General features: G+C 47.4%; 35 protein-coding genes and 1 pseudogene (1 of these 36 running past the window's edge). 9 read left to right on the top strand and 27 right to left on the bottom strand.

The window, feature by feature from the left end; all coding sequences use genetic code 11:
* The coding region (locus tag AC0YNZ_RS26315) for a hypothetical protein (protein ID WP_475829427.1) at positions 1–264 on the top strand (264 nt) is incomplete at its 5' end.
* Between the two features lie 180 nt (positions 265–444).
* On the opposite strand, the gene AC0YNZ_RS26310 is transcribed toward AC0YNZ_RS26315, so the two are convergent.
* The 17 genes and pseudogenes from AC0YNZ_RS26310 to AC0YNZ_RS26230 all read right to left on the bottom strand — a co-directional run bounded on the left by AC0YNZ_RS26310 (position 445) and on the right by AC0YNZ_RS26230 (position 16,250).
* Positions 445–1,449, bottom strand: a complete 1,005-nt coding sequence (locus tag AC0YNZ_RS26310) for an acyltransferase family protein (RefSeq protein ID WP_475829426.1) — start codon at positions 1,447–1,449, stop codon at positions 445–447.
* A gap of 967 nt (positions 1,450–2,416) precedes the next feature.
* Positions 2,417–4,678 carry a fibronectin type III domain-containing protein gene (locus AC0YNZ_RS26305; protein WP_475829425.1) on the bottom strand — a complete coding sequence of 754 codons (2,262 nt, stop codon included), beginning with the start codon at positions 4,676–4,678 and terminating at the stop codon, positions 2,417–2,419.
* Between the two features lie 194 nt (positions 4,679–4,872).
* Positions 4,873–5,082: pseudogene (locus AC0YNZ_RS26300) on the bottom strand (hypothetical protein); the annotation flags it as partial.
* Positions 5,083–5,133: 51 nt separating this feature from the next.
* The gene (locus AC0YNZ_RS26295; protein ID WP_475829424.1) at positions 5,134–5,316 is read right to left on the bottom strand and encodes a hypothetical protein; all 183 of its coding nucleotides are present in this window, start codon (positions 5,314–5,316) and stop codon (positions 5,134–5,136) included.
* A gap of 561 nt (positions 5,317–5,877) precedes the next feature.
* A complete protein-coding gene (locus AC0YNZ_RS26290; RefSeq protein WP_475829423.1) occupies positions 5,878–6,693 on the bottom strand; it encodes an SDR family oxidoreductase in 816 nt (271 codons plus the stop codon).
* A 67-nt stretch (positions 6,694–6,760) separates the two neighbouring features.
* Positions 6,761–6,892: a hypothetical protein gene (locus tag AC0YNZ_RS26285; RefSeq protein WP_475829422.1), complete on the bottom strand. Its 132-nt coding sequence runs from the start codon at positions 6,890–6,892 to the stop codon at positions 6,761–6,763.
* A 170-nt stretch (positions 6,893–7,062) separates the two neighbouring features.
* Positions 7,063–7,644, bottom strand: a complete 582-nt coding sequence (locus AC0YNZ_RS26280) for an MFS transporter (RefSeq protein WP_475829421.1) — start codon at positions 7,642–7,644, stop codon at positions 7,063–7,065.
* Positions 7,645–8,108: 464 nt separating this feature from the next.
* The gene (locus AC0YNZ_RS26275) at positions 8,109–8,711 is read right to left on the bottom strand and encodes a TetR/AcrR family transcriptional regulator (RefSeq protein ID WP_475829420.1); all 603 of its coding nucleotides are present in this window, start codon (positions 8,709–8,711) and stop codon (positions 8,109–8,111) included.
* A 440-nt stretch (positions 8,712–9,151) separates the two neighbouring features.
* Positions 9,152–9,910, bottom strand: a complete 759-nt coding sequence (locus AC0YNZ_RS26270) for a hypothetical protein (protein WP_475829419.1) — start codon at positions 9,908–9,910, stop codon at positions 9,152–9,154.
* 586 nt (positions 9,911–10,496) lie between these two features.
* Positions 10,497–10,844, bottom strand: a complete 348-nt coding sequence (locus AC0YNZ_RS26265) for a VOC family protein (RefSeq protein ID WP_475829418.1) — start codon at positions 10,842–10,844, stop codon at positions 10,497–10,499.
* A gap of 217 nt (positions 10,845–11,061) precedes the next feature.
* On the bottom strand, positions 11,062–11,871 hold the full coding sequence (gene nadE / locus AC0YNZ_RS26260) for an ammonia-dependent NAD(+) synthetase (protein WP_475829417.1): 810 nt from the start codon (positions 11,869–11,871) through the stop codon (positions 11,062–11,064).
* 14 nt (positions 11,872–11,885) lie between these two features.
* Entirely contained in the window at positions 11,886–12,320 is a 435-nt protein-coding gene (locus AC0YNZ_RS26255) for a BrxA/BrxB family bacilliredoxin (RefSeq protein ID WP_110769610.1), read from the bottom strand.
* Positions 12,321–12,415: 95 nt separating this feature from the next.
* The gene (locus AC0YNZ_RS26250; protein ID WP_475829416.1) at positions 12,416–12,799 is read right to left on the bottom strand and encodes a DUF3905 domain-containing protein; all 384 of its coding nucleotides are present in this window, start codon (positions 12,797–12,799) and stop codon (positions 12,416–12,418) included.
* A 15-nt stretch (positions 12,800–12,814) separates the two neighbouring features.
* On the bottom strand, positions 12,815–12,955 hold the full coding sequence (locus tag AC0YNZ_RS26245; protein ID WP_475829415.1) for a hypothetical protein: 141 nt from the start codon (positions 12,953–12,955) through the stop codon (positions 12,815–12,817).
* Positions 12,956–13,090: 135 nt separating this feature from the next.
* On the bottom strand, positions 13,091–13,543 hold the full coding sequence (locus AC0YNZ_RS26240) for a GNAT family N-acetyltransferase (protein WP_475829414.1): 453 nt from the start codon (positions 13,541–13,543) through the stop codon (positions 13,091–13,093).
* Positions 13,544–13,623: 80 nt separating this feature from the next.
* Positions 13,624–15,291 (bottom strand): ATP-binding protein, encoded by a 1,668-nt coding sequence (locus AC0YNZ_RS26235; protein ID WP_475829429.1) that lies wholly within the window; start codon positions 15,289–15,291, stop codon positions 13,624–13,626.
* A gap of 122 nt (positions 15,292–15,413) precedes the next feature.
* Positions 15,414–16,250, bottom strand: coding sequence for a lysophospholipase (locus tag AC0YNZ_RS26230; protein ID WP_475829413.1), 837 nt, complete (start codon positions 16,248–16,250; stop codon positions 15,414–15,416).
* Between the two features lie 63 nt (positions 16,251–16,313).
* Here AC0YNZ_RS26230 and AC0YNZ_RS26225 point away from each other — a divergent pair, with 63 nt between their 5' ends.
* Positions 16,314–17,570 carry a BaiN/RdsA family NAD(P)/FAD-dependent oxidoreductase gene (locus AC0YNZ_RS26225; RefSeq protein ID WP_475829412.1) on the top strand — a complete coding sequence of 419 codons (1,257 nt, stop codon included), beginning with the start codon at positions 16,314–16,316 and terminating at the stop codon, positions 17,568–17,570.
* A gap of 72 nt (positions 17,571–17,642) precedes the next feature.
* Here AC0YNZ_RS26225 and AC0YNZ_RS26220 read toward each other — a convergent pair whose 3' ends face one another.
* Entirely contained in the window at positions 17,643–18,050 is a 408-nt protein-coding gene (locus AC0YNZ_RS26220; RefSeq protein ID WP_475829411.1) for a hypothetical protein, read from the bottom strand.
* 157 nt (positions 18,051–18,207) lie between these two features.
* Between AC0YNZ_RS26220 and AC0YNZ_RS26215 the strand changes: the two genes are divergently transcribed.
* Positions 18,208–19,113, top strand: coding sequence for a helix-turn-helix domain-containing protein (locus AC0YNZ_RS26215; RefSeq protein ID WP_475829410.1), 906 nt, complete (start codon positions 18,208–18,210; stop codon positions 19,111–19,113).
* 81 nt (positions 19,114–19,194) lie between these two features.
* Here AC0YNZ_RS26215 and xylB read toward each other — a convergent pair whose 3' ends face one another.
* Positions 19,195–20,691, bottom strand: coding sequence for a xylulokinase (xylB, locus tag AC0YNZ_RS26210; protein WP_475829409.1), 1,497 nt, complete (start codon positions 20,689–20,691; stop codon positions 19,195–19,197).
* A 21-nt stretch (positions 20,692–20,712) separates the two neighbouring features.
* Positions 20,713–22,026, bottom strand: coding sequence for a xylose isomerase (xylA, locus tag AC0YNZ_RS26205; RefSeq protein WP_110769602.1), 1,314 nt, complete (start codon positions 22,024–22,026; stop codon positions 20,713–20,715).
* A gap of 232 nt (positions 22,027–22,258) precedes the next feature.
* Here xylA and AC0YNZ_RS26200 point away from each other — a divergent pair, with 232 nt between their 5' ends.
* On the top strand, positions 22,259–23,419 hold the full coding sequence (locus tag AC0YNZ_RS26200) for an ROK family protein (protein WP_475829408.1): 1,161 nt from the start codon (positions 22,259–22,261) through the stop codon (positions 23,417–23,419).
* Between the two features lie 64 nt (positions 23,420–23,483).
* Here the strand turns inward: AC0YNZ_RS26200 and AC0YNZ_RS26195 are convergent, their stop codons facing one another.
* The 6 genes from AC0YNZ_RS26195 to AC0YNZ_RS26170 all read right to left on the bottom strand — a co-directional run bounded on the left by AC0YNZ_RS26195 (position 23,484) and on the right by AC0YNZ_RS26170 (position 36,418).
* The gene (locus AC0YNZ_RS26195; protein ID WP_475829407.1) at positions 23,484–29,945 is read right to left on the bottom strand and encodes an Athe_2463 domain-containing protein; all 6,462 of its coding nucleotides are present in this window, start codon (positions 29,943–29,945) and stop codon (positions 23,484–23,486) included.
* Positions 29,942–30,922: an S-layer homology domain-containing protein gene (locus AC0YNZ_RS26190; RefSeq protein ID WP_475829406.1), complete on the bottom strand. Its 981-nt coding sequence runs from the start codon at positions 30,920–30,922 to the stop codon at positions 29,942–29,944. The genes AC0YNZ_RS26195 and AC0YNZ_RS26190 overlap by 4 nt, the downstream gene beginning before the upstream one ends.
* Positions 30,923–31,234: 312 nt before the next feature.
* Entirely contained in the window at positions 31,235–32,479 is a 1,245-nt protein-coding gene (locus AC0YNZ_RS26185) for an MFS transporter (protein ID WP_475829405.1), read from the bottom strand.
* A 49-nt stretch (positions 32,480–32,528) separates the two neighbouring features.
* Positions 32,529–33,878 (bottom strand): DUF2087 domain-containing protein, encoded by a 1,350-nt coding sequence (locus tag AC0YNZ_RS26180; protein ID WP_475829428.1) that lies wholly within the window; start codon positions 33,876–33,878, stop codon positions 32,529–32,531.
* Positions 33,879–34,026: 148 nt separating this feature from the next.
* The gene (locus AC0YNZ_RS26175; protein ID WP_475829404.1) at positions 34,027–35,256 is read right to left on the bottom strand and encodes an MFS transporter; all 1,230 of its coding nucleotides are present in this window, start codon (positions 35,254–35,256) and stop codon (positions 34,027–34,029) included.
* Between the two features lie 52 nt (positions 35,257–35,308).
* Entirely contained in the window at positions 35,309–36,418 is a 1,110-nt protein-coding gene (locus AC0YNZ_RS26170) for a lactonase family protein (RefSeq protein WP_475829403.1), read from the bottom strand.
* 169 nt (positions 36,419–36,587) lie between these two features.
* On the opposite strand from AC0YNZ_RS26170, the gene AC0YNZ_RS26165 reads away from it, so the two are divergent.
* The 5 genes from AC0YNZ_RS26165 to AC0YNZ_RS26145 all read left to right on the top strand — a co-directional run bounded on the left by AC0YNZ_RS26165 (position 36,588) and on the right by AC0YNZ_RS26145 (position 41,250).
* Positions 36,588–36,950 (top strand): LytTR family transcriptional regulator DNA-binding domain-containing protein, encoded by a 363-nt coding sequence (locus tag AC0YNZ_RS26165; RefSeq protein WP_475829402.1) that lies wholly within the window; start codon positions 36,588–36,590, stop codon positions 36,948–36,950.
* Between the two features lie 150 nt (positions 36,951–37,100).
* The gene (locus AC0YNZ_RS26160) at positions 37,101–38,099 is read left to right on the top strand and encodes an aldose epimerase family protein (RefSeq protein ID WP_475829401.1); all 999 of its coding nucleotides are present in this window, start codon (positions 37,101–37,103) and stop codon (positions 38,097–38,099) included.
* 322 nt (positions 38,100–38,421) lie between these two features.
* Positions 38,422–40,029, top strand: a complete 1,608-nt coding sequence (locus AC0YNZ_RS26155) for a GMC oxidoreductase (protein ID WP_475829400.1) — start codon at positions 38,422–38,424, stop codon at positions 40,027–40,029.
* A 70-nt stretch (positions 40,030–40,099) separates the two neighbouring features.
* Positions 40,100–40,564, top strand: a complete 465-nt coding sequence (locus tag AC0YNZ_RS26150) for a hypothetical protein (RefSeq protein ID WP_475829399.1) — start codon at positions 40,100–40,102, stop codon at positions 40,562–40,564.
* On the top strand, positions 40,561–41,250 hold the full coding sequence (locus AC0YNZ_RS26145) for an AIM24 family protein (protein ID WP_475829398.1): 690 nt from the start codon (positions 40,561–40,563) through the stop codon (positions 41,248–41,250). Before AC0YNZ_RS26150 ends, AC0YNZ_RS26145 begins: the two co-directional genes overlap by 4 nt.
* A gap of 49 nt (positions 41,251–41,299) precedes the next feature.
* On the opposite strand, the gene lacZ is transcribed toward AC0YNZ_RS26145, so the two are convergent.
* On the bottom strand, positions 41,300–41,398 hold the final stretch of the coding sequence (gene lacZ, locus AC0YNZ_RS26140; RefSeq protein WP_475829397.1) for a beta-galactosidase, LacZ type. Its footprint extends 3,009 nt past the window's final position; 99 of the gene's 3,108 nt are visible here — the last part of the coding sequence; its start codon lies off the right edge, out of view — the gene reads right to left on this strand; it ends in the stop codon at positions 41,300–41,302.

Below are 41,398 nucleotides of genomic sequence, written 5' to 3'. Positions count from 1 at the left end.
CCAGGGAACGAATCCTCAGCCTCCAGTTATCTGGTCAGCCCGCCGGACGCATGTTACGTTCCGGCTAAAGCTAGCAAATTTTTAATTGACGTTTATTTAATGTATATCACCCTCTTTTCCTATGGATTTAGTATGTTTTATTCATTGAACTTACTAGATATTTCTAGTGATGTCAAGATAAAAATGAGGTGGTCTACAAGCCTTGAAGTTCGGATTGATGAGCACCGTATAAACCTCACTGCTGCTCGGGATGATAGCGATTAGGCATCGATTTTACTTGTTAAATTCCAATACAAATAGCGAGTTTCGATTAATATCATCGTCTGTAACGAATGCAACACTGCGGTTTCTCGTCAGTCGGTGGTCGGGTACGTATTTGCTATTTTGTCTTCCATTATGTTAACTCGCTTTGCATTTCGCACAGCCCCTTCCTTATGAAAAAAATCATTGCACCCGCGATAATGGTGAGCTTTTCTTTTTATACAGAAAAGATAAGTTAGGGCTGAAAAGCAGCCGGCAGAGTTTTTCGACCCATTTCATGGAAAAAATAAAGGTTATAACGATGGCAAACAGAATCAGCAGCATTTGATCTGACCATGTGTCGATATACCGGTAGAAGCCTTGATGATACATTATTCTCAATACGAACCCGTGCAGCAAAAAGGGATACATCGTCCGAATACCGGGCTCGCTGATCCGTGTCTGCCCCGTTGGGATTAAAGAAAGAATGCAAAGTGACAAAATGACCGATACGGCTGCAATAGCCACCCTGTATACCCCCGCATACCATTCCGGGCTCCCCAGTTTCGAGTAACTGTAGCTGCCCCAAAGCCATTCGCAATTGAGGTTCTGGCCATAGCGGAATAGAAGACCCAGTGTGAGAATCATAATAAACGCAGATGCCATTTTGACCGGCCATTTAAATAAATAAGCGAAGTATTCCCTCTTCATATAGTAACCTGCCAGGAAGAACGGAAAGAAGTTGATCGCCCGGAGCGAAGACAGCTTATACCCCAGTTCCGTTGAATCGTAGCCGGCCAATACCGCAAGGCAGCTTGCAAACAAGATCGGATACCTTAATTTCGTAAAATACGGCAGGGCGATTTTCCATAGAATAACCGAAAGCAGATACCAGGTTACCCAATAGGGCAGAAAGAAGGTGAATTTCAGGTTTGCCCGGTCGTTCAGATAATAATCCAGCAGCGTATACAGCGTTTCAAAAATGACATACAGAACGAGATAGGGGCCAAGCTTTCCCGATTTCTTGGAAAAGTAACCCGTAATAAAAACAAAAAGCGGGATATGAAAAAAGTAAATGAAGTTGTACAAGGCCTTCGCTGACTCGCTTGTAGAATAAAGGGGTTCCAGCACATGACCGATGACCACGAACGTAATCAAGACAAACTTCACATTATCGAAATAATGGTCGCGTTGATCAACCTCCGGCATCTTTTTAATTCCTCCGATTGGTTTTATTGACTCTTACCCCAATACTAACAAACTAACATGGAAACCTCACCCTTCATAATCCGCGAAATTTCTGCCTCATCCAGTCTCTCACAGTCTTAGGGAAGCTGACCGGGCGTATTTTTAGTCTTTCTCCGCTATGATACAGTATCCTTTGCTATGTTATATGTTGGATAGCTTCATAGCCTCATGAGTCCAGGAGTACGGTCGTCACACAAAAATAAAGCCTCATTTATCGACATTCGTCAATAAATGAGGCTTACGTAGTTTCCACTATATCCATTCTACTTCCCAGACTCCTCTCCTATCTTAGATTAACTCATCCAAATAACCGTGTTGCCACGATTATTCTCATCCGATAGAAACCGTCTGAGACTGGCATTGAGCAGGTAATACTGATTATTCATCAGCTACCTTATCCCTTCTGCCTAACCTGTCCGGTAATTCCTTCCATATTTCATCTTAAACCCATTGGGTTTGACGTTGGTTAAATAGTCTTCTTAATAGAAGCTATTTAATCCAAATCGTCCTGACGATGATTCGGAATCATTACCATAAGGATTGAGGATATAGTATCAATCTCCAAGAACTGTAGTTCCTGAATGCGCTCTCACAACTAAAGGCTCCTTGTGAGGTTTAACCTTTTCAAGAACTTTTATCTTGAGTTGATACTTATACTATATACTATAATCTCATTTTTTTAAATATTCAAATAATTCATTTTAGATTGCAATATCCTTATTTCCCTCCTGAAAGCGCCTAATTTCTCTCTTTCTCTTAGTTTTTTACTCTTTCAATCAAGTAAGAAACTTCAAGTGAAAAATCCCCCAATTGTGTTAAAAGGAAAACTTCTGAAGATCCGAGGCTTATCACCAAATCGCGGGTGCAAAGAAGGCCGCGGGGAGACCCCGCGGCCGGCCATTAAGTTTCCGTAAACATAGCAATATCTTCAGTGATTGTCATATTTGATGCTCACATAGACGAAAACCTTCTTATCCCGACTATAATCTTTGTCTGTATGTCCCTTAACTCTCCACTCCGCTTTGTAACCTCCGGGCACCTCGGTAGTACTGTACTCGGTACCGCCTGTGAGTAATGTCGTACCTTCCGGCAATCGCTTACCCTCGCCTACAGTCTCCAGACTAAGGTCATAATCTTCTCCTTCCGGGGAAGCCATGGAGACCTTAACGACTCCATGGAAACCTTCAGGGGGGCTCCAAGATCCACTCAACACTTGGCCTGGAGACGAAATGTACCCGTAATATAACGAAAACTCATAATTGTACCAGCCGTCTGAATAAGTTTTGGAATCGGAAAGCTTAAAAGAGCCGGGAGTCGCATATGCAGCAGTAGTGGCCGTCACTTCTTGTTTCACACTTTGGTTGCCGGCGGCATCGACGGCGGCCAGTGAAAAGACGTAGGACGACTTTGGAGACAGCCCCTTCACTTCATAGCTGTTCACATCCCCGTTCAGGGTAGCCAGCAGCGTATTGTCTTGGTACACCAAGTATTTGTCTACTCCCGTATCATCCGTGGCCGGCTGCCAATTCAGCCGTACGCTGTTATAGGTCACATCGGTAACCGTCAGCACATCACCAGCAGGCCACTGAGGTGCGGTAGTGTCCCCGGGTGCATCGTTTAGACGGAACAGAGTGCCCTCGACCGCTTGGTACCATGCGCCGTTGTGATAAGAGATGTTGGTACTATCGGATATGAGTTTTTTCGGTTCCTGATCTCCAGGATGGTACATATACAGGGCGCTATTATACGTGATTGCCAAAGTCCCGTGTTCGTTCAAAGCGCGGATTTTCGGATTTCCATTGAAATATGTAACTTGAGTCACAGTTCCCTGCGGAGATTCCAAGAAAATTTGTCTGCGTCCGCTCGGTGTGGGCTTCGTGTAGGCAATCCACCCCTGATTGATCTCGAAATCAGAATGCGGACTCGTAATATCATGATCGGAAATAGATTTACTTATCTCCGTGAGAGAACCGTCAGCATATTTCAATATATCGCGGCTATTGGTGTTCAGCAGCACGATCTTTCCATCAGACACGAGCGATGGATATTCGAAGCTGGTTTTGATTAGCTGCCTGCTTGTACCATCGGGCTGAAATAGGGTGATTCCCTCGTTATTAGCTTCGACAAAGCTGCCGTTTGCAGCCAGCGCGACATTGCCCACTCTTCCGAAATTGCGAATCTCCCCGGTTTCGGTATCGATCAGATCTTCTGTATAGCCAGAGAAAGCATATTTTCCGTTGGTTTGTGCAAAAAAATCCGTCGATGCCCAAATGCCCGTATCCTTCAGTTGACCGGAATTCCACAGGAAATACTTAGCACAGTCTTTACCACAAAAAGCTCTCATCAGTGCACCTGCAGGTGTCAACAGCGACTTGCCCAAAACATAATTGGGAGGATTATAGATGATGGTTTCCGTCCCGTCCGTGCGGTTCTTGATCCGCAACTTGTAGTCGGTGTCATAGTAGAGGGTTCGGGTGTCGTCGAAATCCACGATCGTTCCTTCCACGCTATCTACCGGAATTAGTGTTGAAGAGGGATCAACGTACAAATGATATTCCGAAGAAAAGCGCAAATTGCGATTATATACGTTTGCCCCATCATATACTTGTACCCGGTAGGTAACAATCTGATCCTTATAGGCAGTGAGGTCGAATTCATGGTCCAGGGAACCTTTAGCTTCAAACGTCTCGATTACTCGATCGGCAGTTGAGAGCGATACGCGGATAATCGGAATGGATAGCTCGTCCTTTGTGCTTACAAGAGCCCGGAATTTGCCGTTCTGCACGACATGATGCTTCGATACGCCGGTGATTTGTACCTCCGGAGGAGCATCGTGGAGGAAGTTCTTCGTTATTGTGCCGGTCCTGCCCGCATAATCAAAAGCGGTAAGGGTAAGAGTCTTTACACCCTGCTTCAACCCGTCCAAGGGGAAATCCGCGGTCCACCATGTACAGCCCGCACCACAGTCGGCAAGCTTGAGCTCGACCTCCCGATCGTCCACCTTCGCCGTAACTTTCTGAATCTCATACTCGGACTGGACATTTACAGATAAAGGAAGCTTCGCATGATGCGGAGTGCCCAAATCATAATCGCTGTTGTCCACTGTAATTTCTCCGGCAGCATGCGCATACACAGGAATCAGTAGGAATAAAAACAAACCGGCCAACCATCCTAGCGGGATTTTCTTCATAATCTCTCAACCTTTCATTCAAAATTGATACATGATGCACATACGCAGAGTACGCCATGTTCATTTTTTCCATTCGACACGGAATCGGAAGATCGAGGCCCCGGTGCGTTTTTTTTCTTAAGTAGCGGTGCCCTTGTTACCATGCGGAAAAAGCGTGTTCAATCAAAAAGAACTGGCAGCCTGTTCTCTTGCATTCACCGCCTTTCGTATAGCATCCCATTCCCAGACAGTTCCGTCGCTTTTAAGCGCCACACTATGCATTTCGTCAGTAACGATGGCGGCCACCGAACTAAGACCCTGCAGCTGAACGGGGGTAAGACGGCCCCGTGTCGATGATGATCCATCGCCATATGACCTGCAGCTACAGTAACCACCTCTTCGAGGTCTTTTACCTGAACGGGAGTGGTACTGGAATACGGAGTTCCGTTGCCGAGTACTCCACCACTTCCCCACGCCTAGACGGTTCCATCCTCTTTAAGAGCGGGAGAATGACCAATTCCGCCTGCAACCATCGTTACACCCGATTTCGAATTCTCTGCTACCACCACGGAACCGGTCTCCGCCGCGGCTGCCTGAAAGGGCAGAAGCAGCGTCAGCATCAGAAATACACAAACCAAAAGCATAAACCGTCGTCTCACTCAATCTTCACTCCCATTATTTATTACCTTAAATCTACCATATTACCAAAATCTACGAATGTGCTCATTGCACTATTACAAAACAAATCTACCAAAAATTTCAACGCAAACATTGGTATATTTCGTATTGAATGAACTCGATGTGGACGGAAATATGGTTGTTGAGTCAACAATCGGTCATTTAGGGATGATTATTAATATGAAGAGGGATTTAATGGAATTTAATTAAAAGTGGTCTGAGGAAGTTGATTGATTTTGGATGAATTGACCTCTTAGAGCGTAATCCATCAAGCAACGCCATTTCAACTTTGCCCTTATCCGGGTTGTTTTCCGAAAAGAAAAATCAGACGAACAACAATAAACATTCGTAACAGAATACATATTCTGTTACGAATGTTTAGCGTACAAAAAAAGCCATCCTGTTGAGGATGACTCTGAGCGACAGTGGGGCCTCAGGCTGACGAGACTTACTCGACAACTTGAGGCCCTCCTTTATTTTATAGGATTGACGTTTTTTTCCGATTCTCCTCGAAAAGTCAAACGTAACGGATGAACGCCACGTTATTTAATACCCTGCGCGATCGTTTCCAGGTATTGCTCGATGGGAACCGATTTCCGTATCATCAGCAAGTTATGGCCAGCTTCACCAACGACCGTACGGAATTGCTTACTTTCTCCGGTTGCCTGGGCCGCAATGGCGTCAACGATGGTTTGCGGATCATCCAGTTTGCCGGGGTTATTCATCATCGTGAGAAGTTTATCCATAAGCCCGTCGTAAACCTTGATTTTCTCTTCTTTGTTCCAGCGGATGTTATTCTTGAAATTGTTACCGGAAGAACCGCCCTGTTCAATGAGGCGAAGCTCGATATTTAGCTGCTTCAGCTCGTAATAGAGCCCTTCCGTCAAGCCTTCCAGCGCGAATTTGGACATGTTATACAGGGACCCCAGCGGAACTGCCGTCGTGAGGCCCATGAAGGAGCTGATATTGATGAACATGCCGCCACCGACTGCTCGGAAATGCGGCAGAAACTTACGCATGACATTGATCGGACCGCGTACGTTTACGGCAAACTGCCAATCAATGGTCTCTTCCGAAGCTAATTCCAGCGCCCCGTAAACGCCCATTCCCGCATTGTTGACGACGACGTCGATTTTCCCAAAGGCTGCAATTGCATCATCGACGGCAGAGCTGACTTGCTCCAGGTCGGTGACATCCAGCTTAAAAAGCTTTATATTCTCATACTTGGTCAGCTCCGTTTCGTTTTCCGGTGTGCGCATCGTCGCGGCGACGTTCCAGCCGTACTTCGCGAAATGAATGGCCGTCAGCTTACCGAGCCCCGAGCTGGTCCCCGTAATAAAAATCGTTTTTGTTGACATTTTAATTCCTCCTATACACATTTTGTATTGAACGTTCGTTCTAATGAATGTTGCCTGCTGTCAAGAATCAAATCCAAGATATGATCCATGCCATACCGCGATCTGCCATGACTGTTTTGCCGGCAAGCTTGGGAGCATCCACCATTGTATGAATCTTTGTCGTCACACCGCCTCGGCTTCGTTCTATCGCTTGCTGCATCACCCCCCTTCTCCGCCAGCGCCGTACTGGTCGCTTGTGGAAAATCTGGACCAATTTCGAATTGCCCGCGCCTTGTTTCTAATCAACAACCGACAGAGAAAATGTCTGCATTGGTTATAAGCAAACTTGCTGTTGTGTTTGATGAAAGCAGCATTTTTTCAACTCCGGCTTTACCGCTGACCTGTACGCTCGCTTTCCGCATGTAAAACGTTCTTTATATGTTTCTTCATAACTACGATGCACGCAATAATGAAAGCTGCCCCAGCTACTACCCCAATAAATAAAAATTTACCTCTAAGTGTTGAAGTGCCAAGAAGATGAATTCCTTGCAGAACGATGGGTGTAACAAATTGACCTAAGTAGGTGAAAACAAGAAAAAGAGAAATGGCGGAAGCTAGTCGTTCTTTCGGAGCAGCATTCAATAGTTTATCCATCAATACAGGGAATACCATACCGATTCCTAGGCCAACTAGGACTACGCTAATTACGACCATGACAAGTACATGAGCAAAACTCATCGTAACAAATGCGAGACAGAATAAAAGTAATATAAACGCCATAGTCGCTTCTTTGAATAATCCAATCACTCGATTAACAAAAAATCCTCCTATGAACATGGCGACTAAAGATATTGATGTTGCATAACCGACTGTTGCTGCATTGCCAAGCCCAGAATCTGCAATGTAAATGGCAAGATTCGTGAAAATTGCGTAGTAGAGAATGAGTATCCCGAAAATACCTAATCCGATCATATATACTTTGGGTGGCAACCGAAACGGGTTTAAAGTATTCCTGCTACCTCACTTCGCTGAGGCTTTACATGAGGAATGTATAAAGTAACCAAAAGGGCAAGGATAATGACGTAAGAATAAGTGAAGAAAACCCCTCTCCATCCTAAATTAGCTATTGTCCCACCGATTGTAACTGTTTTTCATAATCAATTCTCCTAGCTATCCAATAGTTTCACGAGTACTCGTGTTTTTTAATGCCGCTATCATCGCCTTGGGTATCGTCCCACTTTAACCAGCGAGTCATGATCCAGACGAAAAGCCCGACAGGTGAGTCATTCAGCCCAAAGCATGTGTCAGAGAATCCATGATATGAACAAAGTACCAGCTATGAAAAAGTTTTGCACATCACGTCTCCCCTCCAGTCGGATAAATCGAATGTTCGTTCTATTGTTTTTAAAAAAAGTAGGTTCGAGCGAGCCCGGAACCTATCTCTCCATTATAGCAGTATCCATGAGACGCACAGCATTCCAGCAGGAACTGATTGCTTCGTTTATACTTTCGCTGGTTAACTCAAAGATCCCGTGCAGATGGCCCTTTAACATGTAAACAAATGTTCCGTAATGCATCTGCACCATCATTTTCGGATTGAGCGGGATAAACAACTTCTGCTGAATCGCTTCTTCGTATATATGGTTCATAGGCCCACACCAACCGCCTGTATAGACTTCCAGCTTTACCGCTTCATAAATGTAAGGCGAGAATGAATACTGCTCAATAAATTGAAAGCCCTGTGGATATTTTTTACCCAAATCGATAACCCGGTTCCAACCCATCTGGAACTTTTCGCGAATCGTTCTTCCTTGCAATAATCCTTCACATACATACTCTCCGTTAAACGTGACAATTGCTCTGTACAATTCGTTCACAATATCTTCTTTACTTTGGAAATAGTGATAAATGCTCCCCGTCGATACGCCAGATTCTTTTGCGATCAGCGACATGGAGGTAGCTTGTAGTTCCTTCCGAATGATAATGTTAAGTGTTGTTTCTAGGACAGCACGCTGCGCCTTGTTGTATTTGTCAAACATTCGGCTTCCCCTCTCTCCGTTAGATCGAACGATCATTCTAAACTAAATATATACTTCATACGTTCTTCCGTCAACCCTTCAAAGCGAACTTCATTACCGGAAAACTTGCTAGCCTTGGTATTAGACGGTTCGTGCGTTTCTTCTTTAGCAGTGATACGCCATCCAGCGCCTCCCACAGGTGTCGGCTGCGGCTAACGCTACATGTTCTTGTCATCCGACAATTTGGTGTCATATACCTTATAAGCTTCCCTCTTCAATGATAAAATAATAAGTTGTCATGATGCTATTCAGAGTGATCAATGTGGACCATGTCGTATGACAAAAAAAGCTGTAGGATCCATCAAGTTCGCTGAATTAAGCAAAAGAATGATCCCAAAATAAAACCAGCGGCAGTCCAGGACTGCCCTGGTTTATTGAACTAACGTTGCCCGGTAGTTTGATCATCTTATTTCGTAAACATCTTTTTGCCATTCGTTATTTACAATTTCTCCACCTGTTAACCTTATGATTTTTGCATCTTCATCTTGATCAACAAGATACCTGCTTTCGCTATAAAAACCCATTGATGGCTCCACATTATAAAACATATGCACTTCTGAAAGTTTTTTGTTCTCATATGTGTATTCCTCATAATTGAGGTCAGCGTTTATCTCCATCCAAATGATGCTCCGTTCATACTTAATAATATTTCCGTTATTATAAACACATTTGGACACCACGTTCAATTCGCCCAAGTTATTAAATTCGACTCCGTATATAGTATCTCTCCGGTAAATTAAATATTCTTCATCAAAACTACTATCGTGTGTCGTCAATTCATTTACACCCTTTACTCGGATTAACCGATCATCCTTATCAAAGCCATACTCGTAAGAGTAGTTCCCGAATTCGGGTATTTTCTTTTTAAACAGTCTGCCCCGTTTCATACCACCAACGATTAAATCTAATATTGGGCTCGGACAATAATACCCTCTATGTATTGATTCCCCGCCTTTTGAATACTCCAGTCTCACGACATCTTTTTCCGCAGAAGCCCGTAATTCAGAAAGTTTGTCTGCATATTCGTGTTTAATACTGATTAACTCAGCAACATCATTCTTAAAAGCATTTAACATTGCTGGATCAAAATGACGAGAAGCCTTCAATTCAGCTACCATTGATTCATTTATTTCAGCCATCATCTTTTCAAATTCATCCATAACATCACCCACTTATAGTTTTGTCTACTTCATGGCTATTAAACATTACGCCCGTTATCTCAACGAGATAGCTCGTCTAACTGATTTCTTTTCAGTCGTTCTTAATCTCCTCACTGGAAAGACCATCAAGAGGTGTATATATCCGTTTTTCATCCATGTTATTTTCGTCCTCATATCCCCATCTTTCCAGTAGCCACTTATTTTCAATAATATCAGCCTCAGTTAATCGGCCCAATTTCATTTTGGCAAGTAGAATGAGTTCTTTACGATCTGTGTACTCGAAGTCCTTGTAGATCCCCTGATTCTCCTTATGGAATAGATGGATTATTTCCCCTCTTTTTATTGAACTATGGAATATTTTAACGGCTCAGTGTCGCACATGAGATCTTTAAATGAATAACATCTTCCTCCAATGGGCTTAACCCTGGATTCGTTTATCCGCTTCATAAAGACGCCAAGCTCGCTTAAAACCATAAAACCTCCATTAGAGCAATTAATTCTAGTTTGCTTCTAATAGAAGGTTTTAGACTGCTTAAATAAACTAGCATCGTACTCGTTAGCTCAATAGCAAATGAATTACAACTCGTTATTTCTCCCAAAGCTCGATCAGTCGACCTTCAGGATCTTCAATCCAAATAAACTTTCCAAATTCACTAATCTCTTTTTTCTTTGCAAGAGGTACACCAATATGTTCAAGATGCTTAATAGTCTCGTTTAGATCATGTACTTGGAAATTTAACATCACTTGTTGTTCCGTTGGAAAATAACTGTCATTCTCGGTAAAGAAAGAAAAGATAGTCTCATTTCCTAATTGGGGTTTTATCACAGTCCCATTCCAATTGTCTATTTCAATCTTCAACACTTCACTGTACCATTTTTTTATAACTTCAAGATTCTTAGTTCTCCAAAATATTCCTCCAAAACCTTTTATCATCGTATCTAACTCCTGTCTGTCGTCAAATTTTTAGCTATCCGATTACATTAGATATTCGAGTTTTAAATTTAAGTTCCTTTAATGTAATATTACCACCCTATCCTACCCGTCAGTCTAATACTTTATTTTCTTTTAACAATAAAAAAAGACCGCCCCGAGTGCCGATTGCTCGGTCCCAGGGACGGTCTTCGCTTTGTAAATAAACCTCAGCAGCAGCTTAAATACCCGGAATCGGGGAGCGCTTGTGCTCGGTTTTCAAATATTGTTTTTCAAGCTTCTCGCGGGCCTCGGCGTTAATTTCCTTGCCTTCGAGGTAATCGCTATTGTCACCGTAGGTGATGCCCAGCTCTCCCTCGTCGGTTTGTCCATCCCATAGGCCTGCGCTTGGCGCTTTGTCCAATACGCTTTGCGGTACGCCGATATAGGAGGCCAGCTGCCGGACCTGACGTTTGTTAAGCGTGCTGAGCGGCGTTACGTCCACGGCGCCGTCGCCCCACTTCGTGAAAAAGCCTGTAATCGCCTCGGAAGCGTGATCCGTGCCGACAACCAGTAAATTAAGATCGAATGCGAGAGCGTACTGCACGACCATCCGCGTTCTTGCCTTCACGTTGCCTTTGCCGCCGCGGCTCAAATGGCGCGGAATGCCTAACGACTTGAAGCTGTGCTCCACTTCGATTGCAATCTCGTCCACCGCTTCCGCAATATTCGTCTCAGCGCGGTGCTTCAACTGGAACGCTTCCGCAACGGCATAGCTATCAGCAATGTCCGATTGATCGCCATAAGGCTGGAATACGCCAAGCGTCATATACTCTTGGCCCGTCTCCGAGCTGAGCTCATCCGTTGCCCGCTTGCAAAGCCCGGTTGCTACCGCGCTGTCAATCCCGCCGCTAATGGCAATGAGCAGCCCCGTCGTACCTGACTGCTTAACGTACTGCTTCAAGAAATCGACCCGATTGCGGATTTCGGCCTCCGGATCGATTTCTGGCTTTACGCCAAGTCTTTCAATAATTTCTTGTTGTAGGCTCATAGTCACCGTCCCACTTAGCGGCAGAACCGATCGAATGCGTCAGACAGATCGGCTGCAATGTCCGCTGCGGAACGATTTTCGATCTGGTGTCGCTCGATAAAGTGTACTAGCTCGCCATCTTTCATCAAAGCGATGGAAGGGGACGATGGAGGATACGGAGCAAAATATTCACGTGCTTTCGCTGTCGCTTCTTTATCCTGTCCAGCAAATACGGTAAACAAATGATCAGGAGTAACATCATGCTGAAGCGCCTCAGCCACGCCTGGACGGCATTGGCCTGCTGCACAGCCACAAACCGAGTTTACAACAACGAGCGCAGTGCCTTTAGCATTTGGCAATTTTTGTTCTACTTCTTCAGCCGTGCGAAGCTCTTGAATACCAATTCGGGTAAGATCGTCCCGCATTGGCTGCACCATATCTAACATGTATCTTTCGAATGACATCGACATCGAAACACACTCCTTTATTACTTTATTTTAGCTACTATTATACCGTCGGTAGTCAAAATAAAGCAACCGGAGCGCGCACACTCCGGCTGATCTTTTTAAGCCCAATCCGTAATTTTTTCCGGTTCATTTAGGCCATATGCGGCATTTTTGTCAGGATGTGTAAATACTCCCCCCTGCGGCGGAAGCCCCTTCTCAAAAATATCCCTGTTCTCATCCGTTTGAAAGCCTACGTCCTTAAACGGATGCACCCATTGATCACCCGCCATAACAGCAGGATCTGTATCCTCGCTCCACTGTGACAGCGGTGAATCTGGAGACTCATATTCATGATCGCCGATTACGATCCCATACTGATTCACAAACGGCGCGCGGCTTCCCCGCCCTTCGCGAAACTGCGGCAAAAATTCGATTTCATAAGGATCGAGCGCCGGATCGTCGACATGCTGTTTGTCCTTTTGCTTATGGTCATGGTCAGACACGTAATCACCTCCGCGCTAAGTAGACGGACGGTTTGGTCCATCCAGCTTTTTGTCAAAACCTGCGGACTCCGGCGACTTGCCGCTGCCTGCCGAGTTTTTTGCAGCCTGCTGCGCTTGTTCAGCCGAACGGCCTTTTTCCTCATTACGCTGTGCCAATGCTAACGCCTCCTCCCCAAATACGATCTAACCGCTTGCAGCCGGTTATCTTTCAAGGGTAGTATGCGCCACTCGGTCTTTCCTTATCAATTCACAACTGTACTTTGCAAAAAAGTCTCCTCCAGAAGCTTTATGTTATAAATCCTGGGAGAGACGGACCATGTCGACTACCTGTATCCCGTTTTCAAAAATCGCTTCCTCATAATGCCTGACAAAAAAATCTTTATCAATACCTGTCATTCTAAACCCGCATTTTTGATAAAGGGCGAGCTGGCCTACTCCTGAATTTCCGGTTCCTATTTCTATCGTTTTATAGCCGAACAGCGCTGCAGTCTGAATCGCATGCTGCACCAGCCGCTTCCCGATTCCCCGGCCCTGATGGGTCTCGGCCACAGCAATATTAACGATTTCAACCGTCTCCGGCCTTGTCGGCAGTAAAACATATTCAGCGACGATTTCGTTGTCCAGGGCAGCTACATAACATTCCCCGCGCTTTAAATATTCCTGAACCAGCTTAACGGAAGGATCTGCGAGCAGCAGCAGTTCCATCGGAGGCTGCTCTCCTGCTAACAGCTTGCGTATTTCCATATTTATCTCCCCTTACTCCCTTATAAAAAAAACCGTAGTGAACGATTGATTCATTTACAGTCCTCAGCTTTATGTATATTTTAACTTGCTTTCTCCTCCGGCAGGAAAAAGGTTACGATAAAAGCCGTTCCTTCTCCCTCCTTCGATTCGACGTCGATCCGTCCGTTGTGACGCTCCGCGATACTTAAGCACAGCGGAAGCCCTAGACCGGTGCCCTGCGTCTTTGTTGAAAAAAACGGCTCGAATAAATGCTTCATTTGGTCAGACGAAATGCCAACGCCTTGATCGGCTATCCGCAGCTCGATTTTGCTGCCGTGATATGAGGTGCTTATGCGCAATGAGCCTTTATCGCCCATCGCTTCCATACCGTTTCGGGAAATGTTGAGAAACAGCTGCTTAATTTCTCTGTCGTTTAACATAATCATCGGCAAATCTTTGCAAAGGCTCACTTCAATCGTTTGTCCCCGCATATTCGCGTCCGCATTTAGAAGCGGAATGAGTTCATTAATAATATCATGCAATGACGACGGCTCCATCGAGAGCGACCTATTCTGAGCAAGCGACAGAAAATCGCTAATAATCATATTTGCGCGGTCAAGTTCTTCCATTATGATTCGAAAATATTCCTGTTGGTTTTTCGGGCTGCGTTCCTGAATCAACTGGACAAAACCTCGTATCACCGCCATCGGATTACGAATTTCATGCGTGATGCTCGCAGCCATCTGACCGACTAAGCTGAGCCGCTCCATGCGGCCAACTTCATCCTGCAGCTGGCGCAGCTCGGTCACATCCTGGGCAATTAGCGCCGCTCCCGCATTTTGTTCGTTTAAGGACGTCCGCAGCGAAATTGTTGATAGCAGCAGTTTTTTATCGCCACTGACGAACGGAACTAAAGAGGACTTATTGCCATTAAGCGCTTGATAAAGCATTTTGAGGCAAGCCTCGCATTGTCCGCTCTGAAATATGAGAGGAAATGGTGCGCCGATCAGCTGCTTTGCTCCGGTATACTCCGGGCGTAAGCTTAAAAACTGCGTCGCCGCCCTGTTAAAATTAGTGATTCGTCCTTCACGATCAATGACGATTACGCCAAATGACGTCTCTTCAATAAATTGCTGCAGCTTCTCCACTTCATCGCGATAATTAGCAGACAGCCGCTTCACTTCAATATGGAGCAGCTGCTTCTCCTTTACGCTCTCAATCATAAAAATGGACAGCCAAGTTGCCAGCAGCGTTGCTGCTGTAGCCAGTACGATTGACACAGACATCATAATCGACCACGATGCACCGCTAAATGAGACGTAGCCCGTTATCGTAATGATGCAATAAAGCATCATTACCGACATCAGGAATATGGCTTTACGTTTCTTGCGGACAACTGGCGCACGACCAAAAGAACGGATTGAAAGCACAACAAGCGGAACAAATCCAGCGATGAACAGGATGAAGCTAACCGTTTCCCATACGCTGTCCAGCATCGGAATTCTCATGCCGATATAGATGATGGATAATGCGGCAAGCGTCGGCACTCCGCCATACAGCGAGCCGATCAAATAAGGAATAATACGAAAATCGACTTCATAGCCGTAGACGTTTGGCGCGGTTATCATGCATAGCACCATCGACGCACCACAAAAAATGCCCATGAAAATAGACATACCCTTCCAGCCCTGCTCTTTATCATGCCAAAGCTGGAAGGCAAAAACAGGCAATAAGGATAAAATGAATTGTAACAGCAATTCCTTTAGCACGGACAATCTGTTCCCCCTACTCGCGCTTTGAATGCATGACACCTATTTAGTTATTTTAATGTAAGAAATTCTTACCTGATATATGAACCTTTTAATCCGATTAAAACACAAAAGGCATCTATTTACAATTGCCCGTCTAACCAATTTATTAACTCATATATAGCCTTATCGCCCTCCATATCGTTGTGCAGCTCGTGAAATCCACCGTCCCAGCGTCTAAAATGACAGGTCTCGCCAAGACTTTCAGCAAGCAGGCTGCTTGCCTCCAAAGAAGTAACCCGGTCGGAGGTGCCATGCAGGAGCAGCAGCGGAACCCGGAGTTCAGAAGCATTCGCAAGCGCCCACTCGCCGCCAGCGCAAATCTCATTATAGGCATGCAGCGTAATTTTCGTATGACATAGCGGGTCTTCCACGATTGGAGCAGCATGAGCATAGCCGGGGCGGAATAAATCGGCCGGATTTAAGCCTGTCGATTGCTGCAGCTTCGGCATGACAGATGCCAGCCTGCGTCCCATCCATTCCACCGCCGGATGCGGCCTGAACGCCAGCCTCAGCCAAGGACTGGTCAGAATGAGTCCTTTAACCTTGGGCTGAAGACGCAGCGCGCAATTTAACGCCACATTTCCGCCCATGCTATGACCGTATAAGAAGATAGGCACGCCAGCGTGCCGCTTGCCTGCGGCTTCAATCATGAGAGCTGCATCGCTAGCCGCTGCGTCAAGCGACAGGATATGTCCCCGTTTGCCTGATGACCGGCCATGTCCGTGCTGGTCAAGCGCTATTAGCGCAAAGCCTGCCTCCGTAAAGAGAGCCGCAACATGTCCGTAACGGTCGCCGTGCTCTCCCATCCCGTGCACGAGGCAAACGACTGCTTTTACGTCCCGCGCTTCTGGCTTCCATTCCCGCAAAAATAATACCGTTCCTTTTGCGCCTGTTATTTGCCATTCATCCCGCAGCATCAGAACGCCGCCCTTCTTTTGTGGTATTATATATTCTATTAATAATATAGCAGGTGGAAATCGATGCAATATGATGTAATTGTAATTGGCGGCGGCTCCGCCGGGTTAATGGCCAGCATCGCCGCGAGCAAGGATGGCGCTAAGGTGCTTCTCCTCGATAAAGGCGATAAATTAGGCCGTAAGCTGGGCATTTCCGGCGGCGGCCGGTGTAATGTAACGAATAATAAAGATTTGGACGAGCTCATTAAGCATATTCCCGGTAATGGCCGCTTTCTGCACAGCACCTTTTCCAATTTCAACAACAAGGATATTATCGCTTTTTTCGAGAATCTCGGGATTGCCCTTAAGGAAGAGGACAACGGACGCATGTTCCCGGTTTCGGACAAAGCTAAGACGGTCGTAGATACGCTTGTTAACCAAGTTCGCAAGCAAGGCGTCAAAATCATTTTGAACGCTCCCGTCGATCATATCATGTATGGCGATGGTAAAGTAACCGGCGTGCGCGTGAAATCAGGCGAGACTTTCCGCAGCAGAAGCGTAATTGTAGCCTCCGGCGGCAAATCGGTGCCTCAGACCGGCTCAACCGGAGACGGCTATGCTTGGGCGGAGAAAGCCGGCCATACGATTACAGAGCTCTTCCCAACCGAGGTTCCGCTTACGTCGAATGAGCCTTTCATCGTGAGCAAGGAGCTGCAGGGCCTTTCCCTGCGGGACGTAGCGCTATCGGTTTGGAGCCCGAAGGGCAAACAAATCATCCAGCATCATGGCGATATGCTCTTTACTCACTTTGGCATTTCGGGCCCCATCGTGCTGCGGTGCAGCCAGTTTGTGGTGAAAGCGCTGAAACAGTTTAATACGGGCAATATCGAGGTGGCAATCGACCTCATGCCGGATAAGAGCAAAGACGAGGTTTACCAAGAGACGATTAAACTCACCCGGCTTGAATCCAAAAAAACGATTAAAAACGTACTGAAAGGCTGTTTGCCGGAAAAAATGATTCCGATTCTCCTTCAGAAGGCCGGATTGCCGGATAGTCTTACTTATGACAATATTCCAAAGCAGGATTGGTTAGCTCTATCGCAGCTTATTAAGCATTTTCCGATTAGGGTGTACGGCTCGCTTTCTATAGAAGACGCATTCGTTACCGGCGGAGGCATTAATTTAAAGGAAGTCGATCCGAAGACGATGCAATCAAAGCTGATAAACGGACTATATTTTTGCGGTGAAATTTTGGACATTCACGGCTATACCGGAGGCTATAACATTACCGCGGCCTTCTCGACCGGCTACACAGCGGGACTAAATGCGGTGCTCCAATAAAATGCAAAAAAAGCTGTCTCCAGCGTCGCAAAACGTTGGAACAGCCTTTTTTTTTATGTAACGAACAGACCGTTAAATCCGCACATCCCCCGAGAAATGATCATACGTACCGGAATCCGGAAGAAACTCCTCCTTGTAATCAGCATCATCGTCGCGATTGTGCAGCTGATCAGCATATTCGGCTTGTCCGTCCGCTGTCCAATCCTCATTCACGAGATGCGCCGGAATCGCGATCGCATCCAGCGAATAGGCACTGTCTGTTATGGCGCCCGCATCGATATGCGATTGCTCGACAAGCTGTCCGCCATGAGCTTGCGCAATCTCGAGCGCCGATGTCAGATCGCTTCCCTCTAAATGAACATGCATGCGGCTGTCATCATGAAGAACGGTCTCGTAGCCGAGCTCCCGCAGCGTCTCGCAAGCAAGCGCCGCGCTCTGAGCGTCGTTAAAATCAAATAATAAGGCTGAGTTTATAGACAAATGTTATCATCCTTTCTTGTATCTGGCATAGCATGCCCCAGTTACCAAAAATCATGACATTATTTTTTCACAAATAACTATGTCATTGTGTAAGCTTTTGTGACATAATTATCACATACACATTCGGTATACGCTAACTGATGGGACGGTGTCATCGATGAATCATCTATTTTATTTACTTTCAGATCCAATGCTTATCGTCGAGTCGGACGAAGCCCGTTGGTCTATTCGCGATGTCAATCAAGCCTTTACAGCCTTTTCCGGCTTTAAGAAATCGGATCTCTTGCAGCTCGATCCTTCCACGATCATTACGGTGCAGGAGGCGGGACTTTCCTTTGAAAAAGCCGTTTGCCAGCTTGCTGACGAGCACGCCTTCTCCCCCTTGCTTGAATGCAAGCTTGTAACGAAAATGTCGACTCCCGCAGACGTGCACATGTCCTGCCGCATGCTGCAGCTCGGTGAACGTAAGGTTTATGTTATCATTTGCAAAGATTTGCGAGAAGCGAAATGGATTGACGAATATATTATGCATAATAAAATTATGGCGTCCTTGGTCGTAAATGAGCGTTACGGCATCATGAGCTTAAAGCATTATTATGCCCCTGTGCAGCAGCACTCCTACTCTTATGTGAACAGATCATTATTCGACCTCGTTGCAGACCATGAACGGAGTAAGCTAAAGAGGGTATTTGAATATGCCAAAAACAACCGTACGGCCGAATCCATCGACTTTCAGCTTATGCTTGGGGACCGCTATTACAGCACCGATGCGGTGATTCAGCCTTTTTACAATGGCAACCGAAGCTTTAAAAGCTTTGTTGTCATCCTGACAAGCCTTCATCTAAACAACCAAGAGGAAGACCCGTCGTACAAGCTCCGCATGCTTATGCTTAGCAAAAATATATCAGTAACCTCACTCGCACAATCTACGCTCATCTCTCTTACGACCATTTCCAAAATTCGCAACGGCAAAATAAAAAAGCCCCAGCGTCTAACGGCTGAATTGATTGCCGGAGAGCTGGGTGTGAGACCCGAAATGATATGGAGCTGCTTTAAACGTTAAGGCAGCTTCTTTCCTCATCTCAAATTAAGAAGGGACTGTCGTCCTCCACCTGAGGATAACAGTCCCTTTTATCGAATAAGCTTAGCCGCGATAAGGCGCCAGCGCCTCATTCAAACCGCGCGTTTGCTCATATACCTGTTGATAGATTTTGAAGATGCCGGCGTAAGCAGCAACCGCTTCAGGCTGCGGCGAATACGAATCCGCATGCTTCACAAATTTATCCGCACAGGATTCTAAACTGTCGAACCAGCCGGAGCCGTAAGCCGCGAGCATTGCAGCGCCTAGGCCAGGCCCCTGTTCATTCTCGAGCGCAACGACCTTAGCATCGAAAATATCGGCCTGCATTTGCAGCCAAACCGGATTTTGTGCGCCTCCGCCGATGGAAATAACCGTATCGACCGTTTTGCCGGCACGTCTGAACAGATCGACCGACTCGTTAAGCGAGAAGGTGATGCCTTCCATGACCGCACGGGCAAAGTGAATGCGCTCATGCGAACCGTCAACACCGATAAAGCTCGCACGTATTAGTGAATCAGGATGCGGTGTACGTTCGCCGACGAGATACGGCGTGAACAGCAAGCCGCCCGCTCCCGGCTTCACGGCGCCTACGCCTTCAAGCAGTTGATCGAAGGATTCATTCGGCGCGAATGTTTTCTTAAACCAGCTAAGGCTATAGCCGGCGGCCAGCGTAACGCCCATGGCATAGAAGGAATCCTCTTTGCCGTGATTAAAGAAATGTACCTTGCCGGCAAAATCCTTCGTCTTATCATTCTCATAGGAGAGAATGACGCCGGATGTACCGATGCTGCAAAGCGTCAGGCCTTCGGACAATATACCCGAGCCGATCGCTCCGCATGCATTATCGGCTCCGCCCGCAAACACCTTCGTCGACGCAGGCAGGCCCGTGCTCTCCGCAAACTGCGGCAGCAGCGTTCCGACTAGCCCATGCGACTCGACAAGCGGCGGACAGAAGCTGCCTGGAAGGCCAAACGCTTCAAGCACCTCGCCGCTCCACGCCTTTCCGGCCACATCAAGAAGGAGCGTACCCGCGGCATCGGAGTAATCCATATGCAGCTCGCCGGTCAACCGGTAACGGAGATAGTCCTTCGGCAGAAGGAACAGCTTCGCTTTCGCAAAGGCTTCCGGCTCGTTCTCGCGCACCCACAATATTTTTGGAAGCGTAAAGCCCTCCAGCGCCGGATTGCGGGTTACGCGAAGCAGCTTGTCTCCAAGCGTGCGTTCGATTTCACGGCACTGCTCAGTCGTACGTGTATCATTCCATAAAATAGCATGGCGAACGGGATTCCCTTCGCCGTCCAGCAGTACGAGACCGTGCATTTGGCCGGAGAAGCTAATGCCTTCGATTGCGTCTGCATCGATGCCTGCAGCAGAAGTGAGCTCGCGCAGCGCAGCGACCGTTCCGTCTACCCAATCATCCGCCCGCTGCTCGCTCCAACCGGAATGCTCATGGAACAGCGGGTAGCTGCGGGTTGCTTCCCCGGCTACCGTGCCGCTTTGGTCAACGAGCAGCACCTTTACGGCGCTCGTCCCTAAATCTATACCAATAACATAGCTCATATGAAAGCAATCCTCCCGGGATTAAACGCTGAAAATAACTTCGCTCAGTACGAGGCGGATCCGTTCTTGACGGCCGGACTCGTTCTTGATCGGATTGTTTTGAAGCGCATACTGCTCAAGCGAAGCAAGCGTCGCTTTGCCGGACACGATTTCTGCACCGATGCCTTCTTTGAAGCTGCGGTAACGGTTGTCTACGATATTGTCGAGAATTTTCTCTTCCGTCAATTTCGCAGCCGCTTTAAGACCCCAAGCGAAGCTGTCCATACCGGCGATGTGGCCCAGGAATAGATCTTCCGCTTCGAATGAACCCCGGCGGACCTTCGCGTCGAAGTTAACGCCGCCGCGGCCGATGCCGCCAGCTTTCAATACTTCAAACATCGTCAGTGTAGTGGAGTAAAGGTCAGTCGGGAATTCATCGGTATCCCAGCCGAGCAATAGATCGCCTTGGTTCGCATCAAGCGATCCAAGCATACCGTTGATCGCAGCTGTACGAATTTCGTGCTCGAACGTGTGGCCTGCGAGAGTCGCATGGTTCGCTTCAAGATTAAGCTTAAAGTGGTCCTTCAAGCCGTATTTTTGAAGGAAAGAGATCGTTGTAGCCGCATCGTAATCATATTGGTGCTTAGTAGGCTCTTTCGGTTTTGGCTCGATCAGGAATTGAGCGTCGAAGCCGATTTCCTTCGCGTATGCAATCGCCATATGGTACAAGCGCGCCAGGTTATCCAGCTCAAAGCCCATATCCGTGTTAAGAAGCGTTTCGTAGCCTTCACGTCCGCCCCAGAATACATAGTTTTCCGCGCCAAGCTCTTTACCAACCTCAAGACCTTTTTTCAGCTGCGCGCCGGCGTATGCATAAACATCTGCGTTGCAAGTTGTGCCTGCGCCGTGAACGAAACGCGGGTTCGAGAACATGTTCACCGTGTTCCACAGCAGCTTTTTACCGGAGGACTTCATGTTGTCCTTGAGCATAGCAACGATCACGTCAAGGTTTTTGTTCGTTTCCTGCAAAGTTTCGCCTTCAGGCGCGATGTCCGCATCATGGAAAGCATAGAAAGGAATGTTCAATTTATTCATGAATTCAAAGTTAGCTTCAACGCGCGCTTTCGCACGGTCAAGGCCGTTATATTGATCCCAGCCGCGAACCATAGTTCCTGCGCCGAACGGGTCTGTACCATTAGCGTTAAAAGTATGCCAGTATGCAACTGCGAAGCGCAGGTGCTCTTCCATCGTTTTGCCTAGGATGACTTGGTTTGGATCGTAATGTTTGAATGCCAGCGGATTGTCCGAGCCCTTACCTTCAAACTGGATTGTGTTGATGTTTTTGAAATAGCTCATAGAAAACAAAATCCTCCTTCACGGAATTCGATATTTTGAAAGTGCTTACTGCAAGAATAACACGTCCTAACTTAGTTTGTCTATTAAACAAACTAAGTTTTTTGTGATAAACTAGCTGTAACGATATTTTCTGCTCGCGTCGCAGTTAACAGTATGCGGTACGGGCAGGCTCTATATTCGATATTTCGTGATACAATACTAGATATAGTGACTTGGACGGAGGCTTTCTTAATTGAAAACAAAATCAACAGGAGACTTAGCGCTCATCAAAAAAATAAATACGGCAATCGTGCTAGAAGCCGTGCTGGGGCATGCGCCGCTGTCGCGAGCGCAAATATCCGAGCTTACCGGACTTAATAAAGCGACGGTCTCCAGCCTCGTTCAGGATTTGATTGACAGCCATCTTGTCGTAGAGAACGGTCCCGGGCAATCAAGCGGCGGGCGCAAGCCGGTCATGCTGCTGTTTAACGGAACCGCGGGCTATGCCGTCGGCGTCGACCTCGGCGTTAACTATATTCGCGGCCTGCTGGTTGACCTTGAAGGCAACGTAATTGCCGAGCACCAGCGCAGTCTGAAGCAGCAGGATGCCGGGTTTGTGCTGGGACAGCTCACGGCATGCATCGAGCTTCTTATGAATGAAGCGCCGGAGAGTCCATATGGCGTCGTGGGCATCGGTGTCGGCGTTCCGGGTATCGTCGACGATAACGGCATCATTCTGTTCGCGCCGAATTTGAAGTGGCGTCAGATCGGGCTGCAGCAGCTGCTCGAGGAGCGCTTCAACATCCCGGTTACCATTGACAATGAAGCGAACGCGGGTGCGCAGGGCGAGCAGAAATACGGCGCTGGACGCGGCATACCGAATCAAATTTACGTCAGCGTCGGGATTGGTATCGGAACGGGCATTATTTTGAACAAAGAGCTGTACAAAGGGGCTTCCGGTTTCTCCGGCGAGCTTGGCCACCTCTCAATTGAATATGACGGCAAGCCTTGCAGCTGCGGCAATCGAGGCTGCTGGGAGCTGTATGCATCCGAGAATGCTTTGCTTGAACGTGCGGCATTGCTAGGCTTCGAGAACCTGGAGGAGCTGCTGGATGCTGCGGCCGCCGGTGATGAAGACGTTACCTTGCTCATCCGCTCGATTGGCGATTATTTAGGCGCAGGCATTGCGAATATCGTCAATGTGTTCAACCCAAATGTCGTTATTATCGGCAATCGTATGAGCCGTGCCGCCGAATGGCTGGAGCCCGCAGTACAAGCGGCCGTTGATCAGCGCACGCTTCCTTATCACCGGGAGCGGATGCGAATCTTGTTCGCAGAGCTTCAGGATCAATCGGCCGTTCGCGGCGCGGCGTATTACGCCATCAGCAGGTTTTTCTCAAAAATTAAGAGCTGACAACACAGCAGGAGCTGCCCCGTCTGTTTGATAAGAACACATCGGGGCAGCTCCTCTCTGTTTTTTATTGGACCCGGTGAACGCCGACGGTATTCAGCGTATTGCCATCAATCGATACCTCGACAGCAGCTTCCTTAATGGTTCCATTCGTGAAGTAAGCCGTAAACAAAAACTTGATTTTCCCTTGCTTTAATTGAGTAAAAGCATTGTCCCACATTTCACCGCTCCAGCTCGTTTGCGCATCATTCGTTTTATGCAGGGCCGCTGCATGATCAGCCATCTTCACCTCGACCCGCTCCGCCTTCGTGGCCGTACCTGTCGAAGTCGTATCCGCCTCCAGAATAAACTTTTCGCCTGCCCAAAATACCGAATAATAGCGCGGCGAATCGCTCTGGCCCGTCTGGGCCGCATTATAGTCTCGGCGGCGCTTATCCCATAGGTCCGTATGCTTCACATAGCCAACGACTTGAAGCGGCAGCACCTGCAGCGATTGGGTGATGCTGACTGGATCGGCAATACCGTCGCTAACCGTCATCGTGATGCTCCACGTTCCAGCCGTTGTCAGCTTCAAAGAAGGCCCCCTTGCCTCATAGCTTGGACCGTCTTCCGTATAGGAGTAGCTGCTTTTGACTCCGGCAGGGTTGGTTAGCTCATAAGCAATGGAAAGCGGATCGCCGTCTGCATCGCCTACATTCGATAAAAACGAGGTCATATCCCCTTCGTAAACCGGTTTCGGTGTCCAATCAAACGCTGCGGTCGGCGGCCGGTTGGTAACGAAATGAATATATTCGAAATGCCCTTCATTGCCGGCAGCATCATAATCAAGAACGGTCAGGCGATATTGCTGCCCGGCTGCTAATCCGGTTACTTGATAGGACTTTCGGTCAAGCGCAAGCGGAATGCTGTATTCCGTTGTCCCATCTCCGTTTAGATCAATATTCGTTACGCTGCCGTCCGCATTCATCTTTTGCAAATAGAAGGTCCGTGACGCATGCCCGGAAGAAGGCCCCGCATCGCGGAAAGCATCAAATGTCACCGACACGGCCGTCGGCTCAATGACCAATCGTTCGTTTACGTCGTTTGGTTTAACCGTATCTACAAAGAAGAATCCGTTTCTTGAATACGTTCCCCATAAATAGCTGTCATTGGCCCTGGCTCTCCAATAGTGTAATCCTTCTGCCAGCGCTGCTGTTGTGTAGCTGGCTGCAGCCGTGGCTGAGTTCGTATCAACTACGTTTGCGCCGGTTGATGCTCTGAATACCTCATAATCGATATCCGTAATCGGATGATTTTCAGGATCTACCGTAAATACGCGCAGCTGCGGACGGTTTGCATTCGTGTAAATCGGATGGTCTGCGTCAGTGCCGTTAAAATTAAGCAGAAAGGTTTCCGGCGGCAGATCCAATACGAAATAGCTGCTGTTGCTTAAATTCGACCATCCCCCTGCGGAGTAGACCTGCCCCTGCACCTTAACAACACGGCCGGGGATGATACTTCCCTCCAGTAAAGAATAAGCTAGAGCGCTACCTTCATGCTCAATATACAGGGCCGTTTCGTGGTTATCGGCATACGATACTGCTAACCGATACTGCTCCTGCGGGTCATTTTCCGCATCGAAGTAAGTCCAATTTATGGTTGGTTCCTTAGCGAGCACGGTAGGTGCCGCTGCTGTAGTCCCTGCAGGATAAGTAATGGTCATGACAGGCTTCGTTTGATTGATCGGCGGAAGCGTATCCTTATAGACGATATGCTGCCCCCAGTACGACCAGGCGCCGTGTATGTCCCTTACTTGCTCCTGAACGAGAAGCTCTACGCCCGAACGGTTATAATATTCTCGTTTTCCTGCTGTCCATGTGCTTTCATCAGCCCATCGTGTACGGAAAACTTTGTCCGATAAGATATGTGCGATATCCGGATCATAAGACGTATCAAATGTTTCATAATCAAGCGCCTCTCCCTCCGCGAAAACATTTCCCGTAAAGCGGACGTCCGGCTTCGCCAACGGTCTGCGATGTACGTAGAGCAGTTTTTTCACCGGCTCCGACCATCTGTTGTAGGCTGACAAATCTGTGTTGTCCTGGGCACGGAAGCTGATCTCGTAAACACCCGCTTTTTCAAGGGCATTAATCTTTGATCCATAAGTTTGGCCATTATGAATGCTTATACCTTCCGGATTTTCAAAGAAGTTCGGATTATGGCTGTAGCTCCACTCTTCGGCACCCATTGGATCATTTTCCACATCTTTAAAGATTTTATCGTAGTGGATCGGATCGTTAACGAGCACAGCTTCATAGGTTTCTTCTATGTACATATCCCCGTAGTTATTTTTCTTCACATTGCTGAAAGCAGCTTGCGGTTGTCCAAGAGACATGATGCCCGCTGCGCCTTTCGTAAAAGTGCTGTCTGTTGTTTCAATCTTCTTTGAGTTGTTGATGTATACGCGTAATGTTCCATTTACAGCTTCCACCTTAAACGCATACGGCGTCAAAGAAGAACGCGAGAGCGGAACCGATTGTAAAGATGTTTTAGCTCCATTTACAACCTTGAACAAAGTTAAAGTGTCATTGCTCCACTCAACTGCGTACATATTTTTTTCGTTCTGAATATGAAATGCAGATCCGATTACTTTAGCGTTTTCAAGGTTATTCACGCTGACGTCAAATTCAAAATTGTAATTTTTCATGCTGCTTCCAGCATCATAGAGTAATCCAGCCCAATTATCGTCGACGACCTCTATCGTATCTGCATCCAATACTTTAGGATAACCGCTGCTCGCTCCTCCTAAAATCGAAGCAGACAGGTATGGGACTACATAACCGTTCTTGTCGAAAAAATAAAGCGATCCATCGGGTAAAATAGCTGTCATATTGGTATCGTCGGCATACTGTTGAAAATTTCCCCCAAGCGTGCCGACTGTGTTAGTACTGCTGTAATTTAACGTTTTAGTGTATGTCTTGCTTGTACCCGAAGTCCAAACAAAACCAGAGATTCCCGTACTTATTTGTGCTTCGTTTGCTGTTATTCTAGGGATAGATATATTTCCGTTAGGCAGCAAGAACATTTTATAATCAACTGCTTGCTCTCCTTTCGTATTCTCCCCCTGGTAGGCTGATCCGTTACTGAAGAATAACTTGTCCCCGTAATTCACTTTTGTTGTTGTATATACGGTGGAGTCCGGTCTAACTATAGGAGTTCCTATTCCGTATTTATCTTCCGTATCAAATAAAACGGAACCTGCTGACCAGGTTTCAATACTGCCGTTTACAACGGTACCCAAGCTTGTCGCCGTTACAGGAATCGTGTTTAACTTCGAGCTAAAGTTTTTATTGTTAGAAGTCTGCGACGAAGATGCAACAAAGATGTACGCTCCATTATCTGACATCGTAGGGTAAGACACATCTGTACCGCTGTTAACTTCTAACTGACTCATCACTCCGTTATTACGTGCGTATAAAATCCAAATATCATTACCTTTACTGTTTGACTCGGTCGTATAAGAAATTAAAAGTTCTCCGTTAGCTGTAATCGTCCCTTTTACTCCATCGATAAAAGTAGGGTAATAGGACTCCATCTGACCTTTAATGTTCCATACCGTCGAATTCGCTGTCATATCGTACTTCACAGCAGAAAGAGCATATTCAGTGCCACTGCTATATCCCTGTCTAGCTATAAGATAGAAATACCTGCTGTCAGCAGATATTTCTGAATATAGAATAGAAAGACTCTGTACGGTCATGTCATTCGTAATAGAATGTTCACCAAGCAAAACTCCCGTTTTGGTATAGACTCTAATCTTTAAGATGCGGGTAGAACTGTCGTAACTGCTATAATAAAAATTTTCTTTTTTATCTATAGTTAGATAGCTGTATCCTTCCTTTTGAATAGATATCGTTCTGAACAAGGCTCCTGTAATCGCGTTTTTTTCATAAATCGTATCGGAGGTTCCCGCTGCTAATGTATAGATTCGATGCCCCGCGAAAACCGCTTTAATTATCATTCCGTTATCTTTCCAGGGTGTTTGAACTGCCAAGTCGGATGCCAGATTATATTTCGAGCGGGCATTAGAGCCTAACCCCATGTTTGGATACCCGATAAAGAAATCCGCGAGTACGGCTGTTTTCGTTGAAATAGAACTGGCAGCCGGCTTCCATCCTAATTTATTAGCCGTTCCGCCGGTATAGGGATTTTTTGCTGCCCAAGACCGGAAAATGGTGTCCGGTGTGTAATGGGTTATTGGCGGAGCGCTGTCCTCGCCCTGATCAGGCTGCTGGATGGCACCAGACACATTAAAATTCACTTCGGGTGCTCGGTTAACTATATCCGAAGCTGCAAGAGCGGAGATCCCTTGCTTCCCGTAATCTTCTCTTATTGTTGCCCGATACTGCCGCTTTCCGACAGCTGCGTAATTAAGCGAATGCGTCCATTTAAAGTCACCGTCATACAGCATGGTCCAAGCTTCTTCTATAAAGTCGTCGTCGCCATCCTGGTCATAACGTTCTTCTAAAGTCAAATGCTCAAGCTGGTCGCCATCGGGACTTTCGGCATTCATGTACAGCATGATTCCGCTGCTGCGATACGCTTCGTCGGGCGCGATAATCTGAATGTTAGGAGGCGCATCCTCAACTACTTCTAAGAGGAGGGTTCCCCATTCGCTGACTCGTCCTTCCGAATCATATACTTTGCCCTCAATACTGTATGTACCAAGTTCCATAGGGGCTTTTTCTGGCCACCCTGCGGTATATCCGGATTGGCCAGTCTTTTTATAACGCATCTCTGACTTGCTAAAATCAATGGTTACGCCGCGATCTGCGAGGGGTGTATAGGAATTTAGCAAATGGTGAGGGAATGGGAAGTCTCTGCCTTGTATAACATGTGTTATTCCTGTGACTACAGCAACAGGCTTCGGATCAATAACTTGCAGGTACGCGGTATCCTTCCCGGTCAACGAACCGTTCCATCCTGTCATTTCGGCTTTATAAATACCCGGCTGATTAAAGGTAATATTCCGGTATTCAGTGTCCGTTTGGTTCGGCAGTACAGCAGCGAGGTTGTTACTGAATTTCCACGTATGGGAGTAAACATCATCATTGTAGTTTATAAGGGATGAGGTTTCCCCTGTCATAATTTTGGGAGGATCGAATTCAATATCGACGTTTATGGCTGGATCGGGCGGTATAACCACGGTGACTTCTTCTTCAACTTTAATGCTAAGCTGTGCCCATCCAGATACTTTATTCGCGCTGTTTGTGACGCGAAGCTCGACGAGGTAGTCGCCTATTTGCACAAAGTCTTTTGCTGCCGGCTTACGTGTAATTACTGAACCTCCTGGAGGCGTATACCGCCATTCCCGAAGTGTTATCGCTTCTCCTCCTGGAGAATACGATAATTGATCATCTAGCTCGGGATCATTGCTAGGCTGCATGGTAAGCTCTGGTTTCGTGCGGTGATCCCCCTCTAGGTGGCTTATAACAGCAACAGATGTTGTCGGTTCGTTTTTTTTATTGAACACGATCTGAAATGGTTTGGTATTGTTATCCTCTTTCGATTCCGCAACCGCTAAACCGAAGTCGGTCATTGCCGTAAACTTTTTGATTCCGTTTGTTGATGAAGTTACGTTAACGGTTACGGTTTTGATCTGACCAGGAGGGACGTTTGAAATGACTTCTGACTTTATGCTTGTCCCTACGATGCCTACGGTAAAAGGGCCGCTATCCGTTTTTCCTTTATTTTTTGAAGTGATTTTCACAGGAACAGAATCTCCGACCCAAGCGTCTGCGGGATTAACGATCATTGTAATTTCAAGATCCGGCTTAGATGGTGGCTCGGGAAGTGGTTCGGCCGGTATCGTAAAGATTTCATACCACCATGAGCCGTCAGGTTCCCATATGTTCCACATTTGTACTACGCCAAGAGAAAACTTCGTTCGTGCTTGTTGGATTATGGCGTAGTCCAAAAGGGTTTCCCCTGTCCAGTTGGTACTCTTTAATTTGTTGTAGCTTTCTAAGAAGGTTTTTGAATGACCATAAGGATCCATCATATCTGTGAGCCACGCTGCTGCTACTGTTGCGTTATTAGACAATGATGTTACCTCAATACCCTTCGCTCGACCTGTCGCTGTTCTCCAAGGCTCTTTTACCCAGTTCTTCGCTACACTTTTAGTCATATTAGAATCACTTTGAAACATCCAATTCCGATATAAATTCCCCTCATAATCCCATCCAAGAAATCGATATTGCCCTTTTTTTAGATCTTGCGTATCAGGATCAATATCTGATGGACAACCATACACTATGACATTTGAACCTATGTTAGATTGGTTTAAAAGAAACTTCTCATTTAAAGCCCGTCCTTTTGAATCTTTTAGTGGAATATTATAGTATTCGATATATTCTTTTGCCAAAGAGCTATATTCAGCTGGAGCAGGGCAATTCGTAGCTGCTTTTACAAATGGAACAGAAGTGACTAGAAGAAAAATAGATAATAGTAATATAAAAGATCTTTTCAGTACACTTCTCAAATAATTCACTCTCCAATCACAATACCCACGGTTTTGTTGCTATTACCTTTATAAGCAATAAAAAGAACACCATCATATTTCACTTCAATACTGTTTTTACCCTCAACAAACTTCATGTCATTCACCTTAATGTAACTGTTGTATGCCTTTTCGTAAGACTTTGGATAGTAATTTTTCAGAAGATCTTTAACTAAAGCTTTGTTTTCAGCTGTAGGCTCATAAATGTAGATAAATGTTTGTTTATAATCACTGTCGTATTCCACAGTAAATGTATTATCTTCAAAAACATCCGTTCCTTTTTGATTGATCAATAACTTTTGATTCCTACCATAAGTCGTATTCCCCTTAAAACTAGGCAAAGACTGAATCAACGTATTCAACTCTTCTTTCGTCTTCGGATAAGCCACCGGCTTACCATTCTTCGCCGTCAACGTATTAATAATCATCACCACTGCTTCCGCACGAGTTGCATTTTTATTGCCCCCCATTGTTCCATCCGGATAGCCCTTCATGATCTCCAACTTCTTAGCCACGGCCAAATAACCCGACTTTACTCCTTCTGCATCCTTACCCAGCGCACGGATCGTCATGCGGGCAATTTCCTCGCGAGTAATGGGAAGATTAGGCGCGAACGTATTCTCCTTATATTCGCCAACCTTAATAATCGACTGCTTCAAGCCGGTAGCGATATAGGACCGAAACCAGCCGGCATCATCAACAAATGGCGTATCTATATTTTCCGCTTTGATTTTCATAGCTGCCACAAGCGATTTTAAAAATTCAGCCCGGGTCATATTCGCATCCGGTTTAAAGGTTTTTACATCATAGCCATTGATCCAGCCTTGATGAACAGCAACCGCAATTTCCGCTTTCGCCCAATGCGTCTTCGTATCTGTAAATGCCGCCGCTGCGGCAGCTGCCTGCGCACTCATCAGCATCGTCACCAATAATGTTACAGCTAGTACTGCTCGTCCGATTTTTTGCATTTTCAACCACTCCCACTGATTATGATCAAGAACGTAAAAACACACATTTTTTTACAGAAGCTTCCTATCAGTTCTTCCCGACTATTTCATTTTCCTTCTTTTCTCATCCCTTCCATCTCCAAATTTTGCTTTATTTCGACAACCCCGCACCATTCCTCTCAGCAGGCCACTCTCCCAAAAGCACTACCGAAGCAACAAAAAAAAGCACGCCCCTCCCTCAGCCGAGGGTGTAAGCGTGCTTCGCTATACTTCGTATCAACTATAATAAATGTTACTTTACAAAGGCAGAATCTGTCAATATCCCCCGGACAGCTAAGTGCTTGATTGAGCGACAAGCGGTTTATGCTTGAACAACGGGATAAGGAGCAGTATGCCTAAAAACATAAATGAACCTGCCGCGCAGTAGATGCCGACTAACGGGAACACCAGCTTTAACTGCCCGGCAACGAGCGTCATAATCACCATCATGCCCATAAACATCGGGGTCAGCACACCGTTCACTCGTCCGGTATATGATTCTTCCGACCACTGCAGAATCATTGTGCTTATACTGATTTGAATCATCGGGAAGCCTAGTCCGCTAATAAACTGCAGTACCAGCGTAAGCGGAATATTAGTCGATAAGCCTGTGCCTATCATACAAAGCGAGCTAAGCAGCAGGCCAAGAGCAAGCAGCTTCTGCGGCGAAATCTTCTTGGCTGCGACCATCACTGCTCCACCGCCGACAAGCATCGCAATTCCGTTGACCATCAGCATATATTGCAAAAATTCTTTCGGCTGCCCCAAGCGCTCCAGCACGATGAACAAGCCCAGCGGCTGTGCAATGCCGACTGCTGTTCCTGCAAGCGCGAACGTTCCACCGAGCGCTCTCAATACCGGACTGCGCCATACGTACTTAAATCCATCCTTTAATTCCTGCCAAAATTGCCGTTTCACAATTGCTTCCGTTTGCTCCACTACACGGTCGCGAGGGATTCGGAACAAAATGACAGCCGACAATAAAAAGGCTACGCCCATGACGCCGATCGAAATCTCAATGCCGAATTTCTGGTAGGACATAACGCCGAGTGACGGCCCAAGCACCATAAAGATGGCGATAAGCGATTGGAACATCGCCATTGCCGATTGCAGTTGCTCGGCCGGAATATGCTGCTTGAACAGCTTCATGGCCGACGGCTGCGAGAACTGTGATAATATCGCGGATACGAATGTGGCAAAATAGACCATATGCCATGAGCCATAAAATAGCGTAATCAGCACGATAAAAACGGATAACGCCGATAAAAAGTCGCACCAAATCATCGTGAGACGCGGCTTCCAGCGGTCGGCGAACGTCCCTCCGATAAACGAAAAGACGAAAATCGGCAAAAATTCCACGAATCCCATTAAGCTTATCGCGAACGGATCTTCGTTCGTCTTGTCTGTCACATACATCAGGATAGCAAAGTTCCGCACCCAAATTCCGATTTGCAGCAGTACGTTTGACAGCAAAATCGTCTGAAAAAACTTGTTGCGGAGCAAACTTTCTCCCGCTCCTGTTACTTCTTTAGCAGACATACCAATCAACACTCTCCCTCATCAAAAAACAAATGGTCTAGCCTCTGCCCTATTCGGCCTGAACATGGTAGCCCTTCTCTCCGTAAGGCTGCAGCTTCTCTACCCACCGATCCTTTAATTCCCCGACTTCCCGGTTATATTGGCGAATCATATCGATGGGCTGACGGCCTTCCGGATCCAAAACGTCTTTATAATCATAACGAACCTTTTGCTCGAATTTAACAGTCTCTAGAATGAGAAACGAAAAATGTTCACTGCCGAATTGCTTCCATTCCTTCTGCAGCTCTCTATTCGTATGCCCGTCGATATTCAGAAGAAACTGTTCCTTCCCCCACAATGCATCTAAATTAGTCGAGCCGCCAATATAGATTTTGCCATTGGCATTATTTTTGATCTGATAAACGCCCATCGCCCGTTCACGTTCCTGATACTCCGCTGTCAATTGCTTACGCTTAGCCTTATCCATTTTTTGTCCCCCTCCCCGCGCAGCCTCTTGTTCCTGCTCTTTTGTTTTTGCTTTCTGCTTTCCGGATTTCCCTTGCTTGCCCTTAAGAGCGGCCGCAGGAGCCTCCTTCTGCGTTTCCTGCTCAACGGCCTCTTGCCGCCCAAGCTCGCCACTTCCGCTTCCTAAGCCCTTCACCCAGTACGCCCGGCCATCATCCTCGCGGTCCAAGTATCCGTATTCAATCAAGTAGCGACGCAGCGTCACATAGTCCTCTTCCCAAAACGTGGCGAGCCGCTCGTTCACTTCCTTCTCCGTATAATGGATTCCGCTTTGGAAATAGGAAGCGATATGGCGCAGCACGGCGATTTTACGCTTCTCCTTACGCGGGAACGAAGCCAAAGGGCCGTCCGGTCCTTTCGGAAAATATTGCTTCAAAAGCTCCGCGTACTCCTCCTCCGTAATCGCATACCGTTCATCCACCTGTGTCGCGGTGCGATGCACAGGCACGAAGCGCGGAGCCGCGACTGCGCCTTGCTCCATCATCTCGATAATGGCTAGCAGCAGCTTTGCCTGCTTAGCCTTTTCCTTCAGCACGAACCGGTGGTTCCGGATCGTCGAGGCGCTGCCCGCGCCTGTACGGCTCATCATCTCGTTATCAGACAAATTATCGGCAAAGCCGCGAATAAGCTCTTTTTGCAAATCGGTCAGCCCTGTCTGCTTTTTGTCCAGCTCCAGCAAATAATCGAGCATGGAGCCATGCGCCTGCTGCACATGATAAGCCGCATATTTGCGGGCGTCATACCATCGGCCGGATTGCTCGTCACGAAAAATCTCTCCATCTTCGAAGCGGTCTCCGCATATGAGGCAATAATATGAGCCCTCCGCTTCCTCATGCACATAACCCCGCTTCATTTCTTCTATCGACGATGTCCAAAACCGTTCGTCTTTCTCCATTTTCACAAACACCTCTTATATTCGTTTGTTTATTTTATAGACATTATATAATTATGTTTGGTTTTTATCAACAATTCGAAAAAATAAAAAAAGAACAGCCGCCTCAAGGATCGCTCCTTAAAGCTTCTGTTCTTCCTTTTAACCATGATTACGCAGCTTCTTTCCGGTCCTTCGGCAGCATAATGGCCAGCAGCCCAATCAGCGGCAAAACGCTGCAGGCTATCATGACAAAGCTGAGCGAATGCGCATCAGCCAAGTAGCCGAGAACGACCGCGCCGAGGCCGCCCATACCGAATGCAAGCCCGGTAATAAGCCCTGAAGCGGTACCCACCTTGCCGGGCATAAGCTCCTGCGCATACACCACGCTGACCGAAAAGCCGGATTGCAAAATAAAACCAAGCGCCACGATTAACGGATATACGAATTGCAGAGGCAGATGCGGAAGGACAAGCGCGAACGGCGCCGCACCGAGAATCGAAATAAGCATCATTTTTTTGCGTCCGATCCGGTCCGCCATAATGCCTCCGAAGAACGTTCCGGCCACGCCGGCCGCTAAAAATAAAAACAATGGTACTTGTGCACTCTTAATCGACATGCCGTACGTTTCCACCAAATAGAACTGATAGAAATTGCCGATAGCGGCAGCATACCAGGAACGGGCAAACACAATCGCAACCAGGATCGCAAGCGCGATTGCGACGATCTTAGGAGAAAGCGCAGCCTTCGCGCTGCCTGCGGCTTTTCGCCGCTGCATATTCCCGGCATGCGCTGCCAGATTCGTCTTATACCATGGCACTACCTTCATCAAAATAATAATCGCGGTAGCAGCGAGCAGGGTACCCCATATCGCGCCCTTCTGTCCGAACGGCAAAAAAATCAGCATCGTCATGACAGGTCCGAGCATATGGCCGAAATTGCCGCCAACCTGATAGATCGACTGGGAGAAAGCTCTGCGATTGCCAGCGGCTAAATGAACGACGCGCGAGCCCTCCGGATGAAACACGGCGGAGCCTAGTCCTACGAATACGACAGCTAACAGCACCATGTAAAAATTCGGGGCAAAGGCAAGGCCGATCATCCCGAGCATACTGGAAAACATGCCGACCGGAAGCATCCAGGGCGCAGGCCTTTTATCCGAAACCAAACCGACGACGGGCTGCATGACCGATGAGGTCATGTTGAGCGTAAAAGCAATCCAGCCAATTTGCGCTAAGCTTAGACGCAGCGACTGTTCTAAAACAGGAAACAATGCAGACACGACCGATTGCATCATGTCATTCATTAAATGTACCGAGCTGATGCATATTAAAATAGCGTATACCGTTGCGGATCTCATTACCTCTTTATTGACGGTTGCAGCTGCAAGTGGCGCTGACATGATTAACAGGACCTGCCTTTCTTAACGAAAATACTTATTACCCGGTTCCAAGTTATACAGGTAATGATGATTTTGCGAATTGAATACATACAGGACTCGGCAATGCGAGCGACGAGGCCGTCTTTGTAAGCAGTCCGCTCTCAGCATCCACCGTAAATACGACAACGTTGCCCGTCTTCTGGTTCGCAACGAGCAAATGACCGCCACCTTGCGTAACCGCGAAATTGCGCGGCGTCTCGCCTCCGCATTCGATATGCTGGATAAGCGTAAGCTCCCCGCTTGCTTGATCGACCGCAAACACCGCAATGCTATTGTGGCCGCGGTTAGAGCTGTACAAATATCGGCCCGACGGGCCGAGATGAATGTCAGCGGCATCGTTGTATCCGTCGTAGCCAGCCGGCAGCGCAGAAATCGATTGACTTGCCGTTAACACTCCACGCTCTGTATCCGCCTTCAGCAGCGTAATCGTTGAATCCAGCTCATTCATGACATAGCCAACAGGCAATTCCGGATGGAAGATCAGATGACGCGGCCCTGCGCCGCGATGAATCTTGCTGACTCCATGAGGAGTAAGCGTACGCCGCGCGTCATCATAGCGGTAAATAACGATGGCGTCGATTCCCAAATCGGCCGCGCATACGAAGGGGGATTTACCGAGCGGCACAATGCAATGCGCATGGGGAGCATCCTGCCTCGAAGAGTTAGGGCCCAGCTCTCCCGTATGCTGGTGTACAGCTGCAGCCGCTTCCAGCTCCCCTTCGCCCGTAATCGGCAATAAAGCGATGTTGCCTCCTGTATAATTGGCAGTGAACAGCACCTGTCCCTTCTCATCCGTGCTGATATAGCAAGGATGAGCGCCGTGCGTAAGCGAGCGGTTGCTTGTCATACGCAGCAAGCCCGTCACTTCATCGATCTCGAATGCCGCGACCGAGCCTCCGCCCGCATCTCCGGTTGCTTCCGTCTCGCTTGCCGCATATAAACGGGCTCCATTCGGATGCAGCGTTAAATATGAAGCGTTCTCCAAGCCGCTAACGCACTGAATAACGGCCAGCCCGCCCGTTATCTTGTCGAACGAGCACACGTGGATTGTCGGCTCTTCCGCCGTTCCATACGATCCTACATACAGGATCTCGCTTGCGGGTTGTCCATTTTGAATGCTCATTTGCACCCACCCTTTCTGTCTTTTTGGCGTTACAGTGACGATAGCATATGCCGCTTCAGCAAACAACGTCTACTTTTTTTTATAAAAGACTTCACAAATACTATTGTAACATGTTACAATGTAAGCGCTAACAATTCAGTTGTTCACATTTCTTAAGGGGGAAATTGAGATGATGAATGTAGTACTGAGCGAACGGAACGTGTATGAGGATTTCGAGCCGGAGTCAGATGTGCTGTACTTCAAGCTCGGTATGCAAGGTCTCGTGAGCTTCCACGGCAGAAACTATAATATAAAGAGAAGAATGACTGCCGACCAAATTGCACAGCTTACGAATGAAAGCAGCTTCTATCAGATCAGCTCCAATTGCTACATTAATATCGGCAAAATCAAGACGATCGCGGATGGCACAATCTACTTCGGCACAGATATCTCCGAATCAAAGCAGGTATCGGTTAACCGCCGCAAGCAATATGTCATTCAGAAGCTGTTCTCGCAGCGCACGTCGAACAAGGATTTACGCATAACGCCATAGTCCGCCAGAAGCCGCCCTATTTCCGCAACATGTGGAATAGGGCGGTTGTTTGTTTGTCTACATCCTGCTATTCTTATGTTGAAAACGTTTTATCAAGCAGATGCTGCGACGCAGCAGACTTTTCCCAAAAACTTTTTTAGGAGGATTTTCATGTCTACGCAAGGACAAGCATTCGAGCAATTATTTCATGATGAACAAGCCGTATGGCTTCAATGGGGCGCTTATGAAGCGGCGGTATTGCCGGCAGTCGGAGCTAACCTCATCGCATTCCGCGATAAAGAAAACAACTATACGTTCCTGCACGAACCATCACTTGAGGAAATGGACAGCTTTAGAGCGAGTCCGGGCATACACGGCATTCCCGTACTGTTCCCTCCTAACCGCTATGAGGACGGCACCTTCACTTGGAACGGCAGAACGTATAACTTTCCTGTTAACGAAGCTAAGACCGGCAACCATCTGCACGGCTTTTTCCACACCGCTGCATGGAGCGTCGAGGATTTCGGCACGAACAAAACGGAGAGCTACGTATCGCTAAAAATTTCAATCGACGAAAGCCACCCGATTTACACCTATTTACCGCATCGCTTCACGATAAAGCTTCGTTATGCTTTGAACGATACGGGGCTGCTGCAGCATGTGTCCGTACATAATGAAGGAACAGACGCTATGCCTTGCTTGATCGCTTTCCACACGGCGATCAATGCGCCGTTCGCACCGAACAGCACGGTCGATGACTACCGCTTCACCCTCACGACCGGCAAACGCTGGGAGCTGAATGAGCGGATGCTGCCGACAGGAAATTACCAGCCGTTATCCGCAGAAGAAGAAGCGATGAAAACGACTGGCCTTTCCCCTGTCTGGGCTGCGATGGACAACCACTACACGTCTGAACCGCAAAACGGCCGAAACGCTATGGTGCTGACCGACACACGCAATGACGTTACGCTCGTTTACGATGTTGGAACGGTTTACAAGCAGTGGATGATTTGGAACAACAATGCTACGCCGGGCTTCTTCTGCCCAGAGCCGCAGCTTAATCTCGTTAACGCGCCAAACGTTAACCTGCCAGCCGAGCAAATCGGTCTTGTCTCGCTTGAGCCAGGCGGCATTTGGGAAGAATCGAGCCGCTTGTACGTGAGAAAATAAGTAAATGCCTAAGGGCTGTCTCAAAGATTAAGCCCGCTAGAGATATAATCCGCTTCGAGAAAAAAATGATCCAAAAAATAAAGAAATGGCGGTGCAGAGAGACTATTCCTGAACTGCCATTTCTTTATTTCGATCAATTGCCGCCTTCTTGAGCAAATGATCGGCAAGTGAACGCCACCCGGCTGGTTTATTTTATCATCATAGTCTCCCTGATCTCCTGCTCTGATAAGGAGAATATGGCCTCCCAACCATTCTGCTGGCTAGCATAGACGCGGGATTTTTCAATATATATATGATGATGAAATCTAAGGATGTGATGGCATTGCGAATTTATATCGCAGACGATGGAGAAACATTGTCTAAAATTGCGAGAACCATTCAGGTTGATTTAAAGGAGCTCCTTGTTTTAAATCCGCACATTACGAGTCCCGAGCTTCAAATTGCCGGCAGACAAGTAAACCTTCCCTCTTTAGCAAGGCCAAGCACAGACCAGGATCCCGCAGTCGTTTGTCCGCCCGATCCGGATTACCGCGGAAATTGGATTCCTGTTAAACCGCTTGCGGAAATGGCTGAGACGGACTATGACGTCCTCGTCGTCGGCACCGGGGCGGGAGGTGGAGCTGTCATCTGGAGATTATGCGAGCAATGGGAAAATAATGATAAAAGGATAGGTGTCATTGAGGCGGGAGACCTCGTACTGCCAAGTCACATCTTCAATCTCCCGACAAGCGGCCATGCAGGTAACGTTTGGACCAATCCGAATATCTGGAGAAATATCGGACGGTTTCTTCCTGAATTTCCAAATGGGAATATGATTTTCGCCCTAGGAGGACGTACTTTATATTGGGGGATGGTCAGCCTGCGAATGTCTCCTCCCGAGCTTGCCGGATGGCCGGTAACGTTAAAAGAAATGGATATCTACTATAATATTGCCGAGAGAGCCATGAGCGTGAATCAACAATTTGCCAAGGGTTCATCCCTTCAAGAAGTTCTCCTTACCCGGCTGCAGAATAACGGTTTTCCCGGAGTCATCGATGCTCCTATGGCCGCTAATCTTCAACCGACAGCTTTGGGAGTAATCCATTCAGACGTAGCTTTCAGCTCCATCTCTTTTCTTGGCAATGCTTTGAATCATAAGCCTTTTGATTTAGGTGTAAAAGCCCGGGTTGCTAAAGTATTAACCGACCAGGGGCAAGCAGTTGGCGTTAACGTCATCACTCCGGATAAACAAACTTATTCGATTAGAGCCAAAACAATTGTTTTATGCGCCAGCACTTTTGAAACCCCTCGTATTTTACTGCAGTCGGAAATTCCGGGCAGAGCGATTGGCCATTACTTGACGGATCATACTTTTGTGAGAGGTGTGGCTGCCATAGACCGCAATGAATTGCCGGGAACTATAGGCGGATTACAGATTGTCATTCCGTATGAGGAGGACCGTCCTTACGGCATCCATTTATGGGGGCCTGGAGGAGCTGATCCGCAGTCATTGGAGGTTTATTTGCATGCTTACGGCGATACGATGCCGCGATTTGAAAATAAAGTCTCCCTCGATCCAACCCATAAGGATGAATACGGAATACCGCGAATCCAAGTGAAGTTTTCTTATAGCGAATACGATCAAGCTGTTGCCGCTCAGGCGATGGAAGGTGTGCAACTAGCGTCCTCGGCGATGAGAACTAAACTGAGCAGCGTCGAATTATTGCCTGCCGGGAGCGATGCCCATTATGCTGGAACTTGCCGTATGGGCAATGACCCAGCCTCTTCCGTAACGAACCGTTACGGGCAAGTTCATGGATTGTCCGGTCTTTATATTGCCGATAATAGTGTCTTACCGAGCATAGGGGGAAGCAACCCTACGTTGACGACTATTGCCCTGGCAATCCGCACAGCAGATTATATTGCACAACAATCCCCCCTGCAAGAGTGACTATTGCCTTGAAAGACTGTAAAATGTAAGCATCAGCCCCTCTTATGTCGAAACCTGAAGGGAGAATATGATGCGTCAGCCATTATGGAAAGCGCTCGTTTTTGCATGCTTCTTAACCTCTATTCTCATAGCTGCTCCGCAGCCAATCGCGCACGCAGGCTTCTTTGACCGAATCAAAGACATTTACAATACACCCGAGAAAATAAGCGAGCTTGAGCAGCAATATATCGAAGCCAAGGAAGCACTTGCGGATCAGCGGCGGCAGCTTGAGGAGTCCGCGCGTAAACAGCAAGAGCTGCTGGAGCAAAACGAGCAGTTCCGACAGCAAAATGAACAGCTTATCGCGAATAATGCGAGCATGCAGGCCGAGATGGAGCGGATGAAGCAGGATCGGCAATCCTTTTTGAGCAAGCTTATGAATACAGTCATTTTTCTTGCAGCTGTTTTTGTACTATATATCGTATCCATACGCGTCTGGCGTTATATGATATGGCGCAAGCAGAGGAGCGCTGACGGAAGAGGAATGAGCGGATGAACGTAACCGTCCCTGCTCAAACCGGGCATGTGCATGTCAGCCTTGAAACCGCGGACAAGCTCCATGTGCTGCATCCAAAATCGATTATTGCTTATCAAGGCGCGCCGCAAAATCGCGAGGACCGCTTTATGGATCTCGCCGGGATGTATCGGAAGAAACGGTGGATCCGCTCTCTGCTATCCGGTCCATCCGAATTCATCATCGGTCTGCCCCCAGGCTGCTCGCTCGAAACGGTTCAGATCGAAGAGAACAGCGACTTGCTGTTCGACTTTCGCCATGTCATCTTTTTCTCGGACGGCATGCTGCTGAAATCCGTCATTCAGAAGCTCAAAAACGCCTGGATTACGAAGGAATTTGTTCGTATGCGCTTCTCCGGTCCCGGCATTCTCGGAATTATAACGGCCGGTGACGTAAAGTCCATTCAGCTTCAGCCTGATCGCCCCCTTTACGTTGAGACCGGGGCGCTGGTCGCGTATCCTGAGCATGCATCCATCCAGCTGTCGGTCTACGGCAATAAGCTCGCCAGCCAGCATATGAATGTGCAGTGGGAAATCCTCGGCAGCGGCCCCGTGCTCATCCAAACGGGCTCTCGCGATGCCGAGCTGGAAGAGCAGCTGCAAAACGGCGGTTTTATCCGAAGAATTCTTCGCGAGGTGCTGCCCTTCGGCGGTATTTATATTAAATAAAGAGAGGCCGGACGACCGTCAGCAGACGGTAGACCAGCCTCTTCTTTATTTAAATGCCCTGCAGTGAAAACCGGTGCGTATACACCTTGTTCGCATAAAGAATATATTCCTTCTCCGGAAGCTGTCCCCAGCTATCGTTTCCGCCGAC

The sequence above is a fragment of the Paenibacillus sp. J2L1-98 genome (assembly GCF_056269405.1).
This window is presented reverse-complemented; position numbering and strand designations above follow the sequence as displayed.

Bases quoted from the DNA above. Each gene is read 5' to 3' on its own strand.
- AC0YNZ_RS26310 (WP_475829426.1), bottom strand. From the start codon at position 1,449: ATGCCGGAGGTTGATCAACGCGACCATTATTTCGATAATGTGAAGTTT.
- AC0YNZ_RS26305 (WP_475829425.1), bottom strand. From the start codon at position 4,678: ATGAAGAAAATCCCGCTAGGATGGTTGGCCGGTTTGTTTTTATTCCTA.
- AC0YNZ_RS26290 (WP_475829423.1), bottom strand. From the start codon at position 6,693: ATGTCAACAAAAACGATTTTTATTACGGGGACCAGCTCGGGGCTCGGT.
- AC0YNZ_RS26285 (WP_475829422.1), bottom strand. From the start codon at position 6,892: ATGCAGCAAGCGATAGAACGAAGCCGAGGCGGTGTGACGACAAAGATT.
- AC0YNZ_RS26280 (WP_475829421.1), bottom strand. From the start codon at position 7,644: ATGATCGGATTAGGTATTTTCGGGATACTCATTCTCTACTACGCAATT.
- AC0YNZ_RS26275 (WP_475829420.1), bottom strand. From the start codon at position 8,711: ATGTTTGACAAATACAACAAGGCGCAGCGTGCTGTCCTAGAAACAACA.
- AC0YNZ_RS26270 (WP_475829419.1), bottom strand. From the start codon at position 9,910: ATGGATGAATTTGAAAAGATGATGGCTGAAATAAATGAATCAATGGTA.
- AC0YNZ_RS26265 (WP_475829418.1), bottom strand. From the start codon at position 10,844: ATGATAAAAGGTTTTGGAGGAATATTTTGGAGAACTAAGAATCTTGAA.
- nadE (WP_475829417.1), bottom strand. From the start codon at position 11,871: ATGAGCCTACAACAAGAAATTATTGAAAGACTTGGCGTAAAGCCAGAA.
- AC0YNZ_RS26255 (WP_110769610.1), bottom strand. From the start codon at position 12,320: ATGTCGATGTCATTCGAAAGATACATGTTAGATATGGTGCAGCCAATG.
- AC0YNZ_RS26240 (WP_475829414.1), bottom strand. From the start codon at position 13,543: ATGGAAATACGCAAGCTGTTAGCAGGAGAGCAGCCTCCGATGGAACTG.
- AC0YNZ_RS26230 (WP_475829413.1), bottom strand. From the start codon at position 16,250: ATGCTGCGGGATGAATGGCAAATAACAGGCGCAAAAGGAACGGTATTA.
- AC0YNZ_RS26225 (WP_475829412.1), top strand. From the start codon at position 16,314: ATGCAATATGATGTAATTGTAATTGGCGGCGGCTCCGCCGGGTTAATG.
- AC0YNZ_RS26215 (WP_475829410.1), top strand. From the start codon at position 18,208: ATGAATCATCTATTTTATTTACTTTCAGATCCAATGCTTATCGTCGAG.
- xylB (WP_475829409.1), bottom strand. From the start codon at position 20,691: ATGAGCTATGTTATTGGTATAGATTTAGGGACGAGCGCCGTAAAGGTG.
- xylA (WP_110769602.1), bottom strand. From the start codon at position 22,026: ATGAGCTATTTCAAAAACATCAACACAATCCAGTTTGAAGGTAAGGGC.
- AC0YNZ_RS26190 (WP_475829406.1), bottom strand. From the start codon at position 30,922: ATGCAAAAAATCGGACGAGCAGTACTAGCTGTAACATTATTGGTGACG.
- AC0YNZ_RS26185 (WP_475829405.1), bottom strand. From the start codon at position 32,479: ATGTCTGCTAAAGAAGTAACAGGAGCGGGAGAAAGTTTGCTCCGCAAC.
- AC0YNZ_RS26180 (WP_475829428.1), bottom strand. From the start codon at position 33,878: ATGGAGAAAGACGAACGGTTTTGGACATCGTCGATAGAAGAAATGAAG.
- AC0YNZ_RS26175 (WP_475829404.1), bottom strand. From the start codon at position 35,256: ATGTCAGCGCCACTTGCAGCTGCAACCGTCAATAAAGAGGTAATGAGA.
- AC0YNZ_RS26170 (WP_475829403.1), bottom strand. From the start codon at position 36,418: ATGAGCATTCAAAATGGACAACCCGCAAGCGAGATCCTGTATGTAGGA.
- AC0YNZ_RS26165 (WP_475829402.1), top strand. From the start codon at position 36,588: ATGATGAATGTAGTACTGAGCGAACGGAACGTGTATGAGGATTTCGAG.
- AC0YNZ_RS26160 (WP_475829401.1), top strand. From the start codon at position 37,101: ATGTCTACGCAAGGACAAGCATTCGAGCAATTATTTCATGATGAACAA.
- AC0YNZ_RS26150 (WP_475829399.1), top strand. From the start codon at position 40,100: ATGCGTCAGCCATTATGGAAAGCGCTCGTTTTTGCATGCTTCTTAACC.
- AC0YNZ_RS26145 (WP_475829398.1), top strand. From the start codon at position 40,561: ATGAACGTAACCGTCCCTGCTCAAACCGGGCATGTGCATGTCAGCCTT.